This window comes from Niveispirillum sp. SYP-B3756, from assembly GCF_009495745.1.
Taxonomy (GTDB): Bacteria; Pseudomonadota; Alphaproteobacteria; order Azospirillales; family Azospirillaceae; genus Niveispirillum.
Genome location: NZ_WIDQ01000008.1, coordinates 1 through 57671, shown reverse-complemented (window position 1 = coordinate 57671; position 57671 = coordinate 1). Strand labels below are relative to the sequence as shown.

Annotated in this window: 48 protein-coding genes and 8 tRNA genes (1 of these 56 running past the window's edge); 24 read left to right on the top strand and 32 right to left on the bottom strand. The window is 63.7% G+C overall.

The genetic code is table 11. The features are described from left to right. Window positions 1–1429, bottom strand: partial view of an ATP-binding protein gene (locus GE253_RS16645; RefSeq protein WP_173012684.1) — the 5' portion only. Its footprint begins 563 nt before the window's first position; the window shows 1429 of its 1992 coding nt (coding positions 1–1429); the start codon lies at window positions 1427–1429; its stop codon lies beyond the left edge, outside the window. Between the two features lie 219 nt (window positions 1430–1648). Here GE253_RS16645 and GE253_RS16640 point away from each other — a divergent pair. The 3 genes from GE253_RS16640 to GE253_RS16630 all read left to right on the top strand — a co-directional run bounded on the left by GE253_RS16640 (window position 1649) and on the right by GE253_RS16630 (window position 2801). Further along, a tRNA-Ile gene (locus GE253_RS16640) sits at window positions 1649–1724 on the top strand. A gap of 87 nt (window positions 1725–1811) precedes the next feature. After that, window positions 1812–1887: transfer RNA gene (locus tag GE253_RS16635), tRNA-Ile, on the top strand. A gap of 128 nt (window positions 1888–2015) precedes the next feature. Further along, window positions 2016–2801, top strand: coding sequence for a class III extradiol ring-cleavage dioxygenase (locus GE253_RS16630; RefSeq protein ID WP_153205270.1), 786 nt, complete (start codon window positions 2016–2018; stop codon window positions 2799–2801). A gap of 67 nt (window positions 2802–2868) precedes the next feature. On the opposite strand, the gene GE253_RS16625 is transcribed toward GE253_RS16630, so the two are convergent. The 4 genes from GE253_RS16625 to ccmA all read right to left on the bottom strand — a co-directional run bounded on the left by GE253_RS16625 (window position 2869) and on the right by ccmA (window position 6542). Continuing rightward, on the bottom strand, window positions 2869–3519 hold the full coding sequence (locus tag GE253_RS16625) for a polymer-forming cytoskeletal protein (protein ID WP_153205269.1): 651 nt from the start codon (window positions 3517–3519) through the stop codon (window positions 2869–2871). Continuing rightward, window positions 3503–4933, bottom strand: coding sequence for a M23 family metallopeptidase (locus tag GE253_RS16620; protein ID WP_153205268.1), 1431 nt, complete (start codon window positions 4931–4933; stop codon window positions 3503–3505). Before GE253_RS16620 ends, GE253_RS16625 begins: the two co-directional genes overlap by 17 nt. A gap of 224 nt (window positions 4934–5157) precedes the next feature. Continuing rightward, window positions 5158–5823 carry a heme exporter protein CcmB gene (gene ccmB / locus GE253_RS16615; RefSeq protein ID WP_089288834.1) on the bottom strand — a complete coding sequence of 222 codons (666 nt, stop codon included), beginning with the start codon at window positions 5821–5823 and terminating at the stop codon, window positions 5158–5160. Further along, a complete protein-coding gene (gene ccmA / locus GE253_RS16610; RefSeq protein WP_348770882.1) occupies window positions 5820–6542 on the bottom strand; it encodes a heme ABC exporter ATP-binding protein CcmA in 723 nt (240 codons plus the stop codon). The genes ccmB and ccmA overlap by 4 nt, the downstream gene beginning before the upstream one ends. Window positions 6543–7310: 768 nt before the next feature. Between ccmA and GE253_RS16605 the strand changes: the two genes are divergently transcribed. Both GE253_RS16605 and GE253_RS16600 read left to right on the top strand, forming a co-directional pair. Then, window positions 7311–8438, top strand: a complete 1128-nt coding sequence (locus tag GE253_RS16605; protein ID WP_153205267.1) for a type III PLP-dependent enzyme — start codon at window positions 7311–7313, stop codon at window positions 8436–8438. Between the two features lie 280 nt (window positions 8439–8718). After that, complete coding sequence (locus GE253_RS16600; protein WP_173012683.1) at window positions 8719–9411, top strand: TorF family putative porin; 693 nt, start codon at window positions 8719–8721, stop codon at window positions 9409–9411. Window positions 9412–9657: 246 nt separating this feature from the next. Here GE253_RS16600 and nth read toward each other — a convergent pair whose 3' ends face one another. After that, complete coding sequence (gene nth / locus GE253_RS16595; RefSeq protein WP_244559558.1) at window positions 9658–10341, bottom strand: endonuclease III; 684 nt, start codon at window positions 10339–10341, stop codon at window positions 9658–9660. A 69-nt stretch (window positions 10342–10410) separates the two neighbouring features. On the opposite strand from nth, the gene GE253_RS16590 reads away from it, so the two are divergent. The 3 genes from GE253_RS16590 (at window position 10411) to GE253_RS16580 (ending at window position 12241) form a co-directional block, all read left to right on the top strand. Further along, window positions 10411–10968 (top strand): DUF2244 domain-containing protein, encoded by a 558-nt coding sequence (locus GE253_RS16590; protein ID WP_153205265.1) that lies wholly within the window; start codon window positions 10411–10413, stop codon window positions 10966–10968. 100 nt (window positions 10969–11068) lie between these two features. After that, window positions 11069–11737, top strand: a complete 669-nt coding sequence (locus GE253_RS16585; protein WP_153205264.1) for a TetR/AcrR family transcriptional regulator — start codon at window positions 11069–11071, stop codon at window positions 11735–11737. A gap of 12 nt (window positions 11738–11749) precedes the next feature. Further along, window positions 11750–12241, top strand: coding sequence for a hypothetical protein (locus tag GE253_RS16580; RefSeq protein ID WP_153205263.1), 492 nt, complete (start codon window positions 11750–11752; stop codon window positions 12239–12241). A gap of 69 nt (window positions 12242–12310) precedes the next feature. Here GE253_RS16580 and GE253_RS16575 read toward each other — a convergent pair. Both GE253_RS16575 and GE253_RS16570 read right to left on the bottom strand, forming a co-directional pair. Beyond that, a tRNA-Arg gene (locus tag GE253_RS16575) sits at window positions 12311–12387 on the bottom strand. A gap of 39 nt (window positions 12388–12426) precedes the next feature. Next, window positions 12427–12503, bottom strand: a tRNA-Arg gene (locus tag GE253_RS16570). A 188-nt stretch (window positions 12504–12691) separates the two neighbouring features. Here GE253_RS16570 and gpt point away from each other — a divergent pair. Continuing rightward, window positions 12692–13177 (top strand): xanthine phosphoribosyltransferase, encoded by a 486-nt coding sequence (gene gpt, locus GE253_RS16565; RefSeq protein ID WP_247878704.1) that lies wholly within the window; start codon window positions 12692–12694, stop codon window positions 13175–13177. A 91-nt stretch (window positions 13178–13268) separates the two neighbouring features. Here the strand turns inward: gpt and GE253_RS16560 are convergent, their stop codons facing one another. The 12 genes from GE253_RS16560 to GE253_RS16505 form a co-directional block, all read right to left on the bottom strand. Beyond that, on the bottom strand, window positions 13269–13940 hold the full coding sequence (locus GE253_RS16560) for a RibD family protein (protein WP_153205261.1): 672 nt from the start codon (window positions 13938–13940) through the stop codon (window positions 13269–13271). 313 nt (window positions 13941–14253) lie between these two features. Then, window positions 14254–17142 (bottom strand): ATP-dependent DNA helicase, encoded by a 2889-nt coding sequence (locus tag GE253_RS16555; protein WP_153205260.1) that lies wholly within the window; start codon window positions 17140–17142, stop codon window positions 14254–14256. A 62-nt stretch (window positions 17143–17204) separates the two neighbouring features. After that, on the bottom strand, window positions 17205–17771 hold the full coding sequence (locus tag GE253_RS16550; protein WP_153205259.1) for a DUF1993 domain-containing protein: 567 nt from the start codon (window positions 17769–17771) through the stop codon (window positions 17205–17207). A gap of 426 nt (window positions 17772–18197) precedes the next feature. Then, a complete protein-coding gene (purB, locus tag GE253_RS16545) occupies window positions 18198–19493 on the bottom strand; it encodes an adenylosuccinate lyase (protein WP_153205258.1) in 1296 nt (431 codons plus the stop codon). 137 nt (window positions 19494–19630) lie between these two features. Continuing rightward, complete coding sequence (locus GE253_RS16540) at window positions 19631–22147, bottom strand: ATP-binding protein (protein ID WP_348770881.1); 2517 nt, start codon at window positions 22145–22147, stop codon at window positions 19631–19633. Between the two features lie 143 nt (window positions 22148–22290). After that, window positions 22291–23586 (bottom strand): adenosylhomocysteinase, encoded by a 1296-nt coding sequence (ahcY, locus tag GE253_RS16535; protein WP_153205257.1) that lies wholly within the window; start codon window positions 23584–23586, stop codon window positions 22291–22293. Between the two features lie 177 nt (window positions 23587–23763). Further along, window positions 23764–25713 carry a cobaltochelatase subunit CobT gene (cobT, locus tag GE253_RS16530; protein ID WP_153205256.1) on the bottom strand — a complete coding sequence of 650 codons (1950 nt, stop codon included), beginning with the start codon at window positions 25711–25713 and terminating at the stop codon, window positions 23764–23766. A 231-nt stretch (window positions 25714–25944) separates the two neighbouring features. After that, on the bottom strand, window positions 25945–26253 hold the full coding sequence (locus tag GE253_RS16525; protein ID WP_153205255.1) for a hypothetical protein: 309 nt from the start codon (window positions 26251–26253) through the stop codon (window positions 25945–25947). 89 nt (window positions 26254–26342) lie between these two features. Beyond that, window positions 26343–27347 carry a cobaltochelatase subunit CobS gene (gene cobS, locus GE253_RS16520; RefSeq protein ID WP_247878703.1) on the bottom strand — a complete coding sequence of 335 codons (1005 nt, stop codon included), beginning with the start codon at window positions 27345–27347 and terminating at the stop codon, window positions 26343–26345. Window positions 27348–27399: 52 nt separating this feature from the next. Next, the gene (locus GE253_RS16515; RefSeq protein ID WP_153205254.1) at window positions 27400–27990 is read right to left on the bottom strand and encodes a DnaJ domain-containing protein; all 591 of its coding nucleotides are present in this window, start codon (window positions 27988–27990) and stop codon (window positions 27400–27402) included. Between the two features lie 439 nt (window positions 27991–28429). Continuing rightward, complete coding sequence (locus GE253_RS16510; protein WP_247878702.1) at window positions 28430–29209, bottom strand: polymer-forming cytoskeletal protein; 780 nt, start codon at window positions 29207–29209, stop codon at window positions 28430–28432. A gap of 71 nt (window positions 29210–29280) precedes the next feature. Then, the gene (locus tag GE253_RS16505) at window positions 29281–29976 is read right to left on the bottom strand and encodes an EI24 domain-containing protein (protein WP_153205370.1); all 696 of its coding nucleotides are present in this window, start codon (window positions 29974–29976) and stop codon (window positions 29281–29283) included. Window positions 29977–30177: 201 nt separating this feature from the next. Between GE253_RS16505 and GE253_RS16500 the strand changes: the two genes are divergently transcribed. Further along, window positions 30178–31164, top strand: a complete 987-nt coding sequence (locus tag GE253_RS16500; RefSeq protein ID WP_348770880.1) for an adenosine kinase — start codon at window positions 30178–30180, stop codon at window positions 31162–31164. A gap of 448 nt (window positions 31165–31612) precedes the next feature. On the opposite strand, the gene GE253_RS16495 is transcribed toward GE253_RS16500, so the two are convergent. Genes GE253_RS16495 through GE253_RS16480 form a run of 4 tightly spaced genes read right to left on the bottom strand, consistent with a single transcriptional unit; the run spans window position 31613 to window position 33854 of the window. Next, window positions 31613–32032 (bottom strand): DUF971 domain-containing protein, encoded by a 420-nt coding sequence (locus GE253_RS16495; RefSeq protein WP_247878701.1) that lies wholly within the window; start codon window positions 32030–32032, stop codon window positions 31613–31615. Between the two features lie 2 nt (window positions 32033–32034). Further along, on the bottom strand, window positions 32035–32247 hold the full coding sequence (locus GE253_RS16490) for a Trm112 family protein (protein WP_153205252.1): 213 nt from the start codon (window positions 32245–32247) through the stop codon (window positions 32035–32037). Window positions 32248–32274: 27 nt separating this feature from the next. Further along, entirely contained in the window at window positions 32275–32937 is a 663-nt protein-coding gene (locus tag GE253_RS16485) for an LON peptidase substrate-binding domain-containing protein (RefSeq protein ID WP_153205251.1), read from the bottom strand. After that, complete coding sequence (locus GE253_RS16480) at window positions 32934–33854, bottom strand: co-chaperone YbbN (protein ID WP_153205250.1); 921 nt, start codon at window positions 33852–33854, stop codon at window positions 32934–32936. Before GE253_RS16480 ends, GE253_RS16485 begins: the two co-directional genes overlap by 4 nt. A gap of 239 nt (window positions 33855–34093) precedes the next feature. Between GE253_RS16480 and GE253_RS16475 the strand changes: the two genes are divergently transcribed. The 4 genes from GE253_RS16475 (at window position 34094) to GE253_RS16460 (ending at window position 36537) form a co-directional block, all read left to right on the top strand. Further along, a tRNA-Gly gene (locus GE253_RS16475) sits at window positions 34094–34168 on the top strand. Window positions 34169–34208: 40 nt separating this feature from the next. Beyond that, window positions 34209–34283: transfer RNA gene (locus GE253_RS16470), tRNA-Gly, on the top strand. Window positions 34284–34368: 85 nt separating this feature from the next. Further along, window positions 34369–34443: transfer RNA gene (locus GE253_RS16465), tRNA-Gly, on the top strand. A gap of 288 nt (window positions 34444–34731) precedes the next feature. Beyond that, the gene (locus GE253_RS16460; protein ID WP_348770879.1) at window positions 34732–36537 is read left to right on the top strand and encodes a potassium/proton antiporter; all 1806 of its coding nucleotides are present in this window, start codon (window positions 34732–34734) and stop codon (window positions 36535–36537) included. Between the two features lie 194 nt (window positions 36538–36731). Here GE253_RS16460 and GE253_RS16455 read toward each other — a convergent pair whose 3' ends face one another. Further along, window positions 36732–37793, bottom strand: a complete 1062-nt coding sequence (locus tag GE253_RS16455) for a PLP-dependent cysteine synthase family protein (protein WP_153205248.1) — start codon at window positions 37791–37793, stop codon at window positions 36732–36734. A gap of 227 nt (window positions 37794–38020) precedes the next feature. Here GE253_RS16455 and GE253_RS16450 point away from each other — a divergent pair, with 227 nt between their 5' ends. The 8 genes from GE253_RS16450 to GE253_RS16415 all read left to right on the top strand — a co-directional run bounded on the left by GE253_RS16450 (window position 38021) and on the right by GE253_RS16415 (window position 47889). Next, window positions 38021–38503, top strand: coding sequence for an Lrp/AsnC family transcriptional regulator (locus GE253_RS16450; protein WP_153205247.1), 483 nt, complete (start codon window positions 38021–38023; stop codon window positions 38501–38503). A 39-nt stretch (window positions 38504–38542) separates the two neighbouring features. Then, window positions 38543–39493, top strand: coding sequence for a LysR family transcriptional regulator (locus GE253_RS16445; RefSeq protein ID WP_153205246.1), 951 nt, complete (start codon window positions 38543–38545; stop codon window positions 39491–39493). Window positions 39494–39967: 474 nt separating this feature from the next. Next, a complete protein-coding gene (locus tag GE253_RS16440; RefSeq protein ID WP_173012682.1) occupies window positions 39968–42220 on the top strand; it encodes a TonB-dependent receptor in 2253 nt (750 codons plus the stop codon). A gap of 28 nt (window positions 42221–42248) precedes the next feature. Beyond that, window positions 42249–44039, top strand: coding sequence for an ABC transporter ATP-binding protein/permease (locus GE253_RS16435; RefSeq protein ID WP_211101495.1), 1791 nt, complete (start codon window positions 42249–42251; stop codon window positions 44037–44039). Then, entirely contained in the window at window positions 44036–45388 is a 1353-nt protein-coding gene (locus GE253_RS16430; protein ID WP_153205244.1) for a metallopeptidase TldD-related protein, read from the top strand. Before GE253_RS16435 ends, GE253_RS16430 begins: the two co-directional genes overlap by 4 nt. Further along, complete coding sequence (gene tldD / locus GE253_RS16425; RefSeq protein ID WP_247878700.1) at window positions 45385–46851, top strand: metalloprotease TldD; 1467 nt, start codon at window positions 45385–45387, stop codon at window positions 46849–46851. Before GE253_RS16430 ends, tldD begins: the two co-directional genes overlap by 4 nt. 82 nt (window positions 46852–46933) lie before the next feature. Beyond that, on the top strand, window positions 46934–47275 hold the full coding sequence (locus tag GE253_RS25875) for a thioredoxin family protein (RefSeq protein WP_173012681.1): 342 nt from the start codon (window positions 46934–46936) through the stop codon (window positions 47273–47275). Further along, the gene (locus GE253_RS16415) at window positions 47272–47889 is read left to right on the top strand and encodes a hypothetical protein (protein ID WP_153205242.1); all 618 of its coding nucleotides are present in this window, start codon (window positions 47272–47274) and stop codon (window positions 47887–47889) included. Before GE253_RS25875 ends, GE253_RS16415 begins: the two co-directional genes overlap by 4 nt. 27 nt (window positions 47890–47916) lie before the next feature. Here the strand turns inward: GE253_RS16415 and GE253_RS16410 are convergent, their stop codons facing one another. Together GE253_RS16410 and GE253_RS16405 are read right to left on the bottom strand one after the other, a co-directional pair. Further along, on the bottom strand, window positions 47917–48561 hold the full coding sequence (locus GE253_RS16410) for a GNAT family N-acetyltransferase (protein ID WP_153205241.1): 645 nt from the start codon (window positions 48559–48561) through the stop codon (window positions 47917–47919). A 60-nt stretch (window positions 48562–48621) separates the two neighbouring features. Next, window positions 48622–50958 carry an Orn/Lys/Arg decarboxylase N-terminal domain-containing protein gene (locus GE253_RS16405; protein WP_153205240.1) on the bottom strand — a complete coding sequence of 779 codons (2337 nt, stop codon included), beginning with the start codon at window positions 50956–50958 and terminating at the stop codon, window positions 48622–48624. A 280-nt stretch (window positions 50959–51238) separates the two neighbouring features. Between GE253_RS16405 and ubiM the strand changes: the two genes are divergently transcribed. Beyond that, the gene (gene ubiM / locus GE253_RS16400) at window positions 51239–52429 is read left to right on the top strand and encodes a 5-demethoxyubiquinol-8 5-hydroxylase UbiM (protein ID WP_153205239.1); all 1191 of its coding nucleotides are present in this window, start codon (window positions 51239–51241) and stop codon (window positions 52427–52429) included. A 38-nt stretch (window positions 52430–52467) separates the two neighbouring features. Here ubiM and GE253_RS16395 read toward each other — a convergent pair whose 3' ends face one another. From GE253_RS16395 to rplU, 5 genes are all read right to left on the bottom strand, one after another. After that, on the bottom strand, window positions 52468–52962 hold the full coding sequence (locus GE253_RS16395) for a hypothetical protein (protein ID WP_153205238.1): 495 nt from the start codon (window positions 52960–52962) through the stop codon (window positions 52468–52470). Between the two features lie 10 nt (window positions 52963–52972). Next, window positions 52973–54628: a M28 family metallopeptidase gene (locus tag GE253_RS16390; protein WP_211101494.1), complete on the bottom strand. Its 1656-nt coding sequence runs from the start codon at window positions 54626–54628 to the stop codon at window positions 52973–52975. 151 nt (window positions 54629–54779) lie between these two features. After that, window positions 54780–55835 (bottom strand): GTPase ObgE, encoded by a 1056-nt coding sequence (obgE, locus tag GE253_RS16385; protein ID WP_153205236.1) that lies wholly within the window; start codon window positions 55833–55835, stop codon window positions 54780–54782. A gap of 168 nt (window positions 55836–56003) precedes the next feature. Beyond that, complete coding sequence (rpmA, locus tag GE253_RS16380; RefSeq protein WP_089290616.1) at window positions 56004–56291, bottom strand: 50S ribosomal protein L27; 288 nt, start codon at window positions 56289–56291, stop codon at window positions 56004–56006. Between the two features lie 37 nt (window positions 56292–56328). Further along, window positions 56329–56640, bottom strand: coding sequence for a 50S ribosomal protein L21 (gene rplU / locus GE253_RS16375; RefSeq protein WP_153205235.1), 312 nt, complete (start codon window positions 56638–56640; stop codon window positions 56329–56331). Window positions 56641–57031: 391 nt separating this feature from the next. On the opposite strand from rplU, the gene GE253_RS16370 reads away from it, so the two are divergent. Next, a tRNA-Ser gene (locus tag GE253_RS16370) sits at window positions 57032–57121 on the top strand. The last annotated feature ends 550 nt before the right edge of the window (window positions 57122–57671 follow it).

Here is a 57671-nt window from a genome sequence, read left to right as displayed (position 1 = left end):
TGCGCGCCATGTCATGCACAGTGCGGGCGAAATCGGCCGTATCTTCCGCCGACATGCGCGGGGCGTGGTCGGCCAGTTCCTGGGTCATGCCCAACATACTGTTGAACGGCCCACGCAGATCGTGGGAGACTAGGGAGAAGAAGCGGGTCTTTTCCCGGTTCAGGAAATCCAGCTCATCATGGGCGGCGCGCAGATCGGTCAAGGCGCGCTCTGCGGCGGCGCGGGCATCGCGTTCGGCCTGCACCGCCTGATCGCGCAGCTTCAGCGTCCGCTGCATCAGCCGGCGGACAATGAACAGCATCACCAGCAGCGAGGCGACGAAGCCCAGCACCGAAATCACCACATCCTGCATAGCCACCAGCAGCAGGCTGAAAGGCGGGGCGACATAGACCATGTGCCAGGGGGCGGATTTCAGCGCTGCACTGACGGCGAAGGGCTGGTTGAAGCCATGCAGCGCCCCCCCGCCGGCCAGCCGGTCCATGCCGCCCGGCAGCACATCATCCAGCAGGGCGGGTGCCGGTCCGTCCTGGCTGCTGGCGATGATATGGCCAGTGCCATCCACCAGCAGCATGGCGGCATCGGTCCGGATCACCGATCCCAGCTTTTCCCGGATGCCGGCCAGCGGTACATCCAGGGTGAAACTGCCGAGAAACCGCCCTTCCAGGGTCAGCGGCAGGGACAGGGTGACCATCCTGTCCGGCTGATCGGGGGCGGACAGGGTCCAGACCGGGCCACCCTGCGGGTTCAGTGACGGGCCGGCATGGCGCAAGGCCGGGGCGGTGGCCAGCTGCAGCAGCAGGTCCGTCTCGTCGCTGCGCACCCAGGGGTGCAGCGCCACCATACCGGCGCGGGAGATATAGAGCAGGCGCCGTACCTCCGGCACCACTTTCTGGGTCACGGCCATCAGCGGCAGCAGCTGCACCATCATCGCCGCTTCCTGCCGCCAGGCCCCCGCATCAGCGCGGGAAATTTCCGGCTGCTGGGCGGCATCTTCGGCCGACAGGGCGATCAGATTGCCGATCTGGCTGGTCAGATAGGGCGGCGGCAGCCGATCCAGCGAATAGGGCAAAGTCGGGTCATTGCCGGGATTGCTGGCCAGAAAGGCGGTCAGCAGGCTGCCTTGCGGCATCTCCGCCGGCGCCGGATATTCAGCATAGAAAAGTTCGGCGCGCTGCCGCAAGGCCTCCAGATGGCCCTGGGCAGCCTGAATCTGCACATCAATGGCACTGGCCCGCAGACGGATCTGATTGGTCAGTACCGATTCCAGCGCGTGGATACGGCCATTAATCTGCCACCAGAGCAGCACAGCACCCAGCAGCGCGCCCAAGCCCAAGGCGGCGATCAGCACCCGGTCCAGATGGGCCAGCCCCTGGGCGGCGGCCCGCCATATATGCCCGGCCCTGCCCGGCTCTGCTCCGTGATCGCCCATTCCGATTCCCGTCGCCTGCCCCTGGTGGCTGCGTGCCGTCTTACCGCTGATCTTCTTTACCATCATGGGTTGGGGGCGGCAATCTGGGGGGCTTGTCAGGATTGTGCGGTGCGATCCGCCACCCCCTGCCCTGGATGCAGAGGGCCCATGCAACCGGCTGTCTGCTGAAATAGACTTGACACTTGGCCTCCATATCTCTATCACCGCGCTCCACGAGAGGGGCGCGTAGCTCAGGGGTTAGAGCACTCGCCTGATAAGCGAGAGGTCGGTGGTTCGATTCCACCCGCGCCCACCATCCCCCTCTCCGGTGCTGCGAAAGCCGGCCACCTGCCGGCTTTTTCCATTTTCGGCGGCACATTTTCCCCGCTGCATCAGCGGACGGGGGCGCGTAGCTCAGGGGTTAGAGCACTCGCCTGATAAGCGAGAGGTCGGTGGTTCGATTCCACCCGCGCCCACCATTCTCCCCGAATTTTCCGGTGCCTTGGCCCATTCAGCGTTCCCGCTGTGATGGCCGTCAGTGCTTCGCCCTGCTTGCCTGTGCCATCCTGGCCGGATCATTGATTCAGCCAAGGGGCCCGTGCCTTCCATGTCCAGCCTGCCAGCCATTTTCATTTCCCACGGTTCGCCCATGCTGGCGCTGGAACAGGACGCCCCGGCCCACCATTTCCTCTGCCGTCTGGCCGAACTTTTCCCCCGGCCGCAGGCCATTCTGGCCATTTCCGCCCATTGGGAGACGCCGGAACCGGCCCTGTCGCTGGCGGAGCAGCCGGCGACCATCCATGATTTCCGGGGCTTCCCACCCGCCCTGTTCGCCATGCGCTATCCGGCCCCCGGCGCGCCGGCCCTGGCGCGCCGGGCGGGGGAATTGCTGGCCCAGGCCGGCATCCGCGCTTTTGGCAGTGCCGACCGGGGGCTGGATCATGGCGCCTGGACACCGCTGACCCTGGCCTTTCCTGACGCCGATATTCCGGTGACACAGCTTTCCGTGCAGCCGGACCGGGATGCCGGCTGGCACGCCCGCATCGGTGCCGCCCTGCGCCCGCTGCGCGATGAGGGTGTGCTGATCCTGGGCTCGGGCAGCTTCACCCATAATCTGATGGAAATGCGCTATCAGGCCCCGGATGCGCCGGTGCCGGACTGGGTCAACCAGTTTGCCGATTGGATGCGCGGCGCGCTGCTGGAAGGCCGCCAGGATGCCGCCCTGGACTGGCTGCGCCAGGCGCCGGAGGCGCGGCGCAATCACCCGACGACAGAACATCTGCTGCCGTTGTTTGTGGCCATGGGGGCGGGCACGCCCGGCATCCCGGCCCGGCTGCTGCACAGCAGCACCGATCGGGTCATTCTGGCAATGGATGCCTTCGCCTTTGATTGATACCAAGCCGCCGGATGGCAGCGCCCGGCGCATGAGGGAACGCAAAATCTCCCTGGATCGGTCACGATCAAGGGAGATTGGTATTAGGCTGGGCGGGCCGGTCCCCTTCGCTGGTCTCTGACAGCTTGACCGGCACTGGCTCCTTGTCCGCCGCGACAAGGGCAGCCGCGGCTTCAGTCAGCGACGCCCCGGCAACCTCAGGTTCAGGGGAGGGGATTCCGGCATCGGTCGCTGCCGCCGGCTCCGCAGCGTCGATCCGTGTTTCCGGTGGTGCCACCGGGGCGGCCAGCATCCGGGGGGCGGCATCGGCACCGCGCCGGCGCACCGCCCCTTCAAAGCTGGCACCGGGGGCGATTTCCAGCATGGTCTGCACCACATCACCACTGATGGTGGAGCCGTTTAGCAGGAACACTTCCTCTGCATTGATCTCCCCCTGCACCCGGCCATGGATGCGCACGGTAGCGGCGAAGATGTGGCCTTGTACGCTGCCGGTGGCGCCGATGATCAGCCGGGCGCAGCGTACATCCCCCCGGATGCTGCCTTCCACATGCAGTTCCCCGGGCGTGTCCAGATCGCCGGTGATCACCATGTCGCGGCTGATGATGGAAGGGATGGCTTTGCGTTCAGCGGCCCCCGGACCGCCATTGCTGCCATTGCCAGACGGGCTGTTGCCGGGGCGGGTGCCGGCCTCAATGCGTTCCTTAACCTTCGCAAACATGCCGGCTTTTCTCCATGAAGCGTAGGGGATCGACGGGCTTGCCTTCCAGCAGCACCTCGTAATGCAGATGCGGGCCGGAGCTGCGGCCGCTATTACCCAGCGTGCCGATCTGGCTGCCGGGGTCCAGAATGTCGCCTTGCTTCACCAGCACTTTGCCCAGATGGGCATAGCGGGTATGGACGGCGAAACCATGATCCACCTCCACCATGCGGCCATAGCCGTCATCGAAGGTGACGGCCACCACCTTGCCGGCGGCGGGCAGAGTGACGGGGGAGCCCTCGCGGGCCACCAGATCCAGCCCGGTATGGGTGGCCCATTCATTGTTGAAGGGATCGCGCCGGCTGCCGAAACCGCTGGAAGTGTAGAAATTATCCACCGGCGGGGTCAGGGGCAGGTAATTACCCAGGGAACGTAATTTGGCCTGCCGGTCCAGGCTGGATTCCAGCTGCTGCAGCGCGGCCACCGCTTCCGGTGGCAGGGCCGCCTCCGGCAACGCAGGCAGACCGACCAGCGGGCCCCCGCTGGCGGCCGGCTGGTCGGTCATGGCGGACAATACCTTTTCCAGATTGATGCCGGTGCCCTTCAGCTCGCTTTCCAGCATCCCGACACGCAGCTGGGCGTGGCCGTTCAGGCGGGACAGCAAGGCCACCTGACCGGCAGCCACGGCCGACATGCGCTGTTCGGCGGCGGCCAGCCGCACACCCATGGCATCGCGCTCCGCCTTGGCGGCCTCTGCTTCGCCATAACGGCGCAGGGCATCGGCCTGCGCCTCCGCCAGGGCACGGGACAGGCCGCTGCTGGCCAGCAGCAGGGTGGGCAGATTGCCTTCTTCCTGCGACAGCCCGCCGATGGACAGTTCCAGCGCGGCGGCGGCGGCCTGGGCGCGGCGGGTGGCGAATTCCTCGCTGGCCTCTGTGATGGCGGCCAGCGATTGTTCGGCGGCGCTGAGATGGCTGCCGCCCTCCTCCCCCTTGATGCGCAGGGGGGCCAGCTCCGCGCGCGCCGCCAGCAGCACCTGGCGCAGCGGCTTGGCCCCCGGCTGCTCCGCCTCTGCCAGGGCATTGAAGGCGGCATCGATGCGGGTGCGGGCTTCCTGTTCTTCCGCCAGGGCGGTGTTCAGGGCATCGCGGGCATTGTCCAGCTCCTCCGCCATACGGGACAGCTGGTCGCGGCTTTCGGCCAGCTGGCGGGCCAGGGTATCGGCCCCTTGCTCCACATTGGCGATGTTTCTCCGGCTGTGATCCAGGCTGACACTGACACCGATCCAGCCGCCCAGGGCGGCCACCATGCCCAGCAGGGCCAGACCGACATAAAGCGCCGGGCGCAGGCGCTGGCGGGGACCGATGGTGACGGAACGGACGTGATCGTCATCGACAATGATGACCTGTTCGCTGCGTGTGAAGAAACCCAGCAAATCACCCCCCCCGTCAGCGTTTGGCCGGGCCTGTTGTGCCATGGCCGGTAAAGCCATGGCGGCCCTTTGATTCCAGACCCCGTCATCGCTGAACCTGTTGAGATGTACTCACCACAATCAGGTTTGGTGGCGGTTCCGGCCGGGAAATCGACCTTATGGGAACCCTGCCTTTCGGGCAAGCCGTAATGGGGGGTACTATATCCCAAAGATATAGACGGGGGCCATCAATCCAGGGCCGTGCGCAGGGCGGCGGCCACGGCGAAGGGGGCCAGCGTGGCCGCCCCGGCCAGCAAGCCGCCCAGCAACAGCAGATGCGGCCGGGCGCTATGGCCCATCAGGGCGGCATCGATGGCGGCGGCGGCGAAGATCAGCGCGGGGATGTATAGCGGCATCACCAGCAGCGGCAGCAGCACCCCCCCGCGCCGCGCCCCCAGCGTCAGCGCCGCCCCCACGCCGCCGATCAGGCTGAGCAACGGCGTGGTGATGGCAAGCGCCAGCAGCAGAATGGGAAAACCCTCGGCCGGCAGGTTGAGGAACAGGGCCAGCAGGGGGGAGGCCAGGATCAGCGGCAGGCCGGTCACCAGCCAATGGGCCGCCAGCTTGGCCACCGCCACCGCCTCCAGCCCCGGGGGGGACAGCGCCAGCAGTTCCAGGCTGCCATCTTCATGATCGGCCTGGAACAGCCGGTCCAGCGACAGCAGGGAGGCCAGCAGGGCCGCCACCAGAATGACGCCCGGCGCGATGCGGGCCAGGATGCCCGGCTCCGGCCCGATGCCGAAGGGGAACATCACCACGCACAGCACGAAGAATAGCACGGCCATGGCGGCATCGGCCCCCTGGCGCAGGGCCAGCCGCAATTCCCGGCGCAGCAGATGCCAGATCGCCTTCATGCCGCTTCCCCATCGGCTGCATCATCACCATCGGCATCGTCCGCATCGGCGCTGAACAGGGAGACATCCAGCACCTGGGCGCCCGGCAGATCGATGGCGCTGTGGGTGGACAGCACCACCATGCCGCCATCCCCCCGGTGCCGCGCCATCAGGGCGGCCAGCCGCGCCACCGAGTCGCGGTCCAGGGCGGTGGCCGGTTCATCCAGCAACCACAGGGGCGCATGGGCCGCCGGGGCCAGGGCCAGCCGGGCCAGATTGACCCGCTTCTTCTGCCCGGCCGACAGGTAGCGGCCGGGCATGTCGGCGATATGCGACAGCTCCACCTGGGCCAGGGCGGCCTGCGCCCGGCCCGTGGCATCGGGCAATCCGTCCAGCCCGGCCCAGACGCAGAGATTTTCCAGCGCCGTCAGGGCCGGCTTCACCGCATCCTGGTGGCCGGCATAGCGCAGCCGGGCGCGGTGCGCCTCCATATCCTCGGCAATCGGGCTGTTCTGCCAGAAAAGCCCGCCGGCAAAGGGGCGCGACAGCCCGGCCAGCAGGCGCAGCAGGCTGGATTTGCCGCTGCCATTATGGCCGACCAGCAGCAGCGCCCCGCCGGCAGCCAGACTGAATTCCAGCTGGGTGAAAACCAGCCGGGCCCCGCGCAGACAGGTGAGCGCGCGCGCTTCCAGCAAGGCGCCCGGTGAAGCGGCGGCAGTGGGGGAAGGGGCGGCACGCACGATGATCGGTCACTCCGGCAGCGGGGTCGGGGCCGCACGATGCCAGAAAGGGCAGGGCGGATGCCAGGAAATCCGCCAAAGAAAACGGCCACCGCGGGGGCATCTGCGGTGGCCGAGAATATCACCGGTTCGGGGCAGAACCGGTTTTGACAAGGGCTGATCCGCTGAGGGGGGCACCTGGGGGCGGCCGAGACGGGGTGTCTCAAAACGCATCGGCATTTCCCAGAACCTGAGCTGATCGGCCCGTGAGATAAAAATGCGCGGCGAAAGTGGCGAAATTTTGATTTGAATCGCCTGCGTCCCTGATCTGCAGAATTTAATCGAACCGACACAAAAAAGCGCTTTATCCTCACGGGCTTCGGCCCTATATAGCGCGCATTCGCAGCGCACGTGCCTATGGCCCCCACACCCGTCGCCGCCCGCTTTCAAGGATGAAAGCACATAAAGGTGGATGACGGAGCCGTCGACCCGGTGGGGTTATGCAACGACGTAACGCGTATCCTCGTCCGTCCCTTAAGCAAGGCGGCGAATTGGAGGCTACGATGGTACTTGTTGTTGTCGGTGGGCCCGCCGTGCCTACCCTTCTCCGTCTTTTCAGTCAGCTCCCGGCCTATGGCGTGCGGGGCATTGCTGGTTCTGTGACCAGTATCTGACCCGCTTGGGCCGGCCGTTGCGGCACGCTTGAGCGGAACCGGACCCGGGATGGGTCCGGCTGTCACTGTTTTTTCCACCCGACATCATCCAATTTGCTTGGCCTCGGAGTCCGCGATGACCGAGAAGATCGCCCGTTTCTTTGCCGAACAGTCCCCCGCCACCCCCTGCCTGGTGGTGGATCTCGACGTCGTGCATGACAATTATGCCAAGCTGGCCGGCGCCATGCCGGACGCGCGGATTTTCTATGCCGTGAAGGCCAATCCGGCCCCGGAAATCCTGCGCCTGCTGGCGCAGTCCGGTTCCTGCTTTGACACGGCATCGGTGCCGGAAATCCAGTATTGCCTGGAGGCCGGCGCCTCGGCCGATCGCATCTCCTTCGGCAATACCATCAAGAAGGCAGCCGATATCCGCACCGCCCACCAGCTGGGTGTCAATCTCTTCGCCTTTGACAGCATTGAAGAGCTGGAAAAGATCGCCGACCATGCGCCGGGGGCCCGCGTCTTCTGCCGTATCCTGACCTCTGGTGAAGGGGCTGACTGGCCGCTGTCGCGCAAGTTCGGCTGTGAACCCGCCATGGCCAAGGAACTGCTGCTGCAGGCAGCGACCATGAATGTCGTGCCCTATGGCGTCTCCTTCCATGTCGGCAGCCAGCAGCGCGACCTGCGCCAGTGGGATATCGCACTGGCCACCTGTGCGGAAATTTTCCGCGCCTGCGAAGAGAAGGGCGTTGCCCTGAAGATGGTCAATATGGGGGGCGGCTTCCCCACCCGTTATCTGAAGGATGTGCCGACCAGCCAGGCCTATGGCGAGGCGATCAATGAGAGCCTGCGTCGCCATTTCGGCAATCGCATCCCGGAAACCATTATCGAGCCCGGTCGTGGCATGGTGGGCAATGCCGGCATCATCCAGTCCGAAGTGGTGCTGATCTCCCGCAAATCGGCCAATGACGACAAGCGCTGGGTCTATCTGGATATCGGCAAGTTCGGTGGCCTGGCGGAAACCATGGATGAGGCCATCAAGTATCCGATCCAGACGGAACGCGATGGCCCGGCCGCCCCGGTGATCCTGGCCGGCCCCACCTGCGACAGTGCCGATGTGCTCTATGAAAAGGCGGAATATCACCTGCCGGACAGCCTGAAGATCGGCGACAAGGTGACCATTCTGGCAACCGGCGCCTACACCACCACCTATAGTGCGGTGAATTTCAACGGTTTCTCACCGCTGAAGGCTTACTACATCTGATCCGGGCCTTATACCCGATCTGGTTATCCGCACAGGCCGCCCCACAAGGCGGCCTGTGCTTTTATGTGCAAACGTTCATAATTTAGGCAGGTTTGGCGCAACTGCGTATTTATTTTGCAACAGTCGGCGGGATTGTTGCACAGCAATATAACGGTATCTGGCCGTTCCGTGAACAAACCTACATATTTCGGTTGTCTGGGTCCGGTCTCCGGCAAACTGGCATCGCTTTTGCTGTTGTGCGGACGGACCCTAAACATAATGCCTCATAATGGAGTGGTTCATGCGTTTCTCCCGGTTGCTCGCCTCCACGGCCGTTGTTGCCCTGATGTTCGCCGGCGCGTCCGCGGCCCAGGCTGAATCCCCGTTCACCTTCACCGGCTCCGCCGCCATCACCTCTGATTACGTGTTCCGTGGCTTCAGCCAGACGGGTGAAGACCCCGCCTTCCAGGCCGGCCTGACCGTCAACCATGAAAGCGGCTTCTTCGTTGGCGCCTGGGGCTCCAATGTCGATTTCGGCACCGATGCCGATGTCGAGCTGGACGTGTTCGGTGGCTATACCAACACGGTGGATAACCTGACCTATACGGTCACCGCCCTCTACTATACCTATCCGGGTGCGGACAGCGACCTGAAGTATGATTATTTCGAGGCGGGTCTGGATCTGGCCTATGCCATCGACAAGCTGACCCTGACCGGCAAGGTCTATTACTCGCCGAAATTCTTCGGCACGGCGGGCGGCAATGCCTGGTACCTGTCGCCGGGCTTCAGCTTTGCTGTGACCGACATGATCTCGATCAACAGCGCCATCGGCTTCAACGAGCTGGAAAACGGCACCGACTATAAGGACTGGAGCGCCGGTGTGGCCCTGAAGTTCGCGCCGTTCACCGTTGATCTGAAGTATATCGACACCGACGTGAAGGGCGACAAGAACGCCGATTCGCGCTTTGTGGCGTCCCTGACCTACGCCTTCTGATCGGGCGTCGTTTATCAAGGGTGCCGTGGCACCCCCATCAAATGGTCCAGGAAGCGGCCGGCCCCTTATCGGGCCGGCCGTTTGCTATTCTACCAATCTCCCTTGATCGGAACGATCAAGGGAGATTTCGCGTTCCCTCAGTCGCCGGGCGGGCGCATCCGCGCCCTTGGCTTACGCGGGCACGTGCCCGCGGGCCGGCAGTCGCCGGCCTTCAACCCGCCTAAAGCTTAACCTTTAGGCGGGCTGCTACTCCCTCGCCAGCGTCTTGGCCGGGTAATCGCAGAGGTCGTGCACCGGGCAGACGGGGCAATCCGGCTTGCGGGCCTTGCAGATGTAACGGCCATGCAGGATCAGCCAATGATGGGCGTGCAGCCGATAGGTCTTGGGCACCCGTTTCAGCAGGGCCTGTTCCACCGCCTCCACATCCTTGCCCGGCGCCAGCCCGGTGCGGTTGGAGACGCGGAAAATATGCGTGTCGACGGCGATGGTCGGCTCCCCAAAGGCGGTGTTCAGCACCACATTGGCCGTCTTGCGGCCCACACCCGGCAATTCCTCCAGATCCTCCCGCCGCTTCGGCACCTCCCCGCCATGTTTTTCCAACAATATCTGCGACAGGCGGATGACATTGGCGGCCTTGGTCTTGAACAGGCCGATGGTCTTCACATGGTCGCGCACCGTGGCCTCACCCAGTGCCACCATAGCGGCGGGGTTGTCGGCCAGGGCGAACAGGGCCTTTGTTGCCTTGTTCACCCCCACATCGGTGGCCTGGGCGGATAAAACCACCGCCACCAGCAGCGTATAGGGGTTGGAATATGCCAGTTCTGTCTGCGGATGCGGGTTGCTGGCGGACAGGCGGCGGAAAAATTCGTCGATGGCGGCGCGCTTCAAGGCTGGCATCCGGGGGCGGTCACGGGGGGTGAGGGGCACCATAGCCAGCCCCGGCGGTACCCGCAATTATCCCCGTTGCCCTGGAATATCGCTCCGCTATATTTTGGCCTGATGAATGATGCAGCGCCCGATCTTTCCCGCCCACCGGACAGGGATGCCAGCGCCGGGGAGACATTGACCCCGGTGGAGGAGCATGTGTTTTTCCATGCCACCATCCATCCCCATCGCAGCCTCGGCCCCAAGGGGTTTCGCCGCCTGATGGCCTGTGTGGCGGCGGCCAGCACGGCCGTGGGGCTGGCCTTTTTCCTCAGTGGGGCCTGGCCGATCGTCGGCTTCATGGGGCTGGATGTGCTGCTGCTCTATCTGGCCTTCAAGGCCAGTTACCGCAGTGCGGCCGATTATGAACGGGTGGAACTCACCAGCAGCCGGCTGCTGGTGGAACGGGTGCAGGCCAAGCGGCGGTTGCGCTGGAGTTTCCAGCCCACCTGGCTGCGCGTCAGCCTGGAAGAACCGCCAAGCCATCACAGCCAGATCACGCTGTCTTCCCATGGGCGGCATCTGGTGGTGGGGCGGGCACTGTCCCCACCGGAACGCCAGGATTTCGCCAACGCCCTGCGCGCCGCCCTGCATCGCTGCCGGCATCCGCATCTGGATAATGCCGTGGTGTAGAGCGTATTGCCGCAGCCAGGCTATCGCCTGCCATACCGCTGGACAATTTTAGACCATCAGTCTAAAGCGTCCTTGTGGCCATGGACTTGTGGACCTTCCAATGAATCATCGCCTTCATGCCCGGGAGAGATTGCAAAAGCTCCCCGACGCGCAGCGCACGGTTTGGCTTGATATCGCCGAGGAGGAATTTAGGGAATTCGGCTTCAAGGCGGCGTCGCTGAATCGAATTCTCACGCGTGCCAATCTTAGCAAGGGACAGGCCTATTACTATTTCGCCGACAAGGGCGAGCTCTACCGCGCCGTTATCGAACGCTCATTCGACGAGTTTTCCAGCTTGCTTGACGCCCAGTTTACCGAACTGGGCTCCGTGGCAGAGTATTGGCGGCAGATCGCGGTGCTTTTCGGCAACGTAACAGCGGTCCTCCAGCGCAATGAGCGCCTGGCTGAACTGGGGCGCGGCATCTATCGGGATGCGATGGCACAGGATGCCGTCGCGGACCTGCTGGAGCGCTTGCACGGTCGATTGTGTCGGTTGATCGAAAACGGGCAGCGACTTGGGGCCGTTCGCTCCGATCTGCCCCTCGCCCTTCTGACAAATATCGTTTTCGCGGCGGCGCGCGAAGTCGACCAGTGGTTTGCCCTGAACGTGCAGGGGCTCGATCAGGATAGCGCGCTTGCACTCAACCGCCGGGTTTCCACCCTTTTCATCGCAATGCTCGCGACGGACGCGGGCGCCAGCGCAGCGGCACAGCCTGCCGCCTCATCATGAGGAGTTCGTCGCATGTCAGGCTCACGCTATTTCACCGCTGTCCTCCTCATCGCCTCCGCGGTGAATTTGGCACTGATGGTGCCCGGAGGTTTTGTTGAAACACGCGATTTCAGCGCCTATCCTGCGGCTGTATTGCTCGCGTTCAACGTGTTTTTGACCGTGCTCGGTCTGGGGAGCCTCGTGCTCGTTCATTTCCTGATGAAAACCGGCAAAGGCCGTGTCTGGGCAGGGCTTGCCGGTCTTGCTTTCACCGCCGTCTATCTGCTCGATATCGGCCGCATCTTCCCAGTGCCGCCCAATCCAATGTCGACGCTTCTGGCAACACTGGAATGGATCGGTACGGTGCTGGGTATCGCCCTGGCGGTATCGGCCGTCGCGCTGCGCGGCGAGACAAAGCCGGTGAACGGAGTAAAGCCGAGGCTTGTCCTGCCGATCGCGTTGGGCCTCTTCCTGGTGGCCCTGATCATCGTCGTTTTTGCAACCAAGTCAGCAATGGGAATTTAATACGTTCAGCGCAATATGCGCGCCGCTGCGTACCACAAAGAATATCGGTAATGTGATTTTCAGGGAAAATGGCGCGCCCGAAAGGATTCGAACCTCTGACCCCCAGATTCGTAGTCTGGTGCTCTATCCAGCTGAGCTACGGGCGCATCGCCAACACATCACCTTCTGATGAAGAAAACCGGAAATGGCGCGCCCGAAAGGATTCGAACCTCTGACCCCCAGATTCGTAGTCTGGTGCTCTATCCAGCTGAGCTACGGGCGCACTGTACTTCCATTTTCTTCACCGCCGCTGCCCCGTGAGGCATCGTCCGGTGAGGTCGCCGCTTGTAATGGATGGCATCGGGGAAGGCAATAGGAAAATTGCATGGCACACGCGATTTTGTTCAGCACGCGTTGCCGACTGCCCCGGCATCAGCTATCAGTCAGGCTAATCCGCAGGAGAAGACCCCCTTGAGCAACAAGATCACCGATCCGCAAAAGAATTTCCCCGTTACCTGGGAAGAGCTGCACCGTAACGCCAAGGCCCTGGCCTGGCGCCTGTCGGAGCAGCGCCCGTGGAAGGGAATCATCGCCATTACCCGTGGCGGTCTGGTGCCGGCAGCCATCATCGCCCGCGAACTGAATATCCGGGTGGTGGAAACCATTTCGGTCAAAAGCTATGACGACAAGACCCAGGGTGACATCCAGGTGCTGAAGGCGCCGGACGCCGTGACCGATGGCGGCAAGGACTGGATGCTGATCGACGATCTGGTCGATACCGGCAAGACAGCGGCCTATGTGCGCAAGCTGCTGCCCCATGCGCATTTCGCCACGCTCTATGCCAAGCCGGCTGGCCGGCCGCTGGTGGATACTTTCATCACCGAGGTCAGCCAGGATACCTGGATCTATTTCCCCTGGGATCTGCTGCCGGTCAGCTATCTGCAAATCGAGCGCTGATAGCTAACGTGCATTGATCAGGACCACAGATCCTGATCAATGCTGCCCTCAGACCGGGCAGGCTGCGATGAGGGCCACTCATCGCAGCTTCTTATAGAACCGGTGTTTCGTTCAGCAGATCCAGTACCGCCACATTGCCCAAGTTGCGGGTGGCCAGCAGGCGCAGGCGCCGATCCGGCCCATGCAGGAAGTCCGCGGGCCCGGCCAAGCGGGGAGCTGTCGATTGTCCCAGCAGAAAAGGCGCGATGGCCAGTCGCAACTGGTGGAAGGCGCCGGCAGCCAGGAACTGTGTCAGCACCTGACTGCCACCCTCCACCAACAGGCGGCGGATGCCGCAGGACCGCAAGGCTGCCAGGATATTGGCGACACCATCATCGGCCAACCCAACCACCTCTGCCCGGTCCCCCAGCCTTTGCCGCAGCGCTGCCTGCTTGCTCTGTGGGCAAAGCACCAGCTTGCGGCCACCATTGTGAAAAAAGCCGGCATCGGGATCGATATCACAGGACCGGGTCAGCACAACCTTGGCTGGCTGATCCGGCAGGCCGGCAGCGCAGCGTTGGGCCAGCAGTTCAGGATAGCGTACGGTCAGGCGCGGATCGTCGCGGCGCAGCGTACCGGCCCCCACCAGAATGGCGTCACAGGCGGCGCGGGCAGCGTGCATATCGTGACAATCTTCCGCACTGGAAAGCACCAGTCTTTCACCATTCGCCGCATCAATATGGCCGTCCAGCGACATGGCGACAGAGAGCTGCACCCATTCCATCCCGTGTCCCGCCCCTGTCTTTTTTCAACGCTGATCCAAGGGTGGTACGCCCCACCCGACCTGTCCAGTGCAACGCTGGAAAAAGCCGGTTGATCCACGCCGCAGATGGCGGTGCCCGGCGTCTGAGACCAACGGTCATAATTCATGACCGTTGGTACGGCGGCGACTGCCGCCGCGCGGCACGTGCCGCGTGAAGCCAAGCCAACGGATGTTGGCGCCGGCGCCTGAGGTGCTGAAAATATTGACTGACGGTCAATATTTTCAGCCGCTGGTATGAGACCAAAGTGTCTGATCCCAAGCTGGCATCAGACATTCAACCCCGTCCCCCTTCCTCCACCGCCAGGGGGTGAGGGTGTAAAAATGCCCGCGTCTGGCGCACGGCCTCGGCCAGACCGACCCGTTGAATCTCCACCCCCTCCGGGAAGGCACCGGCCAGCCTTGTCGGCATCATCGGGTCCAGCAGCACGAAGACGCCGACATCATTGGCCCGCCGCACCAGCCGGCCAAAGGCCTGGCGCAGCCGCAACCTGGTGATCATGTCATCAAAGCCGCGCCGGCCCGCCACCTTGTCGAAATAATTGCGCCGCGCCTTGTGCAGGATATCGGGCCGGGGCCAGGGCACCCGGTCGAAGACGATCAGGCGCAAGCTGCGGCCCGGTACATCCACCCCGTCGCGCACGGCATCGGTGCCCAGCAGGCAGGCATCCTCCTCACCTCGGAAAATATCCACCAGCGTGGGCACATCCATGCCGTCCAGATGCTGGGCCAGCAGCGGGATGCCGGCATCCTCCAACGGCTCCGCGATGCGTTCATGCACGCCGCGCAGCCGCTGGATGGCGGTGAACAGGCCCAGGCCGCCGCCGCCCGCCGCCAGGAACAGTTCCCGGTAAGCGGCAGCCACCTGGCCCAGATCATCCTTGCGCACGTCATTGACCACCAGCACCCGCGTTTGGCCGGCATAATCAAACGGGCTGGGCACGGCGGCGCGCAGCGGCAGGGCGCCCATATGGTTGGCCCCGGTGCGCACCGATGCTGCCTGCCAGTCCTGTTCCACGTCGCCGGTGCCATCGGTCAGCGTGGCGCTGGTCAGCACCAGCCCATGGGCCACCGCCCCCACCGTATCGGCAAAGGGAATGGTCGGGTCGATCCAGTGGCGATACATGCCGGTATCGAAATCCCGTCCCTCCACCCGCTCAATGCCGAACCAGTCGACATATTTGCGCGGGGCCTCCTGCTTCAGGCTTTGCAGCATCAGCCGCCAGCCATTCACCTCATTCTGCGCCCGGCGCTTCAGCGCGCGGGAGATGCTGTCCATGCGGCGGCGGGTTTCGCTGTCCAGCTCATCCGATTCCTCCTCCAGCATCTCCCGCAGCCGGTCGGAGAGTTTTTCCAGCGGCATGGCCAGCTTGGCCAGGGCCACATCCAGTTCCAGGGCCGTTTCCAGCAGCGTATCGATCACCGGGCGGCAGTCGGTTTCCAGGCTATAGGGGTTATCCACCCCTTGCGCGCGGGCCAGCACCTGCCCGCGCACCTGGGACAGGAACTGTTCCAGCACGCCCTTCGGCTCCCCGCCATGGACGCGCTGCGGCCAGGCATCGCCGGGCAGCACCTGGGCCGCCTGCTGGATTTCCTGCAACAATTCCAGCGATGTCTGATCGCCGCCGACCAGATCTTCCACCCGGCGGCGCAGGCCCCGGGCCCGGCTGCGGCCCGACACCTCCGCCCCCAGCAGCCAGCGCCGTAGTTCCGACGTTTCCGTCGCCGTCAGATGGCCGGCAAAGGCATTGTCGGCGGCATCGAACACATGATGGCCTTCATCGAACACATAGCGGGTGGGCACATAGGCATCATCCCCGCCGCCCAGTGCGGCCTGCACCATGACCAAAGCATGGTTGGCCACCACGATGTCGGCCTTGCGGGCACGGCGTACGCTTTTTTCAATGAAACAGCGGGTATAATGGGCACAGGCATTATAGACGCATTCGCCGCGCCGGTCAGCCAGCCCCATGGTGCGGCCCTTGCCCAACAGATCCACCAGCCAGCCGGGGAAATCCCCGCCCGCCATGTCGCCATCGCGCGTCGCTGCCGCCCAGCGCGCCATCAGCCCCATGGATATGGCATAGGCGGGCTGGGTATGCGCGATGTTGGTCGCTTCCTCCAGATTCAACAGGCAGAGGTAATTTTCCCGCCCTTTGCGTACCACCACCTTGCGCGCCTTGATCACCGGGTCCGGGTGCAGCCGGTCCAGTTCCTTGTCGATCTGGTGCTGAAGCTGGCGGGTATATGTGGATATCCACACCGGGCCGCTGTTCTTTTCCGCCCACAGGGTGGCCGGGGCCAGATAGCCCAGCGTCTTGCCCACGCCCGTGCCGGCCTCTGCCAGCACCAGATTGGGCACGCCCTGTTCATCACGTGGGGTGAAGGCGGATGTCACCGCACTGGCATAATCGGCCTGCTGCGGGCGCGGTTCGGAAGCGGCACCGCTGGCCACCAGTTCGGCCAGCCGCCGCCGCGCCTCGCTCGGTTCCACCGGGAAATGGCCGGGTGGCGGCTCCGGCGCTTCGGCCTGCCATTCCTTCAAGCCGTTCCACACCATAAGGCCACGCCGCGCCCGGTCATTCCCTGGCCCGTGCGGCAGGCCCAATGCTGCCATCACCGATGGTGCCCAGGTCCAGCCGGCCTGCCCCATGAACCAGCCGATGCCGGCCGGGTCGGATTTCTCCCGCAATTGCTTGCGCTTTTCGCCGTCGGGTTCTGGCCGGTTATTCTCTGCCAACTCGCCTAACAGGATGCGGGCGCTGTCGATCAGGGACAGGGCCTCCGCCTCCGCATCTTGGGGCACCGGCTGGCCCGTGGCTTCCGCCAGCCCCTTGGGCGTGGGCAGGCAGAACCGGGCCGGGCGGACAAAGGCGAACAGTTCCAGCAGATCGAACGCATCGGCCATCCGGTCCGCGCGCAGCCGCCGCGCCACGGCGCGGCCATGGGCCAGGATGACGCTGTTATGTTTCAGCCGGTACGCCGCCTCATCATGCGGGATCAGCTCCACTTCACCGTCCGGCGTCACCCAGGTGACCCCGCGCGCCCCCACCACAATGGCTGGCGCATCGGGCAGCAGCAGGCGCGGCGGTGCCGTGCGCACCGCTGCCGCCGGGGCCTGAGCACGCCGGCCCGTGCCGGGAAAGGGAACGATGCGATCATCCATGACGCCGGATTATAGGCAAGCCGGTGGCGGATGCATCAACAAAACAGGAACATGGGGACACTTCACGCGGCAGGTATCGTGCCGGGTCGCAGATAGGCGAACATGTGCGGTACATAATCGGCCTTACCCAGATTGATCCCCTGATTACGCAGGATCGCGTAGGCTGTCACCAGATGGAAATGGAACTGGGCCAGCGCCCAATCCCGCGCATACTGCTCCCCCGTCATATCGAAGATCATGCCATTGGGCAGCGCCAGGGTGATTGGCCGTTGCGCACCGGCATCCAGCGCGTCGGGCACAAGACCATCCAGGAAGCCGAGCGCCTGCGCGATACGGGCCTTGGCGTCAGCAAGGGTTCCCGGCTGCTCGCCGGCATTCCGGCCCATCGCAGCCAGTTGCTCCAACTCTGGCGGCAAGGGCTCCCCGCGCAACCGGTAAACGGCTTCCTGGGCCTGTAGGCAGACGAAGCATACTTGTGAAGACAGGGGATACATGTCGGGTGCCAGCCGGGCTGACAGCAGCGCTTCCGCATCGGCCTCAGGTAACTGTGCCTGTGCCTTGTCCAGCCAGCCCGACATGGCGCGCAGCGTCTGTTTGTAGATCGGCACTAGAAGGTTGGTCAGCGACATCAGAACACCTTTCAGGATGGAAGGACGCCATGATGCTGGTTTTCCAGTGCCGCCGCCATTGCCGCGTGCCACCGGGACATCCAGTCCGCCTCTCTCATACCAATCTCCCTTGATCGTGACCGATCCAGGGAGATTTTGCGTTCCCTCAGGCGCCGGGCGGGCACTTCCGTGCCCTTGGCTTGGCACCGCACGCGCGGCGGGCCGGCAGTCGCCGGCCTTCAACCCGCCTAAAGGTTAACCTTTAGGCGGGTTGGTATCAGCGCCCCAACACCCCATCAAGCGCCGCTGCCTGTGCCGTCATGCCGGCAAGGTTGGGGTGGTAGGGCATGCCGCCTGCTGTTGGACAGGATTACCATCGGTCAAGAATTTTGACCGATGGCATGTTACCTCTGTCCTGATATCGCGCCCTGCATCAGAGCCCGACGCTTATTCCCCGAACACGCGGCGGAAAATCGTGTCCGCATGTTTGGTGTGGTAGGCCAGATCGAACACGTCATCGATCTGCGCTTCGCCCAGATGCTGCACCACATCGGCGTCGGATTTCAGCATGGTGCGGAAATCCTTGCCTTCCAGCCAGACCGGCATGGCGTTGCGCTGCACGGCGCGATAGGCATCCTCGCGGCTCATCCCTGCCTGGGTCAGGGCCAGCAGCACGCGCTGGGAATTATGCAGGCCACCCAGCATATCCAGATTTTTCTGCAGGTTCTCGGGATAGACCACCAGCTTTTCCACCAGACCGGTGGCGCGGGCCAAGGCAAAATCCAGTGTCACGGTGGCGTCGGGGCCGATCATGCGCTCGACCGAGGAGTGGGAGATATCCCGCTCGTGCCACAGGGTGACATTCTCCAAAGCCGGGGTGACATAGCCGCGCACAATGCGGCTCAGGCCCGACAGGTTTTCCGACAGCACCGGGTTGCGCTTGTGCGGCATGGCGCTGGAGCCCTTCTGGCCGGGGGAGAAATATTCCTCCGCCTCGCGCACTTCGGACCGCTGCAAATGGCGGACCTCGGTGGCCAGATTGTCCAGGCTGGCGGCGATGACGCCCAGCGTGGCAAAGAACATGGCATGGCGGTCACGCGGGATCACCTGGGTGGAATGCGGCTCCACCGAAAGACCCAGCTTTTCCGCCACATATTCTTCGACGGACGGGTCGATATTGGCAAAGGTGCCGACCGCACCGGAAATGGCGCAGGTGGCAATCTCGGCACGCGCTGCTTCCAGGCGCTTGCGGTTACGGGCAAAGGCCGCGTAATGGCCGGCCAGCTTCACGCCAAAGGTCGTCGGCTCGGCATGGATGCCATGGCTGCGGCCGATGGTGGGCGTGTACTTGTGCTCCAGGGACCGGCGCTTCAGCGCATCCAGCAGCTTGTCCAGATCGGCCAGCAGCAGGTCGGCGGCCTGGGTCAACTGCACGGCGAGACAGGTATCCAGCACGTCGGAACTGGTCATGCCCTGATGGACGAAGCGCGCCTCCGGCCCGACATGCTCGGCCAGATTGGTCAAAAACGCGATGACGTCATGCTTGGTCTCGCGCTCGATCTCGTCGATGCGGTCGATCTCCCAGGCCCCGCGCTCCCACACGGCCTTGGCGGCCTCGGCCGGGATCACCCCCAGCTTGGCCTGCGCATCGCAGGCATGGGCCTCGATCTCGAACCAGATGCGGAACCGGTTTTCCGGTTCCCAGATACGGGTCATTTCGGGGCGGGAATAGCGGGGGATCATGGTCGTCGGCCCTGGCGCTGAAGGTGTGGCGGGAAAGGCGGGGCGGACCATAAGGGCAAGCATCCAGCCTGACCAGTGCCGGACGGGACAGGGTGCCATGTTCCCCGCCATTGATTTCCGGCCGGGAGCGAATGATTTCAGCCGCCCTGACCGTTGACCATGTCGATCGGGCTGACCAGGATCGGCTTGTCGGACAGCGGCAGGTGGCAGCGCACGATGCAGCCGATCGGCCCGTTGCTGTCGATGCTGACGTGGCCGCCATGCAGTTCGACAAAGCTTTTCACCAGGGACAGGCCCAGCCCGGCGCCGTTGCTGCCCCCGCCGCCCTGCCCACTGCCGCGTTCGAACCGGTCCAGCACCCGTTCGCGGTCATGATCGGCAATGCCGACACCGGTATCGGCCACGGCCAGCACCAGTTCGCCGGGCTGGCGGCTGGCGGACAGCACGATCCGTCCGCCGGCGGGGGTGAATTTGATGGCGTTGCTGACCAGATTGAACAAGGCCTGTTTCAGGCGCTTTTCGTCCCCTTCCAGGCGGCCGATTCCGTCCGGCACCTCCACCTTCAGTTCCAGCGCCTGTTTGCGCGCCCAGTCGCGCGTCAGTCCGGCCACTGAATGCACCAGCTGGGCCACGTCGAACTGTTCACGCTCCAGCGTCATGAAGCCGGCCTCAATGGTGGCCAGATCCAGGATGTCGTTCACCAGCGACAGCAGGCGGCGGCTGGCCTCCAGCACGCCCTTGGCATATTCCTGCTGCCGGTTGTTCAGCGGCCCGAAATACTGATTATGCAGGATTTCGGCAAAGCCCATGATGGCGTTCAGCGGCGTACGCAGCTGATAGGAGACATTGGCGATGAATTCGGCCTTCAGCCGGTCGGCCGTCTCCAGCGCCTCATTGCTGGCGCGCAGGGCGGTTTCCACCCGGTCGCTGTCGGTCACATCCAGGCAGGACAGCAGCACGGCCCCATCGGGCAGCGGCACCAGCGCATAGCGCAGCACGGTGCTGTCGGTCCGCCGCAGCAGGCCGGATTCCGTCTTGCGGTCCAGCAGCCGTTCCACCAGCTGGCGGCGCAGCAGCGCCCATTCCCCGCCATCCTCCAGCAGCCCACGCACCGCCTCCACCAGCTGGTTGGCGTGCGGTTCGCCGCGCAGGGCAGCAGCGGGCAGGTTCCACAGGCGGCGGAAGGCGGGGTTCCACAGTTTCAGCCGGCCATCGCCGCCGATCACCGCCACCCCTTCGGCCAGATTGTCCAGCGTCTCCTGCTGCACGGCCATCAGGGTATTGTAGCTGGATTCCAGTGCCAGCGTATGGGTCACATCCTCTGACACGAACATCAGCCCGCCGAACGGGTGCGGCACCACCAGCGAGCGCAGGGTGCGCCCGTCGGGCAGATGCACCAGTTTTTCCAGCGGGTCGATCAGGGAGGTGAACAGCCCCAGCTGTTGTTTCTTCCAGCGCGGGAAATCCGCCTCTTCGGTCAGTTTGCGGCTGGCGCGCAGCTGTTCCAGCACCTCGCCATAGGCGGGTTCCTCCGCCAGCCAGCCGCCATCCAGGCCCCACAGCTTGGCATAGGCCTGATTATGGAATTTCAGTCGCGTGTCGGGGCCGAAAATGGCGATGGCGGAACCCAGCTGGTCCAGTACATCGCCATGGGCGGCGATATGGCGGGCCAGCTCGTCCCGCAGCGCCCGTTCCTCCGTCCGGTCGATGGCCAGCCCCAGTTGCGACCCATCCTCCAGCCGCAGTTCCATCAGGCTGTAGAGGCGGCGGTCACCTTCCACCACCAGGAACCGGTCGTCACGCGCCGGCGCGCCGTTGTCGCGCGCCTGTCGGGCCAACGCCAGCGGGTCGCCAAAACTGCTGCCCGCCAGCTCCAGCCCCTGGCGCACCACCTTGTCCGGCTGGCTTTCCAGCAGACGGGCATAGGCATTGTTGCACCAGTTGATGGACAGGTCGGCCCCGCGCCGCCACAGCGGCACCGGCAGGTTCTGCAACAGGACCAGAATGTTGGCATGGTCGTCACGCAGCGCCGCCAATTGTTCGGCCCGGCGCATGGACTCGGCGGCGCTGGGCGTAATGTCGCGCAGCCACAGCACATGGATGGTCGCCCCCTCCACCCCGCTGGCATCGGCGCCAGCGGCCCCCACGCCGCGTCCGCCGCTGGCCTGAAAAATGCGCGATCCGTCGGCCAGCCGCACGGCGATCTGGAAAGGCTGGCCCTTATCGACCAGATGGCGGAAGGAACCATGCAGAGCGGCGGCATCGCTGGGGGCCAGCGCCTGTTCAATATCATCCAGCCGGTTGATGCGGCCCAGCCCCAGCAGCCGGGGCAGGGAGGGGGAGACGGCCAGCCGGTCAGAGGCCCCGCTGTCGGTGGGGGCGGCCTGGGCGAACCAGCCATCGGGCACGGCATCCACCAGGGCCGCCAGCCGGGCCTGTTCGGCCCGCGCCTCCACCAGGGCAATCTGCTGCGCCCGGCCCCAGGCCAGGATGCGCAGCAGTACCGCCAGGATGATGGTCAGCAGCGCCAGGGCCAGCAGGCCGACCATCGGCGTCACCGCCTTCCAGAAAGGCAGCAGCAGAAGCCCGACGCCAGCCAGCCCCAGCAGGGCCGCCATGGCGATGGCGATGAAGGGGCCGATCGCGTTCCTCACAGGGAGGGAGTTTGGCCATGGCGGCGACGGGTTGCAAGTGTCGCGCGCGATATCATCAAGGTGTTGTTAACAAAAACCCCCGCCGGATCGCTCCGGCGGGGGTTTTCAAAAGCAGAGGTGCCGGGACCGACACCCGCCAGCCATCAATAGCGGTAATGGTCCGGCTTGAACGGGCCGGCAACCGGCACGGCGATATAGTCGGCCTGTTTCTGGGTCAGCGTGGTCAGCTTGGCGCCGATCTTATCCAGATGCAGGCGGGCCACCTTCTCGTCCAGGTGCTTGGGCAGCACATAGACCTTGTTTTCATAATTGGTGTGGTTCTGCCACAGCTCGATCTGGGCCAGCACCTGGTTGGTGAAGCTGGCGGACATCACGAAGCTGGGGTGACCGGTGGCGCAGCCCAGGTTCACCAGACGGCCCTTGGCCAGCACGATCAGGCGCTTGCCATCGGGGAACACCACCTCATCGACCTGCGGCTTCACCTCGTCCCAGACATAGTTCTGCAGGGAAGCGATCTGAATTTCGCTGTCGAAATGGCCGATATTGCAGACGATGGCGCGGTCCTTCATGGCGCGCATATGGTCCAGCGTGATGACGTCCACGTTGCCCGTGCAGGTCACGAAGATGTCGCCCAGCGGGGCGGCGTCTTCCATCGTGACGACCTGATAGCCTTCCATGGCGGCCTGGAGCGCGTTGATCGGATCGATCTCGGTGACCAGGACGCGGGCACCCTGGGTGCGCAGCGAAGCGGCGGAACCCTTGCCCACATCGCCATAGCCGGCGACGACGGCGACCTTGCCGGCGATCATCACATCGGTGGCGCGCTTGATGCCGTCCACCAGCGATTCACGGCAGCCATACAGGTTGTCGAACTTGGACTTGGTGACGCTGTCATTCACGTTGATGGCCGGAACCTTCAGCGTGCCGGCCTTCACCATTTCATACAGGCGATGCACGCCGGTGGTGGTCTCTTCCGACAGGCCCTTAATGTCGGCCAGCATTTCCGGATACTTGTCGTGCATGATCTGGGTGACGTCGCCGCCATCGTCCAGGATCATGTTCGGGGTCCAGCCATCGGGGCCGCGCAGCGTCTGCTCAATGCACCACCAGAACTCTTCTTCCGTCTCACCCTTCCAGGCGAAAACCGGGGTGCCGGCGGCGGCAACAGCGGCAGCAGCCTGATCCTGGGTGGAGAAGATATTGCAGGAAGACCAGCGCACGGTGGCGCCCAGGGCCGTCAGCGTCTCGATCAGCACGGCGGTCTGGATGGTCATGTGCAGGCAGCCGACGATGCGGGCACCGGCCAGCGGCTTGGAAGCGCCATATTCCGCGCGCAGCGCCATCAGGCCCGGCATCTCGGTCTCGGCGATGGTGATCTCCTTGCGGCCCCAATTGGCCAGGGAGATGTCCTTGACCTTGTAATCGGTGAAGGCGGACATGGCGGCTCCTTGCGTATCAACGCTGCAGGTGATGTGAGGAAAAGCTGTTCAGACGGCGGGCAGGCAAGGGCTTGCCACCCCACCGCACGTTGCCGGCAGGTGTAACAGCAGGCCGCGTACCGGGCAAGCATAAAGATATCTTTATGTGTGCATCTATACCGACGGACCGGTCCCCGGTCACATGCCGCGCGATCCCATCATGGCGGCATAACCGGTCCGCCGGGGGGCAGGGGCATCGGCCTGGGTGATGATGGGCTGCGGCGGCGGGGCATAGGCCCCCAGCCGCTTGGCCCCCACCTCATCGAACAGCTCCGCCAGCTTTTCCATCATGGTGCCGCCCAATTGCTCGGCATCGATGATGGTGACGGCGCGGCGGTAATAGCGGGTGACATCATGGCCGATGCCGATGGCCACCAGTTCCACCGGGCTGCGGGTTTCGATCCAGTCGATCACCTGGCGCAGGTGCCGTTCCAGATAGGCCCCGCTATTGACCGAGAGCGTGCTGTCATCCACGGGGGCACCATCGCTGATCACCATCAGGATGCGGCGCTGTTCCGGCCGGCCGATCAGCCGGCTATGGGCCCAGAGCAGGGCCTCCCCGTCGATATTCTCCTTCAGGATGCCTTCGCGCAGCATCAGGCCCAGATTCTTGCGCACCCGGCGCCAGGGCGCATCGGCCGCCTTATAGACGATATGGCGCAGATCGTTCAGGCGGCCGGGGTTCAGCGGCTTGCCCGCCGCGATCCAGCGTTCACGCGCCTGCCCGCCCTTCCAGGCCCGGGTGGTGAAGCCCAGAATTTCCACCTTCACGCCGCAGCGTTCCAGCGTGCGCGACAGGATATCCGCACTCATCGCCGCGATGGAGATGGGGCGGCCGCGCATGGAACCGGAATTGTCGATCAGCAGGGTGACCACGGTATCGCGGAAATCCGTCTCATTCTCCCGCTTGAAGGACAGCGAGGTGGTGGGGTTGATGACGACTCGGGCCAGCCGGGCCGCGTCCAGCATCCCTTCTTCCAGGTCGAATTCCCAGGACCGGGTCTGCTTGGCCAGCAGGCGGCGCTGCAGCCGGTTGGCCAGCTTGGAGATCATGCCCTGCAGGTGCTGCAATTGCTGATCCAGCATCAGGCGCAGGCGGGCCAACTCGTCCGGGTCGCACAGATCGGCAGCATCCACCACCTCGTCGAAAGCAGTGCTGTAGGCACGATAGGCGGCGGGGTCCGGCTCGTTCCGGCGGGATTGCGGCGGCGGGGTGCCGGGGTTGCCGGGATCTTCCGATCCGTCCCCATCGGCCAACTCGCCTTCGCCTTCTTCGCCATCCTCGCTGCTGCCCGCCTCTTCCTGGGCGGCCTGGCGGCGCTGCTGGGTGGTCTGCTGCTGTTCATCTTCGCCAGATGCCTGCTGGCCCCCCTGCTGTTCCAGGTCATCATCCTGGCCGCCGCCATCCGGCGCGCTGTCGGGGGCCTGATCTTCGGCCCCTTCCTCATCCTGCGGGTCGGACCCGACCTCCATATCCATGTCGGACAGCAGGCGGCGCACGGCGCGGGCATAGGCTTCCTGATCCTCGATCAGGGTGGCCAGCTTGTCCAGCGAACCGCCCAGCTTCTGCTGTACCGTATCGCGCCAAAGCTGCACCGCCCCGGCTGCAGAGGCGGGCGGTGTGGCACCGGTGATGGCCTCCCGCGCCAGCAGGCGCAGCACCTCTGACAGGCTGGCCTGTTCGCGGTCATTGATCTTGTCGAAGCCCATGCGCCGGTAGCGTTCTTCCAGCGTGGCTTCCAGATTGGCGGCAACCCCGGTCATGGCGGTGGCGCCGATCGCCTCCACCCGCGCCTGTTCCAGCGCCTCATAGGACTGGCGGGCCTGCTCGCTGTTGGGCATCAACTTGGCATGGATGCCGGCATCATGGTGGCGCAGGCGCAGGGCGGCGGCATCGGCCGCCCCGCGCACATTGGCCACGTCCTTGGGGTTCAGGTCACGCGGCGGCAGCGGCACGCGCACCCGGTTGCCATTCAACCCAGGCGGTTCGGCGGAAAAGCCGACCGTGACATCCCGATTATCCGCCAACGCCCGCACGGTGGCGGTGGTGGCGCGCTTGAACATCTCAAGGGGGGATTCCTGGGTCATGATCTTTCACATTATATCAATCCCCCTTGATCGTGACCGATCCGGGGAGATTTCAAGTTCCCTCAAGCGCCGGGCCGGCGGTCGCCGGCCTCCACTCCACCTGAAGCTCAAGCCTTAGGTGGGGTGGTCTTATTGACAGCAGGCCACCCGCCGGGGGGGGGGCAGATGGTAAGGGGCCCATCACCCCTTGCCATCGCCCAAACCTGTGCCGGTGAGGCCCCCCGTTGCGGGTCAGTTGCCGCGCGGCGTGCGATCAGCCATATCGCCGCGCTGCATCTGTTCGGCTTCCTGCCGCTGCAGACGGTACTGTTCATCCCATTCCGCCTTGGTGCGACAGACCTTCTTCTTGGCCAGCCGTGACCCGGTGGTCGTCTGCGCCTTGCAGATCTCCCGATTGGCGTCAGGATCAGCCGGAGCCTGCGCCGCCGGTGCGGCCGGGCTGGTCGCCACCTGGTCCTGGTTGGATTGTGCCCAGGCGGTGGCGGTCATCGGCTGGGCCATCAGCAATATAACCGCCAAGCTGGAAATTACTTTCTTCATCTTCAACTCCCATTCGGTAAGCCCCGTGCGGTCACCGTAATGGAAACCGCCCGATCCCGCAATCGCGCCACCGGGCGGCATGAACAGCCTCAGACCAGCGTGCCCTTGAAGGCACCGGTCGGCAGTTCCTGGCCGAAGCAGCGCTGGTAATATTCGGCCACGGCCGGGCGTTCGACCTCGTCGCACTTGTTCAGGAAGGTGACGCGGAAGGCGAAACCGATATCGCCACCAAAGATGGCGGCGTTCTGCGCCCAGGTGATGACGGTACGCGGGCTCATCACCGTGGAGATGTCACCATTGATGAAGCCGGCGCGCGTCAGGTCGGCCAGCCGCACCATGGCGGCCACGGTGCTGCGCTTTTCCTCGGTGTTATATTCCGGCACTTTGGCCAGCACGATCTCCGTCTCCTGCGCGTGGGGCAGGTAATTCAGGGTCGTGACGATGTTCCAGCGGTCCATCTGACCCTGGTTGATCTGCTGGGTACCATGATAGAGGCCCGTGGTATCGCCCAGCCCCACCGTATTGGCGGTGGCGAACAGGCGGAAGGCCGGGTGCGGCCGGATCACCTTGTTCTGGTCCAGCAGGGTCAGCTTGCCTTCCACTTCCAGCACGCGCTGGATGACGAACATCACGTCCGGCCGGCCGGCATCATATTCATCGAACACCACGGCGCAGGCGTGCTGCAGGGCCCAGGGCAGGATGCCTTCCCGATATTCTGTCACTTGCTTGCCATCGCGCAGCACGATGGCATCCTTGCCGATCAGGTCGATACGGCTGATATGGCTGTCCAGGTTGACGCGCACGCAGGGCCAGTTCAGTCGGGCGGCCACCTGCTCAATATGGGTGGATTTGCCGGTGCCGTGATAGCCCTGCACCATGACGCGGCGGTTATAGGCAAAGCCCGCCAGGATGGCCATGGTCGTTTCGCGGTCAAAACGATACGCCATGTCCCGTTCCGGCACATGCTCGGTTGCGGTGGAGAAGGCCGGCACCACCATGTCGCTGTCGATGCCGAACGTGTCACGCACCGAAACGGTGATATCGGGCAGCGTGTGCGGGGTGGCCTGGGGAGAGGTTGCCATATCGGGTGCCATGATTTCCGGTTCTGCGAGGTCTGGTTCGTCGTCAATCGGGTGGGTTAGGCCGCTATTGCCCGCTGCCGAAGGCGGCCTTCAGGGTGTTGTAGGCCTGGTTGATGGTTTTCAACCGTTCCTCCGCTTCCTTGCTGCCGCCATTGGCGTCGGGATGGTGCTGTTTGGCCAATAGCCGGTAACGCGTCTTGATGGTGGCGAAATCGGCATCGGGCGGCAGCTCCAGCACGGCCAGCGCCTCTTCCTCCGGCGTGCGGGGTTTGGGGCGCGGGGGCTGGCGCTTGGTTTGTGTCTCGTCCCCCGACCAGTCGGCACCGAAGGCGAAGCCGCCATTGAAGATTTTGTCGCGGGTATTGCGCTCCCGCGTGCGCCAGTCGCCCATGGGCCAGGTCGGGCGCTGCCAGGTGGTATCCTGGCGCAGATGCTTTTCGATCTGCTCCTGCGTCATGCCGGCGTAGAAGTCCCAGGACTTGTTATATTCCCGCACATGATCCAGGCAGAACCACCAATATTCGTTCAGCTTGTCCCGCCCCTTGGGCGCCCGATACTCCCCATGCCCCGCGCAGCCGGGATGCTCGCACAGCCGCAGCTGGCTGCGGGGCTTCTCCCGGAAATCAAAGGACAGGTTGGGTCGGTTCTTCTGCATGGGGGCTGAGTATGGGGGCGGGCCGGCGGGCTGGCAAGGAACTGGATGGAAAAGAAGACCGGCCATGCGCCGACGCTTTTCTTGAGGGGTGAGGGCGGGGGAGCATTCAAAAAAACCCCGCCCGGTTGATACCGGGCGGGGTTGTCGTTGACCAGCCCTTTCAACCAGGGCTGATCATTGCCGAAATCATATACCCAAGTGCCGAATAAATTCGGCAAAATGCTCAAACGCCGCACGGGCTTAGGTATACCCAGTTCCGGGATTCTCCCGTCACTTGGGTATACCAATCTCCCTTGATCGTGACCGATCCAGGGAGATTTTTGTTCCCTCAGGCGCCGGGCGGCGGCATCCGCCGCCTTGGCTTACGCGGGCGCGAACCCGCGGGCCAGCGGTCGCTGGCCTCCAATCTGCCAAGGGTCAAACCCTCGGCAGATTGATATCAATCCACCAGACCGCTGTCGGCCAGCGCCGGTGCCGGGCTGTAGACCGGCGCCGGTGACGGGGCGGGGGCCTTGGCGGCGATACCGGTCAGCACTTCCACGGTGCCGGAGAGCTGGCCGCCATTTTCCACTTCCAGCGTGCCATAGCGGATATTGCCCTGGATCTTGCCGGTGGCGCGCACCCGCAGGGTGCCGCGCACGGTGATGTCGCCTTCGAAGCGGCCACCAATATCGGCATCATCGATTTCCACCGAGCCTTTGAACAGACCGGTATCGGCGATTTCCACGATGCGCCCGTCACGCAGCTTGGCTTCCACCGTGCCTTCCACCACCAGCACGTCGCAGGCGGCAATCTCACCCGACAGGCTGATATCGCGGCCGACGATCAGCTTGCGCATTTCCGTGGCCGGGGTGGCGCTGTCACCGCTGGGGGTGGTGCGCTTAGGCGGGGTGCCAGGAATATCCACCACGCGGCGCGGAATATCCGACTTCAGCGCCGCACCGGGAGCCGTGCCGGGGGCGGGACTGGTGGAAAAGGGCGTGTTCATCGATGGCCTCGTGCTGGTTTCGGAACCCGTGCTGGGTGGGGTAGGGCTGACGAAAGGCGAATAGGCGCCGCGTTCCCCGGCCGCCGGGGTTGCAGGGGCCTGCTGCGGGGCGGGTGCATCCACGGCCTGCGCGAAACCGGGGCCCCCGCCGCTGGCCGGCGCCGGCTCAGGAGCGGGCGGGGGCGGTTCCGGCTTGACGGGCATGGTGGGCGGTTTCTGGCGTCGGAACATGGTGGAAAAGTCCCTGATCTCGCTGCAACGGGCGGTGTTGGCGCCCCGGTGGCCGAACCTGCAAATGGTTATCACATCTCCGGCCGATTCGCAGCCGCCTCCGGCGGCAATGAACGTCGGATCTGTTCAAAAAGATGCACCATGAAGGCCGCGGCCACGACGGGCACGACAAGATTCACGATCGGCAGTGACGAAATAAAGGCAATAATGATGCCGGCCGCAAAAAGTCTCAGCTTCTCGCGGGAGCGCAGCCAGCGTACCCCCGGTTTGTTCAGCCGCCGTACCGCCACCAGTTCATAATATTCCCGCCCGATCAGATAGCCATTGACCAGATAGAAGACGAACAGATTGACCACCGGCACAAAATAGAGCGGCAAAGCCACCAGATTCAACAACAGCACCAGCCCCAGAAAACGCAGGCTTTCCAAAATGGAACGCCAGAGCGGGATTTCCTGCGCCGGCCCCAGATGCGGGTAATGCCGGCGCTCCACCGCATCCACAATGCCATCCAGCATCAGGGAGGAGATGGCCACGGTGACGGCGGGAAACATCATCCAGGCCAGGAACAGCCCGGCCAGCCCGCCCAGCAGATCGATACCGGTATCCAGCCAGGGAATATCAAAGAAGCTGGTATGGGTCAGCGCCCAGCCGAACCCGGCCAGCAACAGGGCGAACATCACAAGGCTGCCCAGGATGGACAGGATGATGGTGCGGGTGAATGCCTTGTCCGGCAGTTGCAGGATGGCACGTGTCAGATGGGCAATCATCACGGTGTGAGCATCCCTTATACCCGCAGCATGGGCCGCGCGGCGGCGTCGCAGCATTACCGCCGGTCAAGAATTTCAGCCGACGGTATTATTCGCCATCCATGCGTTCCAAGCGACCATATGGGTATCAGGCTGCACTTGCCGCAAGGCCCGCGATGTCTATACTCCACACCAATTTCCCTGATTGGTTGGAGAGTATTCGTGACGACTGCGTATGATGTCGTGGGTATCGGCAATGCCATTGTGGATGTGATCGCCAAGGCGGATGAGGCCTTCCTGACCGCCAATGGCATGGCCAAGAGCGGGATGCGTCTGATCGACGCCGCGCAGTCGGAAGAGCTTTACAACAAGATGGGGCCGGGGCTGGAAATGTCCGGCGGGTCGGCCGGCAACACCATGGCTGGCATCGCCGGCCTGGGTGGCAAGGGGGCCTTCATCGGCAAGGTGGCGCATGACCAGCTGGGCAAGGTCTACCGCCACGATATCCGCGCCGTCGGCGTGCGTTTCGATACGCCCGATCTGACCGATGGCACGCCCACCGGCACCTGCCTGATCCTGGTGACGCCGGACGCGCACCGCACCATGAATACCTTCCTGGGGGCCTGCCAGCTGCTGACCCCGGATGATATTGATCCGGCCCTGATCCAGTCGGCCCAGGTCACCTATCTGGAAGGCTATCTGTGGGATCCGCCCGCCGCCAAGGAAGCCTTCCTGAAGGCCGCCAAGCTGGCGCATGAGGCTGGGCGCAAGGTGGCCCTGTCCCTGTCCGATGCCTTCTGCGTGCATCGCCACCATGAAAGCTTCCTGGAGCTGGTGCGCGACCATATCGACATTCTGTTCGCCAATGAAAGCGAGATCACGGCCCTGTATGGCGGCGATTTCGAGAGTGCCGCCGCCGCCGCCCAGCGTGATGTGGAAGTGGTTGTGCTGACCAAGGGTGAACAGGGCGCTTATGTCTTCACCGGTGGCCAGCGTTACCACGTGAATGCCGAGCCGGTGGCCCAGGTGGTGGATACCACTGGTGCGGGCGATCTGTTCGCCGCCGGCTTCCTGTTTGGCTATACCAATGGCCGTGACCCGGAAAGCTGCGCCCGTCTGGGTGCCATCTGCGCCGGTGAGATCATCAGCCATTACGGCGCCCGCTCGGAAGCCAATCTGGCCGAACTGGCGAAGGCCAAGGGGATGTAAAAACAAGCGACCCGGAGCCACCAGCGTTTATACCAACGGTCATAATTCATGACCGTTGGACGGCGGCGACTGCCGCCGCGCCGCTTGGTAGCGGCGTAGCCAAGTCAGCGGATGCTGACGCCGGCGACTGAGGGGCAGGAAAGATTGACCATCGGTCAAGATTTCATGCCGCTAGCATTACTCGAACGCAGGTGGCTCCGGGTGACTCCGCCTGCGCGCGGATTCACGCCAAGAGGTGATTCTACGGTTTGGCGATCCGCTCCAAAGGTTGACCGTTGAGCCGCTTGGAGGCCGGCACCCTTGGCTTGCGCTGGCCTCCAGAAGCTACGCTATACGGCTCCTGGTATTTAGAGCCGGGTGCGTTTAACCGGAAACGCACCCGGCTCTAAGTCCTTGTTCAGCGAGCGGATTCACGCTCCAAAGCGATTCCGCTTTTCCGCGATCCGCTCTAATGACTTGGGTATCGGGGGGTTGATGTCTCCCGGCTCAGGCCTGCCGCTGCCAGGGCATCCAGATAGCGCCCCCAGCGCGCTTCCTGCTCCCGCCCCAGCTCGTGCAGATAGCGCCAGGTGAAGATGCCGGTATCATGCCCGTCATCAAAACCCAGCCGCACGGCATAATGGCCCACCGGCACCACGCTGGTGATGGCGACATGGCGCTTGCCGGCCACCAGCTTCTTCTGCCCCGGCCCGTGGCCCTGCACTTCGGCCGAGGGGCTTTCCACCCGTAAATATTCCGCCGGCAGGCGGAAGAATGTTCCGTCATCGAAACGGATTTCCAGGCACGCCTCCTCCCGCTTCAGCCGTAACTCCTCCGGCCAATGGCTGGTGCCGTCCATTTCGCTGACGAAATGTTCTTCCGCTGCCATGGTCAGCCGACCGTCGGCTCGTAACGCCGCGCCTCATCCACCAGCATGATGGGGATGCCGTCGCGGATCGGATAGGCGAGACCGGCCTGATCGGAGAGCAGTTCCTGGGCGGCGGCGTCATAGCGGAGCGTGCCCTTGGTCAGCGGGCAGACCAGGATTTCCAGCAGGCGCGGGTCCACCTTGCTGGCGGCGGTTTCGGTGGTGCTGTCGGACATGGCAATTGGCTTTCAGGTGCGGGGGTATCAGTGTCGGCTGTGGTCGCTGTCGGCGCCGGGATCGTGGACCGCCATTTCCAGCAGCGTCAACAGCATTTCCGCCCGCTCCACCGGGCCCGGCGATTCCAGCAGGGCCTGCTTTTCCGGCGGGGTGAAGGGGCAGATCATGGCCAGGGTGGACACCAGCCGTTCATCGGCGGTACGGGCGATGCTGTTCCAGTCCACATCGATCCCCTGCAGCTGGAAATAGCCGCGCAGGGCGCGGTCCAGCCGCCCCCGGTCCAGCGCCGCCGTTTCCGGCCCGCCGGCCAGATCGGCGGTGAAGGGCGACCAGTCGGGGATGACACGGCGATAGCCCCGCATCGTCGCCACTTCTTGCGTGATCAGGAAACGGCTGATCCCGGTCAGGGTGATCAGCAGGCGCCCATCATCGGTTTCGCTGAAACTGGTGATGCGTCCGGCACAGCCGGTGCGGTAGAGCACCGGAACGGCACCCCCGCCCGGCTGCGGCTGGATCATGCCGATCATCCGGTCGGCCGCCAGCGCATCCTGCACCATGTTCAGGTAGCGCGGCTCGAAGATGTTCAGCGGTAATTTTCCACGCGGCAGCAGCAACACCCCCGTCAACGGAAAGACGGGGATGCTGCTGGGCAGCGTTTCGGGGGTGGGGTCGAAGGGATTGCGGCTCATGCAAATAAGATAGAGGACAATTTGCGTCTGGCCATGACCGTCAGCTTATCTGTCGGCCCAAAAGCCTCAAAAAGTTTCAGCAGCTGGGTCCGGGCGGCGCGTTCGTTCCATTCGCGGTCGCGGCGCACGATCTCCAGCAGGGCTTCCACCGCCTCTTCGTTGCGGCCGGCGGCGTAAAGCGCCAGCGCATAATCATAGCGGGCCTGATGGTCGGCCGGGTCGCGGTCAACCGCGGCCTTCAGGTCGCCCAGCGGCCCGGCCTCGGCGGCCTGGCGGGCCAGCTCCAACTGGGTGCGGATGGCGGCCAGCTCCGGCGATTTGGCGATGGCGTCGGGCGCGTTGTCCAGCATCTCCTGCGCGCCCTCGGCCTGTTCCACGGCCAGCAGGCAGCGGATCAGCCCGGCATAGGCGGCGGCATTCTCCGGCTCCTCGCCCAACAGCTCATTGTAGACAGCAGCGGCCTCCTGGGCGTTGCCGGCATCCAGCAGGGCCTTCGCCTCCTCCAGGATGGCGGCAATGTCGATCCCGCCATCCCCGCCGCCCAGCTTGGCCAGCCGTTCGACGAACTGCTTCACCTGGCTTTCCGGCAGGGCGCCCTGGAACCCGTCCACCGGGCGGCCCTGGAAGAAGGCATAGACGGTGGGGATGGATTGCACACGCAGCTGGCCGGCGACGGCCGGATGCTTGTCAGTATCGATCTTCACCATCTTCACCGCGCCCTTGGCGGCGGTGACAGTCTTTTCCAGCAGGGGGCCCAGCGTCTTGCAGGGGCCGCACCAGGGCGCCCAGAAATCGACGATGACCGGCACCTCGCGCGAGGCTTCGATGACATCGGCCATGAACTCGGCGTCGCTGCCATCCTTGATCAGGGCGCTGGCGGGCTTGGGCCCGGCATTATTCGGCACGTTGGACAGCATGGGGCACGTTTCCCGAAAATGAACGAGGATGATGGATCGGCCCGGAACGGCTGTGCCGGGCCTGGAACTCACCGTTATATAAAGTGCGCGCCCAAGCCTCGCCAAGGGTGCAGAACCGGATGGACAGGGTGCGCGCAGAAAATCGCTGATCGCTGCAAGAAAATGCTTGCATCGCAAAAACTCCTGTCTATATTCCGCGCTCACCGCCGGGGACGACCTGGCGGCGATACGGAAAATGGGCGGGCGTAGCTCAGGGGTAGAGCACAACCTTGCCAAGGTTGGGGTCGAGGGTTCGAATCCCTTCGCCCGCTCCATCTTCCGATAGCCGCGAAAGCGGCAGCCGTAACTGGCGATGCGGGCGTAGCTCAGGGGTAGAGCACAACCTTGCCAAGGTTGGGGTCGAGGGTTCGAATCCCTTCGCCCGCTCCAGTTAGCGGAAGAAATGATGGGGCGCTGTTGGGCGTCCCTTTTTGCTGTTGCCCGCGATCAGCGGCCAACAGGTACGACTGGTGATGCGGGCGTAGCTCAGGGGTAGAGCACAACCTTGCCAAGGTTGGGGTCGAGGGTTCGAATCCCTTCGCCCGCTCCAGTTGGTTTTCACGACATTATGCCAAAGAGGCATGGGCCACGTCCCCGCACAAGCCCGCACTGCCGGCGGCAGCGCCCGGCGACTGATGGCGCACGACCGCAAACAGCTTTGGCTGTGACAGTGACGGCTGCCGCCCAGCGTCGACAGACGATTCTATCGTTTCAGGGTCGATTTCTGCTGACAACGCAGAAAATGCAACCCCATCCTTTAGAAGCTCTTCTCATAGGGGTGTCATAGAAGCGACAATTGTCGCATCAGCGCCACATGCGTAAGGGGAGGGGGACGGCAGTGGAAGCCATCAATGAGGCGATCTTCCTGGCGGGCCTGCTATTGCTGCTGTCCATTCTGGCTGGCCGCGTTTCCTCTCGCCTGGGTGCGCCTTTGCTGCTGGTCTTCCTGGGGCTGGGAATGCTGGCGGGGGAGGATGGGCCGGGCCGCATTCAGTTCCATGATTTCCATACTGCCTACCTGATGGGCAGCATGGCATTGGCTGTCATTCTGTTCGATGGCGGCCTGCGCACGCCCGCCGAGACCTTCCGGCTGGCCCGTGGCCCCGCCTTCAGTCTGGCCACCTTGGGCGTGCTGGTGACGGCGGTGGGGACAGGCGCGCTCGCATCCTTCCTGCTGGGGCTGGGCTGGGCGGAGGGGTTCCTGGTCGGGGCCATCATCGCGTCTACCGATGCGGCGGCTGTCTTCTTTCTGCTGAATTTGCGCGGCATGGCCCTGCGCGGGCGGGTTTCCGCCACGCTGGAGGTGGAATCCGGCCTGAACGACCCGATGGCTGTACTGTTGACCGTGCTGGCGGTGGAAATGGTGCTGACGCCGACCGGCCTGTCGCTGCCGATGCTGACGCTGGAATTTCTCCAGCAGTTGATCGGCGGCGCGGTACTGGGGTTGGCCGGCGGCTTTTTACTGGTCTGGCTGGTCAACCGGCTGGATCTGGCTGATGGGCTTTATCCCATCCTGGCCGTCTCCTTCTCCCTGTTCATTTTTGGCGGGGCGCAGGCGGCGGGGGCATCGGGGTTCCTGGCGGTCTATCTGGCCGGCTTCATCCTGGGCAATCGCCGGCACAAGGCCGACCGGCTGATCCGTCGCTTCCATGATGGGCTGGCCTGGCTGGCCCAGATCGGCCTGTTCGTCATGCTGGGCCTGCTGGTCACCCCGTCACGGCTGGAACCTTATCTGCTGCCCGGGGGATTGGTGGCAGGGGGGCTGATGCTGCTGGCGCGGCCGCTGGCGGTGTTCCTCTGCCTCGCCCCTTTCCGTTTCACCTTGGCGGAACGGATTTACGTATCCTGGGTGGGGTTGCGCGGGGCGGTGCCCATCGTGCTGGCCACCATTCCGGTGCTGGCCGGGGTGCCGGGGGCCGATGCCTATTTCGCTGTCGCCTTTGTGGTGGTGCTGCTGTCGCTGCTGATCCAGGGCTGGACGGTGGGGCCGGCGGCCCGGCTGCTGGGCCTGCTGGCCCCACCCCAGCCTGATCCGCCCACCCGGGCCGATGTGGACTTGCCCGATGGCAGTGGTCAACTGGCTGTGTTCACCGTGGCCCGTGACAGCGAGGCAGCCTTGCGGGGCCGGGGCCGGCTGTTGATCCCGGAAACGGTGCAGATGCTGGCGCTGATCCAGAATGGCCGCCCGGTGCGGCCGGAAGATGCGGTGGGCCTGCAGCCGGGCGATACGGTACTGGCCATGGGGGATCAGGAAGCGCTGGCCGTGATGGACCGGCTGTTCGGCCGACGGGTGGCGGCGCTGCAGGAACGCCCGGCGGGCGACTTCCAGATTCAGGCCGATATGCCGGCCGCCGCCGTGGGCGGCATGTACGGGTTTGACACGGGCGGGAAGGACGGGGACAGCCTGGCCGACTATGTCCGCCAGCGGCTGGGCCGCACACCGGCCCTGGGTGACCGGGTACGGGTGGGAGAGATTGACCTGATCGTCGCGGCCATGGAAGGTGACCATGCCAGCCTGATTGGTATCGATTTGACACCGCCCACCGGTGGATTGGATGCCTTGCGCAGCCGCTGGCGCGAGATGCGCAGGCATATACCCCGCCGCCGCACGCCGGAAAAACCGGCGGCCGACGCGGCAGAATAGTCGTTTCAGGGTTGGCGTTATATACCCAAGTGCCGAATAAATTCGGCAAAATGCGCAAACGCCGCTCGGGCTTAGGTATACCCAGTTCCGGGATTCTCCCGTCACTTGGGTATACCAATCCGTCGGAGGCAGCGCCCGGCACCGGAGGGAACGCAAAATCTCCCTGGATCGGTCACGATCAAGGGAGATTGGTGTTAAACCGCCAGCGGCAGGAAGTGCTGCAGCCGGGCCGTGCCGGCATGGGTATCCAACCTTTTGGCGGCCACCCAGGCATCATCGAAACAGGTGGAAGCGTAGCGTTCCCCTGGATCGCAGAGCAGCGTCACGATGGAGCCGGTCGCCCCCGACGCCACCATCTCGCCAATAAGTTCCAGACAGGCGACAATATTGGTGCCGGTGGAGGGCCCGCAGCCGCGGCCCAGCACGCGGCTGATATGGCGGGCGGCCATGATGCTGGCGCTGTCCGGCACGGCGATCATGCGGTCAATGACCTCCGGCATGAATGAGGGCTCCACCCGGGGCCGCCCGATGCCTTCCACGCAGGAGACGGGGCCCGTCACGGTCAGCACCGACCGATCGGCATAATGGCGGTGGAAGACGGAATGTTCCGGGTCAGCCACGCAGAGATTGCTGCTGAACCCGCGATAGCGAATGAAGCGGCCGATGGTGGCCGAGGTGCCGCCGGTGCCGGCACCGCAGACGATCCAGGCTGGCACGGGATGGCGTTCGCGGGCCATCTGGTCGAAGATGCTGTCGGCGATGCAGCCATTGCCGCGCCAGTCGGTGGCGCGTTCGGCATAGGTGAACTGGTCCAGATAATGGCCGCCGGTTTCGCGCGCGATGCGTTCGGCCGTATCATAGACCTGCCGTGGATCATCCACCATATGGCAATGCCCACCCTGATGGCGGATGGCCGCCACCTTTTCCGCCGCCGTGGCGGCCGGGATGACGGCGATGAAGCGCAGGCCCAGCAGCCGGGCGAAATAGGCTTCCGACACGGCGGTGGAGCCGGAGGAGGATTCCACCAGCGTCGTTTCCGGCCCGATCCAGCCATTGCACAGCGCGTGCAGGAACAAGGAGCGGGCCAGCCGGTGCTTCAGGCTGCCGGTCGGGTGGCTGGATTCATCTTTCAGATACAGATCGATGCCCGGCGCATGGGCCAGCGGCACGCCGATCAGATGGGTGTCGGCCGAGCGGTGCTGTTCGGCCCGGATGATCTCCACCGCTCTGGCCAGCCATTCGCGTTGCTTGTTCATGCTACCCTGTCCTGTACCTGATCCTGTTCTTGTCCCCGCCATGGCGCATCGGCAGCCGGGAAGGGGTCTTCTTTTTTAACCGCAGACGGGCGGGATGTGTTTGCAATGTCATGCGGAGGGGTGAGATATTGCGCAACATAAGTGTATGATGCGAGAAATTGGCGCAAAATTTTTGCGCTATGGCCGGAAAGGCTCAAACCAGTCCCGGTGATTGTCAGGATATGCTCATGATCAATGCGCGCGATATTGCCATTCTCGACATTCTGCAGCGCGACAGCGACACATCCCTCAGCGAGATGGGGCAGAAGGTGCATCTTTCCCCCTCCGCCTGTTCGCGCCGCATCGCGCAATTGCGGGAGGCGGGGTTCATCCGCCGCAATGTGGCGCTGCTGGATCGCGCCACGGTGGGCCTGCCCACCACCTTGTTTGTCACGGTGGGTTCCGGGGAACATAGCGAGGAATGGACCAGCCGTTTCCGCCAGGCCCTGGCCGAAATCCCCGAAATCGTGGAGGCGCACCGGATGACAGGATCGGTCGATTACATCCTGAAAATCGTGCTGCCCAATGTGGAGGATTATGATCGGGTCTATAAGCAACTGATCCGGCGGATCAACATGACCGATGTCAGCGCCTTCATCTCCATGGAGACGGTGAAATCGGTGGAGGCGCTGCCCTTGACGGTCTTGCGCAATGCCACCAGTCAGGGATGATGGTGCGTGCCCGCCCGCTCCCTGCCCCGGTGATGTCCCTTGTCTTCTGACCAGTTACCCCGCCTGCGCCGGCTGAACGCCAATTTGCTCTACGCGCTCTATGCCGTGCTGGAAATGCCGACCCTGACGGAGGCAGCGCAGAAAATGGCGCTGACCCAGCCGGCGATGAGCATGGCGCTGCGCCGGCTGCGCGACCATTTCGGCGATGAACTGGTGATCTATGGCCCCACCCGGCAATTGACGGCACTGGGAACGGCGCTGCGGCCGCGCGTCGGGCGGCTGTTGCGGGAAATCGACGACACCTTCCATCTCTCGCTGGATTTCGAGCCGACCCAGGCCAAGGGCAGCGTCATTCTGACGGCACCGGAGGCCATTGAGCTGCTATTCCTCAGCGTGGTGGTGGAGAAGATTCTACAGACGGCACCGGGGCTGGATATCCAGCTGATACCCTTTGAATATGGCCGGACGGACCGGCTGTTCGAACGCGGGGCGGATGTGGCCATCGTCCCGGTGACGATGGCCGACGGGGAGTTTTGTTCGCAACCCTTGTTCGATCATGGGTTGAGCGGTCTGGTCTGTCGCAATTTCCCCATTCCTACCCCCGGTGGCAACATATCGCGGGAAACCTATCTGGCAGGCCGGCACGCCGCCCTGTTCGACACCATCGATCAGGCCATGTTCGCCATGCATGAACCGGATGATCTGTTTCGACAGCGCCGTATCGTCGTGCGCACGGCCCATTATTCCATGCTGCCGCGCCTGGTGATGAACAGCGACCTGATCGTCACCACCAGCGATTGGTTGGCCCAATATTATGCCAACGAATTGCCGGTTAAAGTGGTTACGCTGCCTGTCATCAAGAAACCCACCACCATGGTGGCGCAGTGGCAACGCCACCGGATGAACGAACCGAAGATCCGCTGGATCATCGATATATTGTTCACATCCATCTCTTGGCTAAACAAGTTTCAGGCAGGGAGCCGGGTTTAGAGGGGGCCCGGTCCCAGCGACCCCGACCAGTGTGGTCTCCCCGTCAGAAGGCCATAAATCAAATTGATGACATATTAATTATTATTGATTTGCATTGATCCTGAGTGCACCCCAGCATACTGGCAGATGGGTGACGTAATCATCACCGCCGCTGGCGGTAAAATGGACGATGATCCGGCTTCACCCAAAATAACGCGTAGATAAACAACCGGTATTCACGCCATGCGTGCATTCACGCGTGAATAAATATCCGGAAACAGGGTTACCAAAAACTTTCCCTCATCTGCCGTAGGGGGAGAGAACGGGCTTGGACGTCAAAAATCCACAGTCAAATAAACCAAACCTCCATCATTTTGGTGGAGCAATAATAATGAACGGGCGTAGGCGACAACAATTGTTCTGCAAAGGGGGCTTTGCGTGTCCAACAAAATCACATCCTTTCTCCTGAGCACGGCCACGATGCTGGCTGTCCCGATGGTTTTGGCGCCGCAGATGGTGATGGCGCAGGAGCGCACCATCAGCGTGCCGGCCATGGATATGGGCGAGGCGCTGCGCCAGATCGCGGCCCAGTCCGGCACCAAGATCGAGATAGACCCGGATGCCGTGCGTGGCCTGACCTCGCTGCCGGTTACCGGGGCCCGCACGGCCGAAGAGGCCATTGACCGGGCGACAAAGGATACAACGCTGCTGACCATGCCGGGCAATGACGGTTCGCTGGTGATCGTCAACGGCATCATCGTGCTGGCGCGGCGTGACGAAGCGGAGACCAGCATTCTGGTCCGCTCCACCTCCACCTCTTCGCGCATGGGACAATCCCTGCGGGAGCAGGCGCGCAACAATCAGGTGATTTCCTCCCGCCTGATGGCCGAACAGCAGAGCCAGACCCTGACGGATGCGCTGCGCAGTGCCGGCGGTGTTGTGGTCAATAATGCGACGGTGCAGGGCGGCGTCAGCTATTCCGTGCGCGGCTACGCCTCCAACGGTGCCGTCAACGGGATGTCGACGCCGGGCAGCAGCACCTTTGCGGTCGGCGCCACCCAGCCCATCGCCAATATTGAACGGCTGGAAGTGCTGAAGGGGCCCGATGCCATCCTGCTGGGTGGCAACAGCATGGGCGGTACCGTCAATCTGGTGACCAAGAAGCCCAGTGCGGAAGCGCGCATTTATGGCAGCGCTGAAACCGACCGCTGGGGGCTGGCCAAGGGTACCGTCGATGCCAATGGCGCGCTGAATGAAGAGCAAACCATCTCCGCCCGTGTCATCGGTACGGCCGGCAAGGCCGATCGCAATTTCGGCGGTTACCGTGGCAACGAGGAATATCTGCTGGCGCCCTCCCTGCGCTACAAGAGCCTGGGCACCGACGCGCTGGTGAGTGCCACGCTCAGCAAGCAGATCGCTGGCGTCGTTCCCTATGCCGCCCTGAGCCCGACGACGAAGCAGCCCTTCGCGGTCGATTATTCAAAGCCCCTGGTCGGGGGCAAGGATCAGGGGATCGAGATCAAGACCAAGCAGGTCGATCTTGACGTGACCCAGGAACTCACCAGCTGGGCGACCCTGGTCGTCAAGGGTCAGCATCAGGAGGCGGATCTCCAGCTCTCCCAATATTCGCCCTTCGCCGTGCTGTCGGGTGATGGCACGTTGCTGGTGTCCAGCGGCGGGGTCCAGCAACATGCCAACAGCAACACGGTGGACAGCTTCGTCCGGACGCATTTCACCACCGGGCCGGTCGAACATAAGTTTCTTGCCGGTTTCAATTACTTCGCCAGCGATGTGTCGGCAGGCGAACCGGTGAGCGGTGGGATGGCGCCGTATAATTTCCTGACCAAGAAGCCCACCCTGGCGGCTTTGAACAACACCTACAAGCCCAGCTTTGACCTGGATAGCACCCAGCGTGGCGTTTACGGTCAATATCTGGTCAGCGCCTGGGATCTCAGCCTGCTGGCCGGGGTGCGGCGTAACAAGACCAACACCTCCTCCTTCATCTATTACAATAAATCCAGCCTGAAGAATGAAGGCGTGGCGACAGTCCCCAATTTCGGCGCTGTTTATAACATCAACGATCATATCTCCGCCTTCGGTACCCTGGCCTTTGGTTATCAGGCAACTTTTGCCACCAACCGCCGGGGGGAACCCCTGCCGGATACCAGAACGCGCAATTCAGAAGTTGGTCTGAAGCTCGATCTCTTCGATGACAAGATGCTGGTCAACGCGTCCTGGTTCCGTCTGCGGCAGAGCAACATGCTGATGAACGACCCGACCGCTCCGCGCTTTCAGATTTCCGGTCCCGGGCAGTTGGGCGAGGGCTATGACTTCAATGTCACCGGGGAGCCGCTGCCCGGACTGTCGGTCGTCGCCACCTTCACGCACACGGAATACAGCTATCTGACGCCGTCGAGCTTCGGGAACACCGTCGTCGCGCAACCGATGAATGTCTACAGCCTCTATTCCTCTTACCGTCATTCCATCACGGATGAGATGAAGGCGGGTCTGGGGGCGGGTATCTATGGCCGATCCGGTGCCGCGATGGATCGGCGCAATCTGAACCGCGTCCCATCCTCTGTGCAGGTCGATGTCAACGCCTTCCTGACCTATGGCGATATCGACGTCAATCTGGGTGTCCGCAATCTGTTCAATCGGCGGAACTATGGTCCCACGGTCAGCACCAGCTATGTGCCGCTGGGGGAACCGCGCTACTGGCGGTTGAGCGTCGGTTATCGTTTCCTGTAAGCCCGTGAGCCTGTGATCGGATCAGCCCGTGCACCCTCAACCAACGCAGACAGGGGAGGTCCGTCGAGAGACGGGCCTCGCCCCCCCGCCGCCGGCCGGGGAACGCTGGCGCCATGCATTCGGCCTGTTCAAAGCCTATTGGACCTCCAAAGACTGGAAATTCGCCTGGGCGAACCTGATACTCCAGATCGGTTTCCAGTTTGGCACTGCCTATATCTTCCTGGCCGGCAACCGGTGGCAACGGGATTTCTTCGACAGCGTGGAACAGCGCGACGTGGAGAAATTCGGCATTCTGCTGTTCGTCTTCCTGGGCATCATGCTGATGCAGGTTGGTGCCATCCTGGCCAATGGTCTGCTGGACAAGCTGTTGACCATCCGCTGGCGCAGCTTCATCACGGAGCAGTATATCGACCGCTGGATGGCGCATAACCGGTTCGCGGAAATTGAACGGTTGCGGCTGATCGACAATCCCGATCAGCGTATTGCGGTGGATGTGGAATCCGTCACCAATGCCAGCTTGGGCATGTTGTCCTTGATGCTGAGCTTCATCGGCACGACGGTTACCGCCATCACCTTTGCCATGGTGCTGCTGGAAACGGCCGAGCCGATCCGCATCGATCTGCTGGGTATGGCCATCCATATTCCCGGCAGCACCGTCTGGTACGCCTGCATTTACGCCCTGGCCGGCAGCTTCCTGATCGTCAAGGTCGGGCAGCCCTATATCCAGGCGACCATGCGCCAGCAGCACCGGGAAGCCGATTTCCGCGCCAACCTGATCCATGTCCGCCGCAACGCGCCACAGATCGGTCTGGCCGGTGCGGTGGGGCTGGAACGCCAGGCCCTGAAGGATTCCTTTGCCGAGATTCGGCGCAACTATCGCTCCATCATCATCACCACCCTGGGGCTGAGTGCCACGCAGAGCGTTTACGAACGGATCGGCACCATCCTGCCTCTGTTCCTGATGGTGCCGTCTTATTTCGCCGGGGCGATCAGCTTTGGTCAGGTGATGGGCGGGCGGGATGCGTTCAGCCAGCTGGTCAACCAACTCTCCTATTTCGTCCAGGCCTATCCCGGTATCGGGCAGCAGCTGGCCTGCCTGAACCGTCTGAAGGGGCTGGACGACGCCATCGATTATGAACGGCCGCGCGGCATCAGCATCGGGGCCGGCGCGCTGGCACCCGGTCAGGTGGTTGCCACCCATGATCTGGCCCTGTTCCTGCCCCATGGTGCGCCTTTGCTGCATGTCGGCGATTGGCAGGTCGGGGTGGGCGAACGTTGGGCCGTCTGCGGCCCGTCGGGGGCCGGCAAATCCACCCTGCTGCGGGCCATTGCCGGCCTGTGGCCGGATGGCAAGGGTGCCGTCACCATGGCGCCGGATACGGTCGCCATGTTCGTGCCACAGCGTCTGTACCTGCCGCTGGGCACGCTGAAGGCGGCCCTCTGCTTCCCCGACCTGCCGGAAACCCATACCGATGCCGAGATCATCCAGTTGCTGGAGCGGGTGCGGCTGGGCAATCTGGCGGAAAGACTGCATGTGACAAGCTTCCTGCAGGAAGAATTGTCGCCCGGTGAACAACAGCGTATCGCGCTGGCCCGCATCCTGCTGCACCGCCCGTCGGTGCTGGTGCTGGATGAGGCGACCAGCGCCCTGGATCCGGACAATGCCCGGCATTTCTATGAATGCCTGCGCAGCGACCTGCCCCATTCCACCCTGATCAGCATCGTTCACGATGAACGGTTGCTGGCCCATCACGATCGCTGCCTGACCATCGCCGATGGTGTGGCAACGGCCGCCGCTTTGCCGGGAAACAACGCATGATCAATCTGCGACTGAACGAGGAACGATTGCGGGCGCTGGCGTCGCTGGCGGTCGATCAGGCGCTGGCCCTGGGCGATGTGGCGGTCAGCGCCACCGCCAGGATCGGCGGCGGGATGCGCTTCACCGTGGCTCAGGGAACCGCAGACAAGGCCCTGCGCGACCTGACACAGTCCGTGGTGGTGACGGTCTATCAGCAGGGCCGCATGGGGACCGCCAGCACCTCCTCCCTGGAAGAGACGGCGATCCGGCGGGCGGCGGCTGAGGCGGTGGCCACATCCGGGCGTGTCGCCGTCGATCCCGATGCCGGCCTGGCCGATCCGGCGACGTTGGCCCATGATACGCCTTTGCCGGAACTGGCCTCCCCCTCGGGCCTGTCGGTGGCGGAATTGTCGGCGCTGGCCTTTGAGATGGATGCGGCGGCATGTGGTTGCGCCATCCTGCCCGGTATCGCCACGCGGGTGGCCGAAGCGGGCGTGGCATCCAGCGATGGACGTGTGGCCCTGGCCACCTCGGCCGGCTTCTGCCGCTCCTTCAGCTTCTCCAACCATGGGCTGTGGGCCATGGTGAAGGCGGAGAAGGATGGCCAGTCTGCCATTGATGTCGCCCAATCCACGGAACGGCGCTTCCAGTCGCTGGATAGTGTGGAGATGGTGGCCCAAAAGGCGGTGGAACGCGCCGTGGCGCAATTGGGGGCCCGTAGCTTGGCCACGCAGCGCGCCTCCATCCTGTTTGATGCGCGCATTGCGTCTGCCCTGCTGGGCGATGTGGTGGGGGCGCTGGGCGGGGTGGCGCAGTTCCGTCGTACCAGCCTGTTCCAGGATTCCCTGGGAACACAGATTGCGCCGGACCATATTGATCTGCTGGAAGATCCGTTCCTGCCCTTCGGGCTGGCCAGCGGCGCCTATGACCGCGAAGGGGTGGCGGGGCAGCAGCGGGCCGTGATCGAAGCCGGCGTGGTGCGGGGCTATTTCCTGGACAGCCGGGCGGCGCGTCGGCTTTCCATGCGCTCCACCGGTAATGCGGATGGGCCGTGGAACCTGCGCTTCATCAGCCGCGCGCCGGCTGGGGATCGTGCCGCGCTCTGCGCCCGCATGGGCCGGGGCCTGCTGGTCACGCAGTTCAATGGCGGTGCCACCGATCCGGTGACCGGCAACTGGACCCGTGCTGCCGGCGGCTTCTGGGTGGAAGACGGGGTGCCGACCTTCCCGGTCTCCGGTATCACGGTCGGCGGCAATCTGCGCGACATGATCGGCGGCATCGTCACCATCGGCAGCGATCTTTATCGCCAGGGTGCGTTCCAGACCGGTTCCATCCTGATCCATGATCTGCAAATCGGAGGGGCGCCATGACCGCCATGGACACGCCGGCCCAGGGGCACAGCCTGCAATGCGCCGAGCAGCGGCTGTTGGCGCCCCATGATATCGACCTGACGGATATTGCCCGCACGTTGGGTGCGCTGCAGGGGCCGGGCATTGATCTGGCCGATCTGTTCCTGGAATCCGTCCATTCCCGTACCTGGCGGATGGAAGATGGCAAGGTTGCCGCCGGCTCGTTCCGCATCGACCAGGGCGTGGGCGCGCGGGCGGCCAGCGGGGCCGACGTCGCCTTTGCCCATTCGGCCGATATGCATCCAGGCGCGCTGGCCGATCTGGCCACCACGGTCAGCGGCCTGCGCCGCAGCAGTTGCGGCAGCAGCATCGTGCCGCTGACCACCACGCCGCCGCACCATACCGTCTATCCGCCCGACTATGTGGTCAAAGAAGGTGATGCGGCAGACTGGATCTCCCTGCTGGACCGGGTTGATCAGGTGGGGCGCGGGGCCGACCCGCGCGTCATCCGCGTGGATGCCTTTATCCGGGCGACCGATCAGGTGATCCTGGTTGCCGACATTGCCGGCCGGCTGGCGGCCGATGTGCGCCCGACCGTGCAGATGATGGTGGAGGTGGTGGCGCTGGCCAATGGACGCCGTGCACGCGGCAGTGCCGGCATGGGCGGCCGTCACGCGCTGGCAGACCTGACGCCGGCACGGGTGGATGAGACGGTGCGCAAGGCGGTGCAGATGGCGCTGACCAATCTGGAGGCGCGGCCGGCCCCCGCCGGGGTGATGCCGGTGGTGTTGGCGCCGGGCTATGCCGGCGTGCTGTTCCATGAAGCGGTCGGCCACGGGCTGGAAGGCGATCATCACCGCAAGCGCCTGTCGGTCTTTGACGGGCGCATGGGGGAACGGATCGCCGCCCCCGGTGTGACCGTCATCGATGATGGCAGCCTTCCCGGCAAGCTCGGCTCCCTGGGTATCGATGATGAGGGGGTGCCCGGCGAACGCACATTGCTGATCGAAGATGGTATTCTGACCGGCCTGATGCAGGACCGGCTGAATGCCGGGCTGATGAATGACAAGCCCACCGGCAATGGCCGCCGGCAATCCTATGCCCATCTGCCGATGCCGCGCATGACCAACACTTTCCTGGCGGCCGGCCAGCATGACCCGGCGGAAATCCTCGCCTCCGTGCGCAATGGCATCTATGCTCCCGGCTTCGGCGGCGGGCAGGTTGATATTGTCAGCGGACGGTTCAATTTCTCCACCACCGAGGCCTGGCTGATCGAGGATGGCAAGCTGACCGCCCCACTGGAAGGGGCCACCCTGATCGGCGTCGGGCATGAGGCGCTGAAACAGATTTCCATGATCGGCAACGATCTGGCGCTGGATAATGGCATCGCGCTTTGCGGCAAGCAGGGGCAATCCGTGGATGTCGGCGTTGGCCAGCCCACCATTCGCATCGACTCCATGCTGGTTGGCGGTCGGGGGGGCTGACCGCCTCCCCGCCTGTTACCCCATCAACGGCGCAAAAACGTCGCCGCAATCCATCACACAACACCGCCAAGAACGGACCGCCATGAGCACCATAAAGACCATCGGCGATGATGATTTCGCCGCACTCGAAGCCCAAACCGGTGACGCGCCGCTGTTGCTGATTTTCAGTGCCATCTGGTGCGGCCCCTGCAAGGCCATGGCGCCGACGCTGGAGGATATCGCCGATGTCTACACCCCCAGCGTCGCCTTTGCCCGCATCGATATCGAACAGGCCCCGGGTCTGGCGGAAAAGTTCGGTGTGCGCACCGTGCCCACGCTGGTGCTGCGCCGTGGCGGGCAGGACAAGCTGCGCCATGTTGGCGTGCTGACCCGCACCAAACTGGCCGCCATGATGGACGAAGCCTGCCAGGAGCCCCAGGCATGAGCGAACGGATCATTCACCCCGCCGTGTTGGCGCTGTCGACGGCGCTGCACTTTCCCCTGCCGGAACAGGGACCAGACCTGGATATCGGCTTTGCCCAGGCGCTGGCCGTCTGGATGCTGGAAAGCACGGCCCCCTGGCCGGATGCGGTCGCCCCGCTGATGGCGGAATTGCTGGCCCTGCATCGGCGCGACAGCCAAGGCGATGTTCCCACCCCGGCGGAATGGCAGCAGGCCCGGCAGCAGACCCAGCTGTTGCAGACCGCTGAAGATGACCTGCTGAAGGCGTTGATCCAGGTATCGGAAGCCGCCGCCTGGCCGATTTCTGCGGGAAAATCGGGCCTGACCGAACTGCACACTGCCGCCGCCATGGTCCAGGCCAGCCAGGCATCCCGCGCCACCGGCTGGACGCGGGAGGATAACAGACAGGCTTTTGCCTTGCTTAATCAGCTGGTCGTCGGCGAGGATGGCAAACAGCGCCCGCGGGATGAGATACCGGCCCTGTTCGCCAAGACCGCGCCGGACCTGGAACCCCGTTTCACCCGTCAGTTGAGGGCTTCAAACAATGCCTTCATCCAGTTTTCTCAGACCTTGAGGGACCGGTTGGCAGCCGGCTGATTTGGGGGGCACGGCCCCCCACACGCTTTATTTACCCACCGGTGCAACACCATCTTGCGGGGTGATGCCGCCCGCCTCTGTGGCCGGGGGTTTCACCTTGGTCTTTTTCGGCAAGGGCGGGGGCGGGGTGCTGCTGCCCTCGCCCAGCGGCCGGATCACCAGCACCGAATCCGTCCAGCGGCCGAATTTATAGCCGATGGCGGGCAGATAGCCGGCGCGGGCAAAGCCGAAGCTCTCATGCAGCCGCAGCGACCGTTCATTGGCGGCATCGATATAGCCGATCATCTGCCGGTATCCCGCCGCCGCGCAGGCATCAATCAGGAACTGCATCAGCCGCCGGCCGACGCCCGCCGACAGATGGTCGGGATGCACATAGATCGAATGTTTCACCGCATAGCGATAGGCCGGGCGCTTGCGGAACGGCACGGCATAGGCATAGCCGACCAGCACGCCATCCCGCTCGGCCGCCACATGGGGCAGCCGCTTGTTCAGCATGTTCTTGCGCCGCCGCTTGATATCATCCTCATCCAGCGGTTCCGGCTCGTAATCGCCGATGCCCCGGTGGATGTAATGGCTGTAGATGGCCAGCATCGCTTCCACATCCGCATCGGTGGAGGTGCGGACGATCAGGGCGGGGGCGGCTGCCGGATCGGGTATTGGCGTTTCATTCATGGATACGGATGGTCCTGATATCTTGGCGGCCCCAGGTCCATACCCTGGGGCCGCCCCCTGTTATTCACGCACGACGTAGGTATAGAAACGGATGCGGCCATCGGCATCCTGCTTGCGATAAACGCCCTGGATTTCATTGTCGAAGCCGGGGAACAGGTTGGCCCCCTTCTCGAACACCCGCATATAATCGATCATCGGCTTGGCTTGTTCCGTCAATCGCTCACCCGGCAGCACGGTGGCGATGCCGGGCGGATAGACCAGCATCAGCGTGGTGGCGATGCGGCCCATCACCTGATCCAGCGGCACGAAATCCACCTTGTTGCGCACCAGATGCTTGGCGGCGACATGCGGCAGCATGGCCATTTCCGGCAGATGTTCGGGGCGGAACTGCTGGCGCTGCAGGGCGCTGATATTATGCTCGCGGTAGAAGGCGTGGATGTCACGGCACAGGTCGCCCAGGCGCACACCATTATAGCGCGGCGCGCGGCGGCGGACGAAATCGGGCATGATCTCATCCAGCAGGGCATTATCATCATGCAGCCGCTTGAAGAAGATGAGCGCGCTCATCAGGCCGCCGGCCTTGCTGCTTTCCACGCCGGGGGTCAGCAGGAACAGCAGTGAATTCAGGTCGTTCTTTTCCGGCACGATCTGGTTTTCGCGCAAATATTCCGCCACCACGGGCGCGGGCACGCCCTGTTCCAGATAGGCCCCGGTGCGCCGGTCGAAACCGGGCGTCAGGATGGTCAGCTTGTTGGGGTCGGTCATGGCGTAATCCGGCCCCAGATGGCTGAACCCGTGCCAGCTCCGCCCCGGCTCCAGCATCCAGTGCGACGGGTCGCGCGCCAGATCGTCGGTCGGCACATCTTCCCAGCGCACATCGCGCCCCTCGAACCGGGTGAGATCGGGCACGAACGGGTCGAAGAACCATTGGCGGGCGGGATCGCTTTCCTTGTCCAGGAATTCCCGCGCGATGGCGCGCAGCTTCTTGCGGGTCTCGATCCCCAGGCGGATGGTGTCGTCCCACAAAACCTCCCCCGACTTGCCCTTCATCATCTGCGCGCCGACATCCAGCGAGGCGAAGATGGGATAGAAGGGGCTGGTGGAGGCGTGCTGCAGGAAGCTTTCATTGAAGCGGCGATGTTCGACGCGCCGTTCAATATCGCCGATATGCTTGTCCTTCACATGGATCTGGGAGGCCTGGCTGAAGCTGGCCAACTGCTTGTGGGTGGATTGGGTGGTGATGATGCCAGGGCTGTCGGGCCCCAGATTCTTCACGCCCATGCCATAGCGACCCTGGAACAGGGGATGGAACTTCATGAAGCCGGCCCAGGCCTCGTCAAACATGATGTAGTCACACAGCGGGCCCAGCTTCTGCACCAGCATATCGGCATTATTGATGGTGCCGTCATAGGAACATTGCTGGATCACCGCCACGCGGAAGGGGCGCGGCTTCTTCCAGGCGTCGGGATCCTTCACCCACGGGTTGGTGCGGATCTTCTCGCGGATTTTCTCTTCGTCCAGCGCCTCATAATCGATCGGGCCGATCAGGCCATGGGCGTTGCGGTCGGTTTCCAGGAAGATGGGCGTGCCCTGGCCCAGCAGCAGGGCGCCATGATGGGCGGCCTTGTGGTTATTGCGGTCGAACAGGACCAGATCGTCCTCCGCCACCAGCGCGCCCAGCACCACCTTGTTGGACGCCGAGGTGCCGTTCAGCACGAAATAGGTGCGCTCCGCCCCGAAAATCTTGGCGGCTTCCTTCTGGGCGCGCAGGGCCGGCCCTTCATGCACCAGCAGATCGCCCAGATCGACGACGGAATTATCCAGATCGTCGCGGAAGATCGCCTCGCCCAGATGTTCCACGAAGATGCGGCCGATGGGGCTGCGGCTATAGAAGATGCCACCATTATGGCCCGGGCAGGTCCACATCTGGTTGCCTTCTTCGGCATAATCCACCAGCGCGCCGAAAAACGGGGTCTTCAGGGTTTCGGCATATTGGCGCAGGCGGCTGATCAGGTTCTTGGCGATGAATTGCGGCGTCTCCTCGGCCAGGAAGACATAGCCGTCAATCTCCCGCATCACCTCCACCGGGATATCTTCCAGCCGCTTGCGCCGCACCAGCAGCACGATGGGCATTTCCAGCCCGCGCGACCGAACCAGGGAGATCAGGGCAGCGGCCTTGCCTTCCGACCAGCGCTTGCCCCAGTCCAGCACCATGCAGCCGATGGCGGCATCGGTGCGGATGGCCAGCTCGGCATCCTCAATGCGGCGTGCCTTGGTGACCTCAAAGCCCAGCCGCTCCACCTCGCTGATAATGTCGTGCAGCCGTGTGCCTTCCAGCTCATCGGCCTCAAAGGCGGGGGCACAGACCAGGAAATTGAAGCGGCGGAAGAAATCCATCTGGGAAGCTCCGTGGGACTGACGCTTGAGAAAACGGCGCGGCGGAGGAGGGGAACATGTCGCGGCGGTGATCGCAAAAGAAGTTTCAAAGAAACTTCATGATCCAGCCGGCGCACCGGGAACGCTGGGGCAGAGGACTGACGGAATGGGCGGAAAAGTTCAATGGCTGAAACCGTTTCCCGCTGCATCAAAAGGTGACTGTGACGCAGTTACCCGCCTCCCGCCGCACGCTACAAGATTTTCAGGAATGATCGATCGGCGCCGGGACAGGAGAGCGAACATGCGTGACAAGGCCAGCACCCATCACGATGTCATCATCATCGGGGGCGGCCCGGCGGGGCTGGCCTTTGCCCGCTCGCTGGCCGGCTGCGGCCTGGATATCGTCATCATTGAACGCCAGCCGCTGGAAGCCCTGGCCGATCCGGCCTTTGACGGGCGGGAAATCGCCCTGACCCACCGGTCCGCCGGTATCATGGCGGCGCTGGGCGCCTGGGACCGCATTGATCCGGCGGAAATTGCCCCGCTGCGCAAGGCGGTGGTGCTGAATGGCGGCTCCCCCTTCGCGCTCAGCTTTGGCGGGGAAGGGGAGGGGCAGGACAGGCTGGGCCATCTGGTGCCCAACCATTTGATCCGCCGCAGCCTGTTCCACAGCGTGGCAAGGCAGGAAGGGCTGAGCCTGATCACCGGTCAGGCGGTGACGGAGGTGCGGGCCGACCGTGACCAGGGGCTGGTGCGGCTGGCCGATGGGCGCTGTCTGACCGGGCGGCTGCTGGTCGGGGCCGATTCGCGCTTCTCCGACGTGCGCGGGCGGCTGGGCATCGGGGCGGAGATCAACCGGCCGGGCCGGTCGATGATGGTCTGCCGGGTGGAACATGAGGGCGACCATGGCGGGGTCGCCACCGAATGGTTTGAACATGGGCACACCATGGCCATGCTGCCGCTGAACGGCCGGCTGTCATCGGCCGTGCTGACCCTGCCGACGGCGGCGATGGATCAATTGATGCGGCTGTCGCCGGCAGCGCTGGGCCAGGATCTGACCCAGCGTTACCGGGAACGGCTGGGGGGGATGCGCCCGGTCAGCGCGCCTTATGTCTATCCGCTGGCCACCACCTATTCCCACAATTTCGTCGGCACCCGTGCGGCGCTGATCGGTGATGCGGCGGTGGGGATGCATCCCGTCACCGCCCATGGTTTCAATTTCGGCTTGCAGGGGCAGGAAACGCTGGCGTGCCTGATCCGCGAGGCCGCGGAGAAGGGCCGCGATATCGCAGCATCGCTGCTGCTGCGACGGTATGAGATGCAGCACCGGCTGGCCACCCGGCCGCTTTACACTGCCACCAACCTGATTGTCGGGCTTTATACTGATGAAAGGCTGCCGCAACGGCTGGTGCGCCATGCCGCCCTGCGCGCCGCCGCCGGCCTGCCGCTGATCCGCCAGGGCGTCACCCGGCTGCTGATGCAGCACCGGTAAAAGAAAGCCCCCGGAAGCGGCACTTCCGGGGGCTTTGATCAGGCCAGCGCGATGACGCTGGCTGGGTCGCGGGCGGCTTGTTCCAGCACGAAATCCGCCAGGGTCTGGCACAGCGGATCATCATCGCCGGCCGCCCCGCTGCTGACCCCCAGACAGCCGAGATAAAGCGGCTGCGGATCGTTGGGGACCAGCAGGGCGCGGGAGCCCTTATAGGCACACAAGCCCGGCATCCCCGCCAGTTGCGGGTTGAAGCCCTGGCCCCAGATATCGGAGCCATAGCCGATCTGTACCGCCGTGCTGGCCTTGGCAAAGGCGGTGCGGTCGGCGGTCAGCACCGTGGCGGGATCGGCATAGGACAGCACCACCCGGCCCAGCGGGTTGATCAGGCAAAAGGCAAAGCGACCCAGCGCCTTTTCCGCCGCGAAGCTGAAAAAGCGCGGCAGGAAGGCGGGGTTGAAATCGGCCAGCGTCACCGGCACGCCGGGCGTATCCTTGGCCACACGCACCAGGGTCTGAAAGGGGGTGGGTGTCATCTCTCTCTCCTTACTGCTGTCGTTCCGCCGCGCTGGCATCGCGGATGGCGCGGAATTCGGCCTCCTGGCTCCAGTTCGGCCAGACGCGGCTGTCGGCGAGATTGCGCCCCACGGCATAGAGCAGGCCCAGATCCTGGCGGGTACCTTCCAGGTTCCAGTCCGGGGACCATTCATCGGATTGCTGGTGATATTTCGCCTTCACATAGGCATCGCCCCAGGCCTTGCCTGCTGCCTTGCCCCCATCGATCAGATCATCCCCGGCACCAAAGGAGAGGGCGGGCACGCCCTGTTTGGCGAAGGGGAAATGGTCGGAGCGGAAGAAGCCGCCGGCTTCCACCTTCGGGTCGGGCGTATAGGTGCGGTGGCGCTTGGCCCCTTCGGCGATCAGCAGATCCAGCAGGCCCAGCTTTGCCTGACCGGAGATGGTGAAATCCCGGGCTGGGCCGGGGCTGATCACCGAGTCCATGTTCAGCACGCCCACCGTGCGGGCCAGTGGCCAGACCGGGTTGGCGGCGTAATAGCTGGAACCCAACAGGCCCTTTTCCTCCGCCGTTACCGCCAGGAACAGCACGGAACGGGCCGGGGCCGGGGCCGCCTTATAGGCGCGGGCCAGTTCCAGCAGGGCGGCGATGCCGGATGCATTATCCACGGCCCCGTTGAAAATCCGGTCGCCCCTGGCATCGGGTGCGCCGACGCCCAGATGGTCCCAGTGGGCGGAATAGATCAGTGTTTCATCGGCATGGCTGGTGCCGGCGATCCGGCCCAGCACATTCTTGGAAATGATGGTTTCCGGCTTCACCTGATAGGCGGCATCCAGCGTGGCCTTCAGCGGTACGGGGTGAAAATCGGCGCTGCGGGCGGCCACACGCAGTTTTTCAAAATCCAGGCCCGAGGCCTTGAACAGCTCCACCGCCACGTCACGCTGAATCCAGCCTTCCAGCGGGCTGTGGGCACTGCGCGGCTTGTCGCGCACAATATCGAACATGGTGTTGGTGTTGGAACTGGCCACCGTGGCCCAGCCATAAGAGGCGGCATCGGTTTCATGCACGATCAGGGTGCCGATGGCCCCCTGGCGGGCCGCTTCCTCAAACTTATAGGTCCAGCGGCCGTAATAGGTCATGGCCTTGCCACCGAATCGACCTGCCGGCCCCTCGAAATCTGGGTCATTGACCAGCACGACCGTGATCTTGCCGCGCAGATCGACGCCCTTGAAATCATCCCAGTCGCGTTCCGGTGCCTTGACGCCGTAGCCGACAAAGACCAGCGGCACATCTTTCAGCGACACGGCCGTGTCACCGGTCAGCGCCGCGCGTATGGCGATCTCCTTGCCCTGGCTCAGGGCTTTCGCCTTGCCATTCAGCACCAGGCTCAGGCTGGGCGTGCCGGTAATGTCGGATTTCAGCAGCGGTACATCCTGGGTCCAACTGCGCACGCCGTTAGCCCCCTGCGGCCCGCCCGGTTCCAGCCCGGCTTCCTTCATGCGCTGGATCAGGAAATCGACGGTCTTCACCTCACCCGCCGATGCGGGCGCGCGGCCTTCAAAGGCATCGCTGGACAGGGTGCGGATATCGCCGCTGAACCGCTGCATATCGAATGTCGGCTCAGCGGCCTGTGCGGCAAAACCGGCGCAAAGGGCGACAGATGCCAGCAGGAAACGCTTTTTCATAGGCTGGAAACTCCATTTGGTCCCAACCCCTGATACCATACCAATCTGTGTTGATCGTGACCGATCAACACAGATTTTGCGTTCCCTCAGTCGCAGCCCCGCAAATATCCGGGGTCCAGGGGCCTCGCGGCCCCTGGGATTTGTTGCCTTTTTACTCTTCAATCGGCCGATAGCGGGCCTTATAGGCCGCATCGACCGCCGCTTCCTCATCCTGGGCGCGGCTTTCCTTGATATGATTCAGCAGGGTGTAAAGCACCTCCTGCACGCCCTGCCCGGCAGCGCCAGACATGACCAGCACCGGCTTTTTGGCCGAACGGCGCAGCTTGGTGCGCTTGAACTCGATCTCTTCTTCCGACAGTGCATCGACCTTGTTCAGCACCACCACCTCGTGCTTGTCGGCCAGCCCGCCGCCATACATGCGCAATTCGCGCCGAATGGTGCGATAGGCCAGCTGCACATCTTCCTGCGTGCCATCCACCAGATGCAGCAGCACGCGGGTGCGCTCCACATGGCCCAGGAAGCGGGTGCCCAGGCCGTGGCCTTCATGGGCACCTTCGATCAATCCGGGAATATCGGCGATGACGAATTCCTCATCACCGGCCTTCACTACGCCCAGGTTGGGCACCAGGGTGGTGAAAGGATAATCGGCGATCTTGGGCCGCGCGCGGGAGACGGCCGCCAGGAAGGTGCTTTTGCCGGCATTGGGCAGGCCCAGCAGCCCGGCATCGGCGATCAGCTTCAGCCGCAGCCAGACCCAGCGTTCCTCGCCCGGCCAGCCGGGGCCGAAATTGCGCGGGGCGCGGTTGGTGCTGGTCTTGAAATGTTCGTTGCCGAAGCCGCCATCGCCGCCTTTCAGCAGCACGATTCGCTGGCCCACCTCGGTCATGTCGGCGATGACGGTTTCCTGATCCTCGTCCAGCACCTGGGTGCCCACGGGCACGCGCAGCACCGCATCTTCCCCGCGCCCGCCAGAACGGGAGGAGCCCATGCCATGGCCGCCACGCTTGGCCTTAAAATGTTGCTGATAGCGGTAATCGATCAGGGTGTTCAGCCCATCCACCGCTTCAATCACCACATCGCCGCCCCTGCCGCCATTGCCGCCATCGGGGCCGCCATTGGGGATAAATTTTTCCCGCCGGAATGCCACCGCGCCGGGCCCGCCATCACCGCTTTTCAGGAAGATCTTGCACTGATCGAGGAACTTCATGACGACACCACGGGATGGAAAACGGCAGGAACAGGCCTTTGGCGCGGGACCGCTGCCTGAGGACGCTGGAAAGCATAATCACAAACAAAACAAATCGGGGGAACGGTTTCCCGCTCCCCCGACCGGACTCTTTTCTGGTGCTGCCGGCCGGGGCCGGCGGCGGACACCTTACTCGGCGGCGATCGCCGGGGCGTCTTCAACAACCAGCTCGTTGACCGCAACGAAGGTGCGACCCTTCAGGCCGGTCTTGAACTCGACATTGCCGTCGACCAGCGCGAACAGGGTGTGGTCCTTGCCGATGCCGACATTGGCGCCAGCATGGAACTTGGTGCCGCGCTGACGGACCAGGATGTTGCCGGCCAGCACCAGCTCGCCGCCGAAGCGCTTCACGCCCAGACGGCGGCCAGCGGTATCGCGACCATTGCGGGACGAACCGCCTGCCTTTTTATGTGCCATGGATATTACTCCTCAAACGATAGCTTCAAGAAGGCGCTCAGGCCTGGATACCGGTGATACGCAGCACCGTCACTTCCTGACGGTGACCGTTCTTACGGCGGTAGTTCTGGCGACGCTTCTTCTTGAAGATGATGATCTTGTCATTGCGGTCCTGGGCAACGACTTCGGCCGTCACAGCGGCACCGGCAACCAGCGGCGACCCGACAGTGGTGGTTCCCGTGTCGCTGACCAGCAACACTTCGTCCAGCTTCAGCGAGGCGCCAGCCTCGCCGGCCAGCTTTTCAACACGAATGACGTCGCCGGCCGCGACCTTGTACTGCTTACCGCCGGTGCGGATGACTGCGAACATTCTAACCACCACTTCTTCAAAGATCCGGGAAACCCCGCAATTGGGGCGGTCCCTTTCATTGTAGCCGCACAAAGGAAATCGGCGACCCGAAAGAGCCCCGTTCCAGAGGCGCGGGAATATACCCGCCATGACGGCCCTGTCAACCGGGAACCGACTCTCTGCCTAGGGTTTTGGCCCTTCATCCGGTGCAGGGGTGCCGCCGCAGGATCGCATGAAGCCATCGGCGCGATGGTAACGGCGCGTCATAGCCCATCCGGCCTGCAACCGATCGCGCTAAAGATATCATAAAAAGACCTGTTGCATCGCCCTCTGGCTTTGTGTAGGTTCCCCGCCACTTCGCAGCGACGGCCGGGATTGACCATCCCTGATATGGCCTCAGGCGGGGTTATGCGGAGAGGTGGCGGAGTGGTCGAACGCGTCGGTCTCGAAAACCGAAGTACCTGCAAGGGTACCGTGGGTTCGAATCCCACCCTCTCCGCCATTTATCTTAAAGATGACAGATGACCAGGCCGCTCGCGCGGCCTTTTTTATTTTTGGCTCAAAGGGGTTTAGCGCCTGCGGTTTTACCGTGGAGCAGCGGTCTCACTGCCCCGTGACCCGGATTCGGCGTCTCCGTCTCCAACCGACTTTACCGGTCCTGTTTCAGTACAGATTCGGAAATCTGAGCAAAAACCAATGCTTATGCATTGGTCTTCGTTTTGATTTTAACTGATTTGGCTTGGTGGCGGCAGTCATTCCAACCATCAGTAAATTATGTGCCCGCGGCGTGCCGGAGCTGTGTTCAGTGAAGACGTGCGAATATCGGCGAAGAAGCCCCTGCATCTTTCTAGAACGCAGCCGGTCTGTTAGGTTGGGCCTGCCCTAACCTTCGAAAGAGTTGTCCGCTACCCAGCGACGCAACTCGTCTTCGGATCGTTCCCCGGCGGCAACGGATATAATCATGTCGGCAGCTTCTCGCTCGCTGACATCCAGGTGCAGGCCGTTCATCAGCAACGTCATACCAAGCGCCGCGAAACCCGCCCGCTTGTTTC

What these genes read in the sequence shown, in the direction of transcription:
- GE253_RS16405 (WP_153205240.1), bottom strand. Translation starts at nt 50,958, where the DNA reads ATGGATTTCTTCCGCCGCTTCAATTTCCTGGTCTGTGCCCCCGCCTTT.
- GE253_RS16560 (WP_153205261.1), bottom strand. Translation starts at nt 13,940, where the DNA reads ATGGAATGGGTGCAGCTCTCTGTCGCCATGTCGCTGGACGGCCATATT.
- obgE (WP_153205236.1), bottom strand. Translation starts at nt 55,835, where the DNA reads ATGAAGTTCCTCGATCAGTGCAAGATCTTCCTGAAAAGCGGTGATGGC.
- ccmB (WP_089288834.1), bottom strand. Translation starts at nt 5,823, where the DNA reads ATGAAGGCGATCTGGCATCTGCTGCGCCGGGAATTGCGGCTGGCCCTG.
- cobS (WP_247878703.1), bottom strand. Translation starts at nt 27,347, where the DNA reads ATGGCACCCGATATGGCAACCTCTCCCCAGGCCACCCCGCACACGCTG.
- ubiM (WP_153205239.1), top strand. Translation starts at nt 51,239, where the DNA reads ATGCGTGACAAGGCCAGCACCCATCACGATGTCATCATCATCGGGGGC.
- tldD (WP_247878700.1), top strand. Translation starts at nt 45,385, where the DNA reads ATGACCGCCATGGACACGCCGGCCCAGGGGCACAGCCTGCAATGCGCC.
- GE253_RS16600 (WP_173012683.1), top strand. Translation starts at nt 8,719, where the DNA reads ATGCGTTTCTCCCGGTTGCTCGCCTCCACGGCCGTTGTTGCCCTGATG.
- GE253_RS25875 (WP_173012681.1), top strand. Translation starts at nt 46,934, where the DNA reads ATGAGCACCATAAAGACCATCGGCGATGATGATTTCGCCGCACTCGAA.
- GE253_RS16590 (WP_153205265.1), top strand. Translation starts at nt 10,411, where the DNA reads ATGAATGATGCAGCGCCCGATCTTTCCCGCCCACCGGACAGGGATGCC.
- GE253_RS16525 (WP_153205255.1), bottom strand. Translation starts at nt 26,253, where the DNA reads ATGAAGAAAGTAATTTCCAGCTTGGCGGTTATATTGCTGATGGCCCAG.
- rplU (WP_153205235.1), bottom strand. Translation starts at nt 56,640, where the DNA reads ATGTTCGCAGTCATCCGCACCGGCGGTAAGCAGTACAAGGTCGCGGCC.
- GE253_RS16490 (WP_153205252.1), bottom strand. Translation starts at nt 32,247, where the DNA reads ATGTCCGACAGCACCACCGAAACCGCCGCCAGCAAGGTGGACCCGCGC.
- GE253_RS16630 (WP_153205270.1), top strand. Translation starts at nt 2,016, where the DNA reads ATGTCCAGCCTGCCAGCCATTTTCATTTCCCACGGTTCGCCCATGCTG.
- GE253_RS16395 (WP_153205238.1), bottom strand. Translation starts at nt 52,962, where the DNA reads ATGACACCCACCCCCTTTCAGACCCTGGTGCGTGTGGCCAAGGATACG.
- GE253_RS16430 (WP_153205244.1), top strand. Translation starts at nt 44,036, where the DNA reads ATGATCAATCTGCGACTGAACGAGGAACGATTGCGGGCGCTGGCGTCG.
- GE253_RS16515 (WP_153205254.1), bottom strand. Translation starts at nt 27,990, where the DNA reads ATGCAGAAGAACCGACCCAACCTGTCCTTTGATTTCCGGGAGAAGCCC.
- GE253_RS16390 (WP_211101494.1), bottom strand. Translation starts at nt 54,628, where the DNA reads ATGAAAAAGCGTTTCCTGCTGGCATCTGTCGCCCTTTGCGCCGGTTTT.
- GE253_RS16510 (WP_247878702.1), bottom strand. Translation starts at nt 29,209, where the DNA reads ATGTTCCGACGCCAGAAACCGCCCACCATGCCCGTCAAGCCGGAACCG.
- GE253_RS16485 (WP_153205251.1), bottom strand. Translation starts at nt 32,937, where the DNA reads ATGAGCCGCAATCCCTTCGACCCCACCCCCGAAACGCTGCCCAGCAGC.
- GE253_RS16495 (WP_247878701.1), bottom strand. Translation starts at nt 32,032, where the DNA reads ATGGCAGCGGAAGAACATTTCGTCAGCGAAATGGACGGCACCAGCCAT.
- purB (WP_153205258.1), bottom strand. Translation starts at nt 19,493, where the DNA reads ATGATCCCCCGCTATTCCCGCCCCGAAATGACCCGTATCTGGGAACCG.
- GE253_RS16550 (WP_153205259.1), bottom strand. Translation starts at nt 17,771, where the DNA reads ATGTCGCTGACCAACCTTCTAGTGCCGATCTACAAACAGACGCTGCGC.
- GE253_RS16450 (WP_153205247.1), top strand. Translation starts at nt 38,021, where the DNA reads ATGATCAATGCGCGCGATATTGCCATTCTCGACATTCTGCAGCGCGAC.
- GE253_RS16605 (WP_153205267.1), top strand. Translation starts at nt 7,311, where the DNA reads ATGACCGAGAAGATCGCCCGTTTCTTTGCCGAACAGTCCCCCGCCACC.
- GE253_RS16410 (WP_153205241.1), bottom strand. Translation starts at nt 48,561, where the DNA reads ATGAATGAAACGCCAATACCCGATCCGGCAGCCGCCCCCGCCCTGATC.
- GE253_RS16505 (WP_153205370.1), bottom strand. Translation starts at nt 29,976, where the DNA reads ATGATTGCCCATCTGACACGTGCCATCCTGCAACTGCCGGACAAGGCA.
- GE253_RS16585 (WP_153205264.1), top strand. Translation starts at nt 11,069, where the DNA reads ATGAATCATCGCCTTCATGCCCGGGAGAGATTGCAAAAGCTCCCCGAC.
- GE253_RS16580 (WP_153205263.1), top strand. Translation starts at nt 11,750, where the DNA reads ATGTCAGGCTCACGCTATTTCACCGCTGTCCTCCTCATCGCCTCCGCG.
- ahcY (WP_153205257.1), bottom strand. Translation starts at nt 23,586, where the DNA reads ATGTCCGCCTTCACCGATTACAAGGTCAAGGACATCTCCCTGGCCAAT.
- GE253_RS16625 (WP_153205269.1), bottom strand. Translation starts at nt 3,519, where the DNA reads ATGTTTGCGAAGGTTAAGGAACGCATTGAGGCCGGCACCCGCCCCGGC.
- nth (WP_244559558.1), bottom strand. Translation starts at nt 10,341, where the DNA reads ATGGTGCCCCTCACCCCCCGTGACCGCCCCCGGATGCCAGCCTTGAAG.
- rpmA (WP_089290616.1), bottom strand. Translation starts at nt 56,291, where the DNA reads ATGGCACATAAAAAGGCAGGCGGTTCGTCCCGCAATGGTCGCGATACC.
- GE253_RS16555 (WP_153205260.1), bottom strand. Translation starts at nt 17,142, where the DNA reads ATGGATGATCGCATCGTTCCCTTTCCCGGCACGGGCCGGCGTGCTCAG.
- cobT (WP_153205256.1), bottom strand. Translation starts at nt 25,713, where the DNA reads ATGACCCAGGAATCCCCCCTTGAGATGTTCAAGCGCGCCACCACCGCC.
- GE253_RS16415 (WP_153205242.1), top strand. Translation starts at nt 47,272, where the DNA reads ATGAGCGAACGGATCATTCACCCCGCCGTGTTGGCGCTGTCGACGGCG.
- GE253_RS16455 (WP_153205248.1), bottom strand. Translation starts at nt 37,793, where the DNA reads ATGAACAAGCAACGCGAATGGCTGGCCAGAGCGGTGGAGATCATCCGG.
- GE253_RS16440 (WP_173012682.1), top strand. Translation starts at nt 39,968, where the DNA reads ATGGTTTTGGCGCCGCAGATGGTGATGGCGCAGGAGCGCACCATCAGC.
- GE253_RS16480 (WP_153205250.1), bottom strand. Translation starts at nt 33,854, where the DNA reads ATGCTGTCCAACGTGCCGAATAATGCCGGGCCCAAGCCCGCCAGCGCC.